The following is a 56,300-nucleotide window of genomic DNA, read 5'->3' as shown; positions in this document are numbered from 1 at the left end:
TTCCGCCGCCGTCCTCGAGCAGGTCGGCACGCTCGGCGTCCCGCGCATCCACTTCGGCGTGGGCACCACCAACCTGCTCACGCTGATGGGCGAGGCGGGTGCGGACGTCGTGGGCATCGACTGGCGTACGCCGCTCGCCGACGGCATCGCCCGGGTCGGTGGCCCTCAGGGGCACTGCGTGCAGGGCAACCTCGACCCGACGCTCGTCTTCGCCCCCACCGAGGTGATGCTGGCCCGTGCCAGCGAGATCATCGAGGCGGGCCGCGCGGCGCGCGGCCACATCTTCAACCTCGGGCACGGCGTCATCCCCTCGACGAACCCCGACCAGCTCAAGCGGCTCACCGAGCACGTCCAGTCCTACCCGCTCGCCGACGCCTGAGTGCTCGCCTCAGTGTCCGGCGAGCGGACGCAGATGACCGCCTCAGCCGGCCATCTGGGACTGCTCTGGCTTCGGCTCGGTCTCGACCCCGCGGCGGCTGCGGCGAAGGACGAGCCACACCGGGATGCCGATGAGCAGGGCGACCGGGATCCAGGGGAGGACCGCGCCGACGACGACGGCGACGCCGGTCGCGAAGCCGCGCAGCGCGTCCCACCCTGCACTCAGGCCGGCGGCGAATCCGGTCGCGTGGGAGACGTGCCGGGTCTTCGCGGCGAGCGGCGGTCGCTCGATGCTCACCGTGATCGTCGAGAGGGCGGTCTGATCCTGCAGGTGGGCCTGCTGACGCAGCAGCGAGTTGAGGTCGGCCTCGCGGCTGGAGAGCTCGGACTCGATGGCCATGATGTCGCCGATCTTCTCCGCGCGGCTCAGCAGAAGGCGGATCCGGTCGATGCTCGCACGAGCGGCCTTGACCCGTTCATCGACGTCGATGACCTGCGTCGAGACGTCGTCGCTGGTCGTGGAGGAGTCCACGAGGTGGGCGACCTTCTCCAGGTCGGCCATGGCCTGGGCGAACGAGGCCGCCGGGATCCGCAGGACCATCCGGGCCTGTCCCATCCGGCCGTCGTCCGCGGTCGACGTCTCCTCGTCGCTCACCATGCCGCGGTAGGAGTCCGCCACCTGCTGGACCTCGGATCGCGCCCGCGCGACGTCCTTGGCCGTGAGCGCGATGCTCCCGGTCGAGATGATGGCGGGCTGCTCGATGTCGGGCTGCCCGGCGGCGGCATCGCTGCTCGCCTTCCCGTTCGAGGTGGACCCCGTTGCGGGTGCGGCAGCGCCCTCGACCGCCGTGGCGCCGCCGGACAGGTCGGCTGCGGAGCCACCGGGCGGTGCGCCCTTCGCGACCGACCGCGACGAGGCGTCCGAGGAGCCGGCTGATTCGCCGGACGAGCCTGACGAGCAGGCAGCGAGCGCGAGCAGGGGGACGGCGATCGCCGCCGCGACCCGGACTTTCGTGGTCAACATGTCGATCAGACGGCGGGAGCGCGATTCCGGTTCCCGACTGCTACGCTCACTTAAATAGACGAAACCGGTCGACAATCAGATCGAGGCGTCGAGCGCAGGCGTCACTCGCCACGCGTCGCCCCGTGTCGCCCCGCTAGAGAGGAAGCCCGCCCCATGAGCGCACCTGTCACCGCCGTCGTCGTCGGCAACCCCAAGCCGGCGAGCCGCACGCTGAGCGCGGCGACGTACGTCGCCCGCTCGCTGTCCGGCGCCGACCCCGATCTGGTCGTCGACCTGGCCACCCTCGGTCCCGCGATCCTCGACTGGTCCGACGAGACCGTCGCGGGGCTGGTCAAGGAGGTGGGCGCTGCCGACCTGGTCGTCGTCGCCAGCCCGACGTACAAGGGCGCCTACACCGGTCTGCTCAAGCTGTTCCTCGACCGGTTCGCCGGTGGGACCGGCCTGAGCGGCCTCGCGGTGCCGCTCATGCTGGGCGGCAGCCCCGCCCACTCGCTCGCGCCGGAGCTCACTCTGCGACCGGTGCTCACCGAGATCGGCGCGACGGTCCCCGGACGAGGGCTCTACGTCGTCGACGCCCAGCATGACGACCCGGCTGCGTACGCCGACTGGCTCGCCGCCACCTCACCCCTCGTCTCGGCCTTCCTGGGGACTCGCGCCTGATCCGTCTCGTGGCGGCCCTCGAGGGGTGAGTCCGCTACGGTCTCGGGGCGGCGGCAGGTTGATGGCTCACCCCCGCACGGCCTCTGGAACACTGGCGACGTGAGGGTCCTCGTCGTGGGTGCAGGCGTCGCCGGGCTGGCCGCGGGACACTTCCTCGTCGAGGCCGGACACGAGGTCGTCGTCCTCGAGGCCGGCGAGCGGATCGGCGGCAAGCTGCGCCGGGCATCGGTCGCCGACGTGATCGTCGACGTCGGCGCCGAGGCCATGCTCGCCCGACGTGCGGAGGGCACCGACCTCGCCCGCGACCTCGGCCTGCCGATCGTGCACCCGACGAAGGCGACGTCGCGACTCTGGGTCGACGGCGCCCTGCGACCGCTCCCACCGACCCTCATGGGCGCGCCGATGGACCTGGACGCTCTCGACGCCTCGGGTGTGCTCTCCGTCGAGGGGATGGCGCGTGCCCGTGCGGAGGCCAGCAAAGACCCGGCCGAGCCGATCGGCTCGGGCGACCGGAGCGTCGGCAGCATCGTGGACGAGCGCTTCGGACCGGAGGTGACCGACCGCCTGGTGGAGCCGCTGCTGGGCGGCGTGTACGCCGGCCGCGCCCGCGAGATCTCCGTCCGAGCCGCCGTCCCCCAGCTCGCCGCGCTTCATGACAACGGCCCTTTGACGCCGCAGCTCCACGCCATCCCGCGAGGCGGCGACATGCCCGTCTTCGCCGGCATCGACGGCGGGATGGGCTTGCTCCCCGAGGCGCTCGCCGCCCGGCTCGACGTCCGGACCGGCCAGCCGGTGATGGCGACCGCTCGAAAGCCGCGGCTCACCGTCACCACGCCCGCAGGCGAGGAGAGTGCCGATGCGGTCGTCCTGGCGGTGCCGGCCCATGCGGCGGTGCACCTGATCGCCGGGTTCGCCGGATCCACGCGCGGCGCCTCGCCGGCCAGCGAGCTGGCGCTCATCGACCACGCGTCGGTCGCCGTCATCACCCATGCCTTCCGGATCGACGACTGGCCCCTCGATCACAGCGTCAGCGGCTTCCTCGTGCCGCCCGACCAGCACCGGCGGATCAAGGCCTCGACGTTCTCGTTCGCGAAGTGGGACTGGGTGCGCCGCGCCGGCGAGGCTCGGGGCGTCGTGATCCTGCGCACCAGCATCGGCCGCGCGCGCGAGTCGCACAGCCTCGATTTCACCGACAGCGAGCTGATCGCCCAGTCGCTCGCCGACCTGGCCGAGGCGACCGGGCTGCGGGCCACGCCGGTCGACACGCACGTCCAGCGGTGGCCATGGGGGCTGCCGCAGTATGCCGTCGGACATCTCGCCACCGTGCGCGCCCTGCGCCAAGCCGTGGCACAGGTCCCGGGTCTGGTCGTCGCCGGTGCGGCGTACGACGGCGTCGGCATCCCCGCCGTCATCGCCTCGGCCCGCCGCGCGGTCGACGAGCTGCTGGCGAGCTGAGGGCCGCACGGCTACCTCGGCGAACGGACAACCGGGGCCGCCGTCCCGGCAAACGTTGCCCCGTTGTCCCTGGGCGGTGGGACAACCGGCCCGCCAAGGTCTCTCTCAGATCGGCAACCACGCCGAGCACCACCTCTGAGGAGCAGCGATGAGCACTCACGTCACCACCCGCCACCCGGCACGCGACGACCTCACCTTCGGCGGCGAGATCGCCCCGACCCGTCGAGCCGGCCGTGGCTGGTCGCTCGCCGGCATCGGCGCGGGCCTGGCCGGCATCGGGATCGTCGTGACGACGACCATGGTCAACGGCGTCTACGACAAGGACCTGGTCGGCCACCCGGACCAGATCGCGCACAAGATCGCCGGTCAGACCGGCGCGATGTTCGCCTTCCACTCGGTCGCGATGATCGGTGCCCTGCTGTTGGTCGTCTTCGGCGCCGGACTCTTCCAACGGCTCCGTGCGGTCGCCCCGGACTCGGCGGCTCCGTTGGTCGCCCTGGCCGGCCTCCTCGGCACCGCCGTGGTCGTCGTCCTCGGAGCGGGCCTCGACACCGAGTTCATGATGAGCCTGAGCTTCGACGACAAGTCGGTCGACGTCTACAGCGCCGCCATGTACAACCACTGGATCGGCACGATCCCGTGGGTCTGGGTCCTCTCGGGTCTCGCCGGCCTGGCGACGTACGCCGTCTCCCGCCGCGGCGGCGTCCCGCGCTGGATCGGGCGGGTCGGCCTCGTCCTCGGCGGTCTGACCATCCTCTTCGGAGTCTCGCCGCTCGAGTACATCTCGGGCGTCACCGGCGCCCTCATGGTCCTCGTGACGGCGATCGGGTTCACTGTTGGGGACAAGCAGCACCGCCGGTGATCACCGACGAATCTGCCGGTCCGGCCCCCTCGGGGCCGGGCCGGCACCACAATGTCCCGGTGCTCCCCATCAACGCCGAGAAGCGCGCCGTGTGGGCGGGGGTCCTGCTGCTGGCGCCCAGCCTCGTCTGCCTCGCGCTGACGATCTGGCTCGACCTGCACACCGACCCGACCGGTGTGGGCGCGCAGTACGCACCCGGCTGGGCCTGGAGCTATGCCCTCATCGGCGCGATCCAGGCCATGCTCGCGGCCGTCATCCTCGTGCGCGACCCGCGGCAGGGCTTCGGATGGGGGCTCGGCTGGCTCGGACTCTTCTGGGCGACCGACGGTCTGGCCCAGGCCTACATCCGGTATGGGATCAGCGCCACCGACGCGCTGCCCGGCATGAACCTCGCGCTCTGGAACCTCAACCGGATCGGGTCGTTCCTTCCGCTGGCCGGCTCCCTCATCCTCTTCACCTTCCCGACCGGACGCTTCCTGCCGGGTGCGTGGCGGGTCGCGAGCTGGGTCGCGACCGGCAGCATGACGCTGGCCAACCTGGTGCTGCTCATCGCGCCGGCCCGCAACCTCCCCGACGTCGCGCTGCCGCCAGGTGTCGACGTCGACTGGGCGACGCTTCGCCTGCCGGCCGCGGTCGTGGACGTGGGTGCCCCGCTGGTCGTGGCGACGTCGGTCGCCGGTCTGCTCTTCTCGATGGTCACCGTGGTCGTCCGCTACCGGCGCTCGCGCGGTCGTGAGCGCGACCAGATGCGCTGGCTGCTGTGGAGCGTCGTCGCGATGGCCCTCTTGCTCGCCCTCTCCGTCGGCCTGGAGCTTCCCGGCGGGGGCGACTTCGTGATCTTCGCGATCATGGTGCTGCCCTCGGTCGCGATGACGATCGCGATCGTCGACCCCGAGCTGGTCTCCATCGAGGACCTGCTCGCGCGCACGCTCGTCTACGGCGTGCTGGCCGGCGTCATCCTGCTGGCGGACCTCGCCGTCATCACCGCGCTGAGCGCGGTCCTCGGCGACTCGCTCAGCCAGCGTCAGATCGTCCTCATCGTGCTGCTCGTCTCGGTCCTTCTCTACAGTCCGCTGCGCGGGCGGCTGGCCCACGCCGTGCAGGCCCTCATGCTGGGCAAGCGCACCGACCCGTACGACGTCGTCGCCGGCCTGGCCTCCACGCTGGAGTCCATCGACGAGGGGCCGCAGCAGCTCGCGGCTGTCGCCCGCGCGGTCGCGGTCGCCTTCCGGGTGCGATACGTCGCCGTCGAGGTCGACCGCGGCACCGGCGAGCGTCTTCTCGCGACGTACGGCGACCCGCCCGCCCAGACCCGCAGCCTGCCGATCGTCTATCGCGGCGCCGAGGTCGGCCGCCTCGTCCTGCCGGCGCGCGGCGCCCGCAGCCGACTGTCGCGGCGTGACGCCCAGCTCCTGAACGACCTCGTCCGCCAAGCCGCGGCCGCCGCTCGCACGAGCGGGCTCGCCGAGGAGGTCCAGCGCAGCCGCGAGCGGCTCGTGACCGCCCGCGAGGAGGAGCGTCGCCGGATCCGTCGCGACCTGCACGACGGACTCGGCCCGGCGCTCAGCGGCGTGGTCTTCCAGCTCGAGAGCGCCCGCCTGCTCGCCGAGAGGGACCCCGCCACAGCCGCGACCCGGCTGCAGGAGACCAGCCGCACGGTGCAGGACGTGGTGGCCGACGTACGCCGCCTCGTGCACGACCTGCGCCCCCCTGCGCTCGACGACCTGGGTCTGACCGGCGCGCTGCGTCAGCTCGCCGGCCAGCTCGAGCGTGGTGGCCCCGCCGTCTCCATCGCCGAGTGCGGCCTGCCGGCACTGCCGGCCGCGGTGGAGGTGGCGGCGTACCGGATCGTCGCCGAGGCGCTCACCAACATCGTTCGCCACGCCGGCGCCACGAGAGCCGACGTGCGGCTCTGTGCGGCCGACGGGGCGCTCCACCTCGAGGTCCGCGACGACGGCAGCGGCCTGAGCGAGGAAGTCCAGGCCGGTGTCGGGCTCCGCTCGATGCGCGAGCGCGCCGTAGAGCTCGGCGGACACCTCGAGGTGACCTGTCCCGCGTCTGGGGGCACCGTGGTGACCGCGACCCTGCCGATCGCCACGCTGCCCGAGCGGGGAGGCGTGCCAAAGGAAGGCGCGCAGGAAGGCTGGGACGAGCGTCAAGACGGAGGACAGAGATGAGCGACATCCGCGTGCTGGTCGCCGACGACCACCAGATCGTGCGCGACGGGCTCAACGCGCTGCTCGGCGCGCTCGACGGCATGGAGGTGGTCGGGCTGGCAGCCGACGGCGTCGATGCCGTTCACCTGGTCGCGGAGACCTCGCCGGACGTGGTGGTGATGGACATCCAGATGCCACGGCTCGACGGCCTCGAGGCAACGCGCCGGATCACGTCGCGCCATCCGTCGGTCAAGGTCGTGATGCTGACCATGAACGAGGACGACGAGACGGTCCTGGCGGCGATCCGTGGAGGCGCGAGCGGCTACCTGCTCAAGGGGTCGGGTGCCGAGGAGGTCGAGAACGCGATCCGCGCCGCTGCCGCCGGCGGGATGGTCTTCGGGGCGTCCCTGGCCGCTCGCGTGGCGGCGTACTTCTCCGGGCAGCTCGCGGGTGCCGCCCGCGCCGAGCAGCCCGAGCCGTTCCCCGAGCTCACCGAGCGCGAGCGCCAGGTGCTGCGACTGCTCGCCGCCGGCCGCTCGAACGACCAGATCGCGGGCGAGCTCTACGTGTCGTCGAAGACCGTGCGCAACGCGGTCTCCGGGATCTACGCCAAGCTGCACGCCGCGGGGCGCGCGGAGGCGATCATCAAGGCCCGGGAGGCCGGCTACGGCCGCTGACGAGCCAGGTCGAATAATGGGCAGCATGACGCAGACCGACCCCCACGCCGATCCTCAGGCCGACATCAAGTCGAACGCCGCGCGCATCAACGAGCTCAACGCGACGCTGCGCTACACGATGTGGTCCGTCTTCCGGCTCGAGGAGCGCTTCGGCGAGGAGTCCGACCGTCACCTCGAGGCCGTCGAGGTGCAGCAGCTCTTCGGCGAGCTGGCGGAGGACGACGTGGTGGTCCGAGGGGTCTACGACGTGGCCGGCCTGCGGGCAGACGCCGACGTGATGGTGTGGTGGCACGCGGGCTCGGCCGAGCAGCTCCAGGCGGCGTACCACCGGCTGCGCCGCACCCGCTTCGGCTCCCGGCTCGCGCCGGTGTGGTCCCAGATGGCGCTGCACCGTCCCGCGGAGTTCAACCGCAGCCACCTGCCCGCGTTCCTGGCCGAGGAGCGGGCGCACGCGTACGTCGCCGTCTACCCCTTCATCCGCTCCTACGAGTGGTATCTGCTCGAGGACAACGAGCGTCGTCGCCTGCTCGCCGAGCACGGCCAGATGGCGCGCGACTTCCCGGACGTCCGCGCCAACACCGTGCCGTCGTTCGCGCTCGGCGACTACGAGTGGATCCTCGCGTTCGAGGCCGACGACCTCTCGCGCATCGTCGACCTGATGCGTCACCTGCGCGGCTCGGAGACGCGCCGTCACGTCCGCGAGGAGGTGCCGTTCTACACCGGTCACCGTGTCGAGGTCGCCGACCTGCTCGCCCAGCTGCCCTGACGCAGGGCTTCCGAGCGGTACGGCGGGCGGCGGCCTGAGCCGCGGATCTGCTCGTTAACGCTGACGTAACACACCACGCGTGCGTCTGTAACACCCGGTCGCGACAGTCGACGATCGTGTTTCCCCTCGCCCTCGCCGCGGTGACCACCCCTGCGACCGCGGCTGCTGCTGCCGCGTCGGCCGACCCCTCCGACACCGCCTGGCTGCTCGCGGCGACCGCGATGGTCCTCGTCATGGTGCCCGGGCTGGCGCTGTTCTACGGCGGGATGGTGCGCTCCAAGGGCGTGCTCAACATGATGATGATGACCTTCGTCTCGCTCGGGGTCGTCACGGTCGTCTGGGTGGTGGTCGGCTACTCGCTCGCCTTCGGCGACGACGTCGTCGGCGGCCTCATCGGGGACCCGACGGAGTTCTTCGGCCTCCAGGGGCTGCTGGACGGCCGCACCGGCTGGTTGCACGTGCCCCTCATCCTCTTCGCGATCTTCCAGGGGCTGTTCGCCGTCATCACCGGAGCACTCGTCTCGGGCGCCATCGCGGACCGCGCCCGCTTCGGAGCGTGGGTGGTCTTCGTGGGCGTCTGGACGGTGCTCGTCTACGCCCCCGTCGCGCACTGGGTCTTCGATCCGGCGCATCCTGGGGACCCCGGCGGCTGGCTGCTCAACAAGATCGGGCTCATCGACTTCGCCGGCGGGACGGCGGTCGAGGTCTGCTCAGGGGCCTCGGCCCTGGCCCTGGCGCTGGTCGTCGGCAGGCGGATCGGCTTCGCCGCCGAGGCGATGCGGCCCCACAACCTCACGCTGGTGATGCTCGGCGCCGGGCTGCTCTGGTTCGGCTGGTTCGGCTTCAACGCCGGGTCGGCGCTGGAGGCGAACCGGACCGCGGCGGACGTCATCGCCACCACGCTGGCGGCCGGTGCCGCCGGGACGATGGGCTGGCTGACGGTCGAGCGGGTGCGCGACCGCCACGCGACGACGCTGGGCGCCGCGTCGGGCATGGTCGCCGGACTCGTGGCGATCACCCCGAGCTGTGCCTCGCTCACCCCGCTGGGCGCCCTCGTCACCGGCGGACTCACCGGAGCGGTCTGCGCCTGGGCCATCGGGCTCAAGTATCGCTGGGGCTACGACGACTCGCTCGACGTCGTCGGCGTGCACATGGTCGGCGGCATCGTCGGGACGCTCGGCATCGGGCTCCTCGCGTCCGCGGCGGCGCCGACCGGCGTCGACGGCCTCTTCTACGGCGGCGGGCTCGACCAGCTCGGGCGGCAACTCGTGGCGACGGCGGTGGTGCTGGTCTACTCGTTCGCGGTCTCCGGCGTCATCGGGCTCGCCGTCGACCGGTTCATGGGCTTCCGCATCCACCGCGACGACGAGATGTCCGGCATCGACCTCGCCGTCCACGCCGAGACGGCGTACGACCTCCACACCGTCGGCGGCACGCGACCGCACCGGCTGGTGTAGGGGCGCGGGCGGAGTACCCGGTTCACCGGGAACTCCGCCCGCGCCTCAGGCGCGGTCCGCCGGCTCGAGGGTGATGGAGATCGAGTTGATGCAGTAGCGGTCCCCGGTCGGTGTGCCGTAGCCGTCGGGGAAGACGTGACCGAGGTGCGAGCCGCAGTTGGCGCAGCGGACTTCGACCCGCTTCATGCCGTGTGAGTTGTCCTCGATGTACTCGATCGTGTCCGTGATCGGCTGGTAGAAGGACGGCCAGCCACAGCCGGAGTGGAACTTGGTGTCGGACTCGAAGAGCTTCGCCTGGCACGCCTTGCAGCGGTAGACGCCGACCGTCTCGGTGTCGGTGTACTCACCGGTGAAGGCCCGCTCCGTGCCGGCCTTGCGCAGGACCTGGTACTCCTCGGGGGACAGCTGCTCACGCCACTCGGCGTCACTCTTCTCGACGTTGTAGGCCACGGGTCGAGTCTACGCGGGGACGTCAGACGTAGCGGCTGCCGCAGCAGCCGACTCGTCTGACGTCCCGCTAGGTTGAGGCCCATGCCGAAGACACCTGCCGCGGAGGTCGTCGCCGGCGACCGTGCGGTGCGCATCTCGAGCCCGGACCGAGTCGTCTACGAGGCCACCGACCGCACCCCCGAGGTGACGAAGCTGATGGTCGCCCAGTTCTTCGCCGACGTGGGGGAGCGGCTCATGCGGGCGATCGGAGAGCGTCCCGTCGCGCTGGAGCGGTGGCCCGACGGGTGGCGCGAGGGCATGCGCCTGGCGACAGGGCCGACGGATCGGGAGGGGGACGGCTTCTACCAGAAGCGGGTGCCGAAGGGTGCCCCCGACTATCTGGAGACAGTCAAGGTGACCTTCCCGAGTGGCCGCACCGCCGACGAGATCTGTCCCACCGAGCCCGCCGTGCCGGTGTGGTGCGCCCAGATGGGCGCCTTGACCTTCCACCCCTGGCCCGTACGTCGGCCCGACGTCGACCACCCCGACGAGCTCCGCATCGACCTGGATCCGCAGCCGGGCACGGGCTTCGCCGACGCGGTCCGCGTCGCCGGCGTGGCGCGCGAGTTGCTGGAGGAGCTGGGCATCACGGGCTACCCGAAGACGAGCGGCAACCGGGGTGTCCACATCTACATCCGCATCAAGCCCGAGCGTGGCTTCGAGGACGTCCGACACGCCGCGATCGGCTTCGGTCAGGAGCTCGCCCGGCGTGACGTCGGTGTGACGGTCAACTGGTGGAAGGAGGAGCGCGGGGAGCGCATCTTCGTCGACTTCAACCAGAACAACCGCGACCGCACGATCGCCTCGGCGTACTCCCTGCGTCCGCGGCCCGGGGCACCGGTCTCGACACCGCTGACGTGGGCCGAGCTCGCAGACCTGAAGGACCCCCGCGATCTGAACCTCTTCACCGTCCCCGACCGGATGGCAGATGCCGACCCCTGGGCCGGGATCGAGGATGTGGCCCACGACCTGGACCCGCTGATCGCGCTGTGGGACGGCGTCGAGCAGAGCTTCCCGCCGGACTACCCGAAGATGCCGGGGGAGCCGCCGCGCGTGCAGCCGAGCAAGAAGGTCGCCGCGCACTGGGACGAGGAGGGCAACCGGGTCGAGAAGGCATAGACGCCTGGAGTCCACATGGCTGAGGGCCCGCTGGAGATCCCCCGATTCCCAGCGGGCCCTGACGAAGCCACCGTGCTTCCCGTGCCCCCCGACACGGTCACTGCAGGAGCACGCTCCCGGTCACTTCGGCGGGTGAGTCCTCGAGGCCCCATCGAGACCTGTCCGCGCTCTGCCCTTGTCGAGATGTCCCCCCAGACACGTCCGACCTCAGTAACGCTAGGCAGTGTCTGGTCAAGGCGCGCCCACGCGCCGACCAGCATCTGGTAACAGATCGGAAACGATCGCCCGACCAGGCCAGATGCGGAAGGCTCAGACGCCGGTGACGCCCTCGCCCTCGCCGGCCTGTTCGTCGAAGTTCTCGTGCTCGAGCAGGTGCAGCACCGGCACCCCGATCTTGCGTCGCGCCTGCGACGTCCAGTCGACGTGGAAGAACTCCGCGACCACGTGCGGGCGGGTCAGGATGATGGCCTCGCGCCCGTCGACCTCGGTGACCTTGGCCTTGAGCGCCTCGATCGGAGGAGCGTCCACGACCTGACCCTCCGCGGTCGCGCCCGCCGTGCGGAGGGCGTCGAGCGTGTTCGAGAGCTCGTCGGTCGCCCGGTCGAGACAGTCCTTGCGGACGGCGTCGAGGTCGACCTCGTTGACGAGCATCGAAGGCGTCCCCAGGATCTCGCCGCCGTTCAGCGTGCCGAGAGAGGCCTCGATCCTCGCCGCGGCGTCCTCCATCGGGAGGATGACGTGATAGGCCACGGGCTCGTCGAGACCCTCGTGGAGCGACCGGACCTGGGTCGCGTCCTGGGACGAGAGCGCCTGCTCGACGAGAAGCACGACGTCGTAACTCATGCGTCTGAGCCTAGGGCTCCCGCGGCCCGATGGCACGCACCGCCTCAGCCGTTCAGCACTTCACCCAGGTCGTAGGAGACCGGCTCTTCCAGCTGGTCGTAGCCGCAGGAGGTCGGGTCGCGGTCCGGCCGCCAGCGCTTGAACTGTGCGGTGTGCCGGAAGCGTCGGCCCTCCATGTGGTCGTAGCCCACCTCCAGCACCCGCTCGGGACGCAGCGGGACGAAGGAGAGGTCCTTGCCCTGCGACCAGCGCGACTGCGTGCCCGGCACCCGGTCGGGGTTCGCGGTCAGGAACTCGGCCCACCGTCCCCATGGGTGGTCCTCCAGCGACACCTCGAGCGGGCGCAGCTCCTCGATGAGCTCGGCCCGGCGCTTCGCGGTGAAGGACGCCGAGACGCCGACGTGCTGGAGCTCCGCCTCGTCGCCGTCGCCGTCATAGAGGCCGAGGAGCAGGCTGCCCAGCAGCGGCTGGGCCTCGGTCGAGGTCTTGTGCAGGCGGTAGCCCGCGACGACCACGTCCGCGGTGCGGGCGTGCTTGATCTTCAGCATCGTGCGTTGGTTGGGGGAGTACGCCGCACTCAGCGGCTTCGCGACGACGCCATCGAGCCCCGCCCCCTCGAACTGGCGGAACCACTGCTCCGCCTCGGCCGGGTCGGTCGTCGTCCGGGTCAGGTGGCACGGACCGTCCGCCGGCAGGTCGGCGAGGGCGGCCTCGAGCGCCGCGCGCCGCTCGCTGAAGGGCCGTGCCAGGTAGGAGTCGTCGCCGAGAGCGAGCAGGTCGAAGGCGACGTACGACGCAGGCGTGGTCTCGGCGAGAAGCTTGATGCGCGATGCCGCGGGGTGGATGCGCTCCTGAAGCACCTCGAACTCGAGGCGACCACCTCCGGCGACGAACAGCTCGCCGTCGAGCACGCACCGCTGCGGGAGCTGCTCCTTGATGGCGGCGACGACCTCGGGGAAGTAGCGGGTGAGCGGCTTGGTGTTGCGCGAGGCCAGCTCGACCTCATCGCCGTCGCGGAAGACGAGGCACCGGAAGCCGTCCCACTTGGGCTCTATTTGTACGTAAGGGAGCATCGAGAGCGCCTTCTCGAGCGTGGTCGTCTTGGCCAGCATCGGCAGGATCGGCGGCATCACGGGCAGGTCCACGAGTTCACCGTAGGGGATGTGGGTCTCAGCCGAGGCTGGTGTGAAAGGCCTGTGTCACCACCTCCGAAATGTTGACGCTGCCTCTGTCTGGTTCGCCGCTCAAGTGTCGGCGGTGCCCGTTATGGTCTGGGCACATGGGGGATCCCGTCCTCGGAGCCGAGGAGCGTCAGACGCTGGGTGCTCTTCGCTATGCAGTGAACGAGGACGCTGGGACGTATCTCGCGATCATGCGGCTGTTCACCGGCGGCATGAGCGGGTTCCTGTCCGACCAGTCCGCCGAGGAGATCGCTAGCAAGCTCGGGAGCCAGGGCATCGAGCTCGACAGAGATGCGGTGGAACTTCGGCTTTCCTACCTCGTCGAGCACGGCAACCTGGCGCGGAGCCCGCGCGAGACCGAGGCGCGCACGGTGCAGGAGTACCTGACCAACCGGGCGCGCTACCAGCTCACTGCGCGCGGTGAGCTCGTACACCGGCAGGTCGAGGAGTTGCTGGCCCACACCGACGGTGCTCGCGAGGTCTCCTCGGAGATGCTGCCGGGCATTCTCGCGGGACTGCGGGATCTGCTCCGAACAGTGGAGGCAGGGTTGGAGCAGGCGGACCCGCGCGAGCTGTCGGGGCAGATCACCACATTGTTCGCGCAGTTCGGGGTGCTGGTCTCCTCGACGCGCCAGTTCTACTCCTATCTCAACCAGGTGCTGAGCCGTTTCGATCTGGGGCGGGAGGAGTTCGTCGCGTTCAAGACCGCGCTGATCGACTACCTGCAGCGGTTCATTGACGAGGTCGCTCGGCATATGCCGCAGGTCGGCGACACTGTGCGGGCGCTGACCGTGCACGTCGAGGCGCTGTGCTCCCGGGCAGGCGCGGACCAGCGGCTGGTCGGGATCGACGGGGAGCGGGCGCGCCGCGCCCCCGGCCTCGAACCTGAGGACTGGGAAGGGCTGCGGGCCTGGTTCGTCGGCAGCACCGGACGGCGCTCGGACGCTGACAATGTCCGGCTGCTGGCGACGGAGGCGATGCGCTCGCTGCTGACCAACCTACGGCGGATCTCAGCGGGGGCGGACCGGCAGCAGAGCAGGTACGCCGACATGGTCCGACTGGCCCGGTGGTTCGCAGCAGCCGATGACGACCAGGCTCACCGAATCTGGGCTGGGGCCTTCGGGTTGTACTCGGCTCGGCATCTGGCCTTCCCCGCGGACCCCGAGGGCGACCCGGTCCCGGCGACGCGGTCGTGGTGGCGCTCGGCGGTCGCCGAGGTACCGGTCTCGCTGCGCACGCACGGCGACCGGCAACCCGGTGGTCGCACGGGCGCCAGGGTGGACTACTCCGCTTCGAAGGCGGCCCGCATCGCCGAGCGGGCCGCAGCGCAACAGCGTCGTGAGGAGGCGCTGCGCGAGCTGGCCGACAGCGCAGGCGGGGTGACGAAGATCAAGCTGAGCGAGGAGGCTCGCGCGGCTTTCCTCGAGCTCTACTCCCAGGCACTCGTGCGTCACGGGCGGCCGTTGGTGGGTGAGCAGCGAGCAGTGAGCCGTGCCCGGCTCGAGGGCTCGACGCTGACGATGACCCTGAGCGGTGATGAGTCCGGCACGGTAGCCGTCCACAGCCCCGCGGGCGTGCTCACCCTGACCGGCGTGGCCGTGGAGCTGCACCACGAGGTCGACGTCGAGCCGGAGGAGGAGGCGAGTGTCGGATGAGTGAGCCGAACGATCTCATCCTCGAGGCGGACCTGCGCAAGGCGGTCCGGACGCTGATGCGTCGTCCCCTGCTCCACAGCGGTCGCGACCACGACGATCTGGCACTTGTACGCCGCCACCGAGCGGAGCTGACTCGACTCTTCGCCGACGGCCTTGGCTACCGGCTAGTCGTCGAGCCGGGGCTGGCCCGGTTGTTCAAGACCGGACTGCCCGCCGATGTCAGCCGGGGCCTGGCTCGCCGCAACGGCGTGCCCTTCACACCGCGCCGCTACCTGATGCTGGCGCTGACGTTGGCGGCGCTCCTGCGAGCCCGGCGCCAGGTGATGGTCGACGAGCTGGTGGCGGGGGTACGCTCCGCCGCGGTCGACGCCGGTGTCGACGTCGATCTGGACAGCATCACAGAGCGTCGAGCACTGCACTCGGCACTGTTGGCGCTGATCGACATCGGCGTGCTGTCCGAGCGCGACGGTGATCTGGAGCACTGGGCCGAGCGACAGACCGCCTCGCTGCTTGACATCCATCGCGACCGGCTGGCGGTGCTGCTGAGCGCGCCGATGAGCGGTGTGATCACGCCCGAGGAGCTGCTCGAGGTGGCCTCGGTGCCGTCGTCGGCCGGCGGCGCGCGGGTCGCGGTGCGACGGCTGCTCGCCGAGCGCCCAGTCCTGAGCGTTGAGGACCTGACCGACGAGCAGGAGGGCTGGTGGCGGCGCAACCGGGAGCGCGAGCGGGAGTGGTTCCGCCGCGTGCTCGGTCTCGACCTGGAGCTTCGTGCCGAGGGCGCGGTCGCGATCGACTCCGGCGGTGACCTGACCGACCTGGTCTTCCCCGGCGCGGGGTCCGCGCGCCATCTGGCGCTGCTGCTCCTCGGTGAGTTGGTCGAGATCCTTCGCGCCGCCACCGGTAAGGAGCTAGAAGGCGTTACGTGGGGACGGGTTGCTGCGTCAACGGCCCGCAGCGCTGCGGATCGGATCGTCGTCACCTGGCGCAAGGGCTTGCGCAAGGCCTACCAGGAGGATCCCAACGCGGCGTATGCCGACGCAGTGGGCATCTTGGAAGCCGCCGGGCTGGTGAGGCAAGAGGAGTCCAGTCTCCTCGTGCACGCCGCAGCAGCCCGCTACGCGCCGCGCCCAGAACTGATCACGGCGCCGGGCGGGCAGCGCTCACTCTTTGAGGAGGACGAATGACGATCGCACCAGCGCCTCAGCGGTGGGCGAACAAGTCCGTCGCGAGTTCGCGGTTCCGGCTCAACCGAGCCGGGATTCTCAACGTGTGGCAGTACGACGACCAGGTCTTCGACCTTGCTGGCGGGCGGCTGCTGCTCCGCGGCGCGAACGGCGCAGGAAAGTCCAAGACGCTGGAGATGCTGCTGCCGTTCGCGCTCGACGGCGACAAGGCCAAGATCACCGCCTCGGCCAAGCATCACACCTCGCTGCTCTGGCTGATGACCGACGGCTACGACGGCCAGGCGCGGCAAGGCTACGTCTGGGTGGAGTTCCTGCGGAACGATGCCGACGGGACCCCGGTGGCCTTCACCTGCGGTGTCGGGATCCGGTCCAGCGCGTCAGGCGCCACCGCCACGGCCTGGCAGTTCGCGACCGAGGGCCGTGTGGGCGTCGACTTCTCGCTCGAAGACGAGGCCGGTCCGCTCTCGCGACCGCGGCTGGAGGCACTCCTTGGCCCCGAGCACGTCTTCGAGAAGGCAGCGTCCTACAAGGAGTACGTCGGCCGCGAGCTGTTCGGCCTGGACCCAGGCGCCTACGACGAGGTGCTTCGACTGCTCTACTGGCTGCGCCAGCCTCAGGTCGGTGAGGACATCGAGCCGGCCAAGCTCGCCCGGCAGCTCTCCAGCGCACTCCCTCAACTCGACGAGTTGACTGTGCGTATGGCCGGCGACGCCTTCGACGAGCTGACCGCGTTCGGTGAGCAGATCGACCGTCGCGCGGCGGCTGCCGACGCAATTGCGACCCTCGCCACCAGCTACGCGGGCTATGCCCGTGCGGTCGTCGCAGACCGGGCACGGTCGGTCGCCGAGGCGCTGAGGGTGGAGAGGCGGATGCGAGGCGAGATCAGCGCGGCGACCGATGAGCTCGCAGAGGTCGAGTCCGAGCTTGCGCAGGCGGAGGCCGATGCGGTCGCCGCGCGGGAGGCGCAGCGACAGGACCGGGCCAGGCTCAAGGCGTACGAGACGGACCCGGCGTTTCGCGATCAGCGGGAGCTGTCACGGCTTGCCCAGGCTGCGGAGAAGGCGGAGGTCGCCGCCGACACCGCGAAGACGGCCCGGAAGCGGGCAGCGGCGGTGCTGGAGCGGCGCACGACGCGAGAACGTGAGCGCCGCGGAACGGCGGAGGCGGGGCTGCGCCGCTACTCCGAGCGGCTCCATTCGCTGGACCGGACCCAGCGCGAATGGGTGCCCGGTTCAGGAGTGGCCGTTCCGACGAGCCTCGCCGCTACGGCACTGGAGTCCGCGGCACAGGTCCCGTTGCTCGAGGCCGCATTGGACCAGAGCGCGGTCTCGATCTCGGATGCGAGGGCTGCCGTGAACCGGCGGCTGGGCGGGGTCGCGCTGGTGCGCGAGGCACTGACCGCGGTGGACAAGGCCGAGACCGCCCGGAAAGTCGCCGAGGACCAGGCCGAGCGCGAGGAGCACCGGTGGGAGCGGGCCCGCGAAGCACGGCTGGAGGCCGAGCGATCCGCGGAGGCGGCCGCAGTCGCGCTGCGGGCCGCGCTGATCGACTGGGCAGCCCCGGCGGAGACCCCTGCCGGATTGGTGCTTCCCGACGAGCTCACGACGGAGACGGTGGCAGGGCTGCCCGACCTGGCGCGCCGCGCGGCGGCAGAGGACCTGTCCCGATGGCATCGCCGCGAGGCGGAGGCCGAGGCGCGCCAACGGGACGCCCTCGCCGAGGTGGAGCGGCTGCGCAACGACCGTGCCCGGGTCGAGGCAGCGCGGGACTCGGCACCGCCGCCACCGGCCCTGGCGCGTACGCCGCGAGTCGATGGAGCGGCGCTGTGGCAGGTTGTGGACTTCCAAGAGGGGCTCACGTCGGAGGAGCGTGCCGGACTGGAGTCTGCGCTGCAGTCCTCGGGCCTGCTCGACGCCTGGCTGCGATCCGGCGGTCGGCTGCTCGGGCCAGACGACCGCGACCTGGTCCTCGCGCCGGAGGCCGTCAGCCTCGTCAACCGCTCGGCGGACCCGGTAGGGCTGGAGCGGTGGCTTCGGGTTGATCTGCCCGATGGCTCCGATCTCACTGAGGAGGACGTACGCCGCGCGCTCCGTGCCATCCAGGCCGGGCGCGCCACCACCAGAGCCGCTGCCTGGGTGGCGACGGACGGAACCTGGCGGCTCGGCCCCGCCGACGGGCGTGCAACCAAGGAGACGGCCCAGTTCATCGGAGCCACGGCGCGGGCCGCGGAGCGGGTTCGCCGTCTGGCAGAGATCGACCGCGCGATCGCCGAGCAGGAGTCGGCCGCGGCCGGGGCCGCCGAGCAGGCGGGCATGGCGGCGGCCGAGCTGGCCCGGCTCGGCACGTGGGTCCAGCAGGTCCCGTCCGGCGCGGATCTGCAGCAGAAGTGGGCGACCCTGACCGCCCGGCAAGTGAACGAGGGCGAGGCTGAGACCGCCAACCGCGAGGCACAACACCAGGCGCAGGCGGCGCGCCAGGTCGCTGCGCAAGCGCGCGAGCGGCTCACCCATAGCGCTCAGGTCCAGGAGCTGCCGACAGACCCTGTGTCGCTCGATGCCGCCGAGCATGCCCTGCGCGGCCTGTCCGACGGCCTCCGCGACGCCGCTCGGATCGACGGCCTCCGCCTTGAGCTCGCCCTGTGGGCGGAGGCGCTGGCGGAGGAGGCAGAGGCTCAGGAGGTGGCGACCGAGGCCGCCGAGGCGTCGGAGAGTGCGGGTTCCGACGCGACCACGGCCCGGTCGGCGTACGAGGCACTCAAGGCCGCCGTCGGAGACTCGGTGGCCGACCTCGAGGCAAAGATCACCCGCGCCCAGCGTGCGCTGGCGGAGCAGGAGGCTGCCGAGGCGAAGGCCAGAGACCGGGTCAAGGACGCATCGACTCGGGTCGGGTCTGCCCAGACGAAGGTCACCACCTCCGCGAAACGTCTCGATGAGCATGTGACGCTGCGTGCGACTCTCCTGCGATCCCTAGTGGCCGTCGTGGCGGTGCCCGGGCTGCTCGATGCCGCCGGGGCGGGCGACCACGCCTCGGTGCTCGCCGGGTTGCAGGGACATCCCGAGAGCGAGCCACTGCCGCGTACCGTGTCCGGACCGATCAATTTGCTCGCAGACATGTCCGCGGAGACGCCCGACGGCCCGCTCAATGCGCTGTGGCTGGCCTATCGGGATGCCTCGAGCAGTGCCGCGGCCGACCTGCAGCCGACCGTGACCGACCATCCCGGAGGAGAGGCGGGCACCCTGCTGGCCGCCTCCGGACGCGACGAGGCCGGCGAGGCCCCGATCCTCCAGCTCGCGACGCGAGTGCGCGCCGGGGTCGACCGCGACCGGATGCTGCTCACCGACCGAGAGAAGAAGCAGTTCGAGCAGCACATCCTCGGCGAGCTCGGCGAAGCGATCCGCGCGTGCCGCTATGAGGCCGACGAGCTGGTCCGGGCGATGAACGACCAGCTCGGGGGCGTGACGACGTCCCAAGGGATCAGGGTGCGGCTGACCTGGAAGCTGCGCGGCGACGTGCCTGGTGAGGTCAAGCGTGCGGTCGAGCTGCTCACCCAGCCGGTCGGGGCGCTCCTGCCCGAGGAGCGCGCCACACTACGCGACGTCCTCCACCGGCTGATCGAGGCCTCCCGCGTCGAGCATCCCGAGCTCTCCTACGGCGAGCACCTGGCCGCGGCGCTGGACTACCGCACCTGGTCGGAGTTCGAGATCCGCTACAACCGGCCCGAGCGTGAAGGGGTCTGGGACCGGCTGCACGCTCGATCGGCCCTTTCCCAAGGCGAGCAGAAGGTGCTGTGCTACCTGCCGCTCTTCGCCGCGGCAGCCGCCCACTTCACCTCTCTGGCCGGCGCCGCGCCGCACGCCCCGAGGCTGGTGCTCCTCGATGACGCCTTCCCCAAGATCGACATCCGTACCCATCCGCTGCTCTTCGGTCTGCTGGTGCAGCTCGACCTCGACTTCGTGATCACCTCCGAGCGGCTGTGGGGCGACCACGACACCGTGCCCGAACTGGCGATCTATGAGGCCCTACGCGATCCGGGCCAGCGCGGCATCGCTCAGTACGCCTACCGGTGGGACGGGCGCACGTTGCGGTCGATCGGCTGATCTGTGAGCGAGGGGATGTCCGCGCAGATGTCTGGACCTGCTTCGGGCGCACGCACTCTGCCGAGGTGGGTCAGCGATCCCATGCTGGCACCGCTGTGGAGCCGCGTACGTGATCGGCTGGAGCGCGCTGGCCTCCAACCGAATGGTCGGGTCGTGGTCGAGACCCCGACCCGCGACCTGCGCCGCGCCGCTGGAGATCTCCTCGGTCGCGGTGTCACCGCCGAGCGAGTCAGTATCGACTTGAGTGCTCTCGATAGCCGATTGCGCGAGCGTGCCGGCGTCACGGGCCTGGTCGAGGTGCTCACTGTTCTCGATGGCACTGCGCCCGTGAGCCGACCCGAGCAGCGCGCCCTTCGGATGCAGGCGCGGCAGGCTCCGCTCGATGTCGCGGCGACGCTCGTGTCGGGCCCGTGGGTCGCTACGTGGGTGGCGGATCTCCAGCGCACGGGGCTGCTCACCGGAAGGGCCGATTCAGATCGCGTGGTCCGCGATGCAGCCGCTGTCCTCACGGAGCTTCTGGACGGGCACGCTTTGCGCGGATCTCGGGTGGAGTTGGCGGCGCGTGTGCTCGGCGACGCCCACGGCCTCGACGCAGACCGCGCCGTCCACCAGGTGGTCGTACGCGGGCTCGCCGCCGCCGGGGGCCTGCCACTGCCAGGAGGAGCGAGGGAGCGCGAGGACCTGTGGGCTGCCTACGGAGTCGACCCGGACCTGCTCTCCCGGACAGCACTCCTCTGGCGGATCGTTGGCTGTGGGGCATCCGCCGCGGTCCAGCGTCTGAACCTTGCCGCCGAGGCTGGCGATCCGGTCCACGTCACCGAGTGGGACCTGCGCCGGATCGGCGAACTCACGTCCGGCGACCACAGGGTGCTGGTGTGCGAGAACCCGCGGGTCCTGGAGGCCGTCGCCGAGGAGGGACTGCCCGGGTGGTCGGCGGTGTGTATTGCAGGAGAACCCAACTTGGTCGTCGACAAGGTACTCCAGCTGCTCGTCGAGTCGGGGGCGCCGCTGCGCTACCACGGAGACTTCGACTGGCCAGGCATCGCCATCGCGAATCGAGTCATCGCGCGGTTCGGTGCCCAGCCGCTCGCGTACGGCGTCACCGAGTATCTGGCCGCCGTACGCCCTGACGGTCCGCCGCTCGTCGGTCGCGAGTCCGAGGCTGACTGGGACCGAGCGCTCGCTTCGGCTCTCCGCGACAAGGGTCGTGCAGTGCACGAGGAGTCGACGCTGCCAGAGCTCCTCGACTCGCTCGCGCGCCTGCGGACTTGATCCGGGTAACGGGGAGCTGCAGAGAGCTGGTCGCAATTCAGTGCTCGTATCGGAACGCCGAAAGCGCGCCGAGGCGCTCTGACCAGTCCACCTACCTGATGCCCTTCGCTCGAGCGGCCTGCTGGCCGCGGTCGTAGCCCTCGATCCCGCCCTCAAACCAGCAATGCGTCGCAAGCTGGAGCATCGCCAAGTCCGGGCTCAGACCGTCGGCGATGCTCCTTCGGGCGTCGTGAAGGAGAGCCGCGAGAATAGGGTTGTCCGGGCTCGGCCACGGCGGGTCGGGCATCTGGGCGGTCCGTTGTGTTGGCCAGTCTCCGCGCCTCATATCCTGCTCCCAGGTATGGGTCTCGGCCGCCTTCCACAGTTCTTGTTCGCTCATATGGTCCAGCCTGTCATCGGTTAACTGGTGGACGGGCATGGACCACACTGTCCGTTGTGAACGAACTGAACCCCTCGTTGATCGACACCACGGTGCAGATCCGGCGACCTGTAGACGGCGGCGCCGACGTACTACGTCAGTTCTCGGCCAGCTTCGACTATCACGGCGATCGTGGAACGGAGGAGATCGGCCAGGTCCACGGCTGGATCGGCTGGTCGATCCTCGAGGAGGATGTGGCCGACGCTGGCGACGCGATTAGCTTCGACGCAGCTCAGCTCGGCGCCGCCGCCGCCGAAATCATCGACACCCATTTCGACGACTTCATTGACGCAGCCCTGCTTATCGACCGCATGTATCTGGAGCCAGTATGGCGCGGTCGGCGGTTGAGCGGTGCGATCATCAACAGTCTGATGGCGCTTCTCCGTCTCGACCCTGGGTCGACGGCGGTGGTTCTGCAGCCCGAGCCCCAGAGGCCGGAGGGTGGACCGTACGAGGACGGTCCTGAGCGGGACGAGGCGATGGCTCGCTTGCATGCGGCCTATCGGGTTAGTGGATTGGAGCCGTGGCGAGACTCGCTCGTGTGGTGGCGGCCGTTCTGAGCGGCCTTTGCGCGCCGAGGTTCGCTGCCTGCTGAAACACACGCGCGGCGGGCGGGGCTTGCCGCCGATTGGGCCCTAGCGCTGAAATTTTGCATTTCGCCTGGCTTCTCGCGCTGCACCCGGTACCGTGCTGTCGATAACCGAGCGACAGAGTTGAGGCAACGTGACCGAGACTGCGTCTCAAAGCCTTCGAAGGCTGGCCGACGATGAGCCGTACAGGCATGACATCTTCATCGCCCTCGTCGCTCCCATCGGGTCGAGCCGGCCCGAAGTCCTCACGGCGCTCAACGACTCGTTGACTCGGTACGGCTACTCGACCGACCACATTCATCTCGCATCTCTCCTGGGCAAAGTCCCGAATCTTGCGGTCGGAGGATTGCCAGAGCGCACGGAGCCAGACTATTACCAGCGAAGGATGGATGCAGGTAACCGTCTACGTAATCAGGCGGGAGATTGGAGTGCGCTTGCCGGTGTCGGCGTAATGCGAATCGCTGCCGCGAGAGCTGCGCGGCGCCCGTCTTCCGATGACGCGCCACCGCCAACGCCTGTCGCGTACATTATTGACAGTCTGAAGAATCCACGTGAAGCGGAACTCTTAAGGAGTGTCTACGGTTCGGCGCTTTGGATCGTCGCGGTAGTGCAGGACATTTCCGAGCGGAAATCAAATCTTACCGAAGAGCTCGCGAGGTCCGAGAATCGATTCGAAGGAGTGCCAGAGGCTAAGGCTGTCGAGCTGATTACTCGTGATCAAGAAGAAGATGAGAAGCACGGCCAACATGTTCGTGACGTTTTCGCTGTTGCCGACTATTTCTTGCCAGTGCGACGGGGTGTCGACTGGAGGCAGGGCGTCGACCGCCTCCTCGAGGGGATCTTCGGTGCCCCGTTCCTGAGCCCAAGCACCGACGAGGAGGCAATGCGTCACGCGCGAGCCGCAGCTCTTCGTTCTGCGGCAGTTGGTCGCCAAGTCGGAGCGGTGATTGTTCCTCCTGCGGGCGCCCCTCACGTCATGGGTACCAACGAGGTCCCGAAGCCAGGCGGGGGTCAGTTTCGGGAAGGCGACGAACCTGACTTCAGGGATTTCCAGATGGGGGTAGACCCGAACCCGGCTTACACCGAACGTGTGCTGAGAGAGGTCTTCGATAGGCTAGCGAAGGCCGAATTCTTTACGGAAGAACGTAACAAAGCCGGCGGGGATGCCGTCCTCATGGAGGCTGCCTCGGCGCGACCGGACGGGGCGTCCGTGCTCGATGGCACTCGAGCAAAGGCACTGATCGAATTCACTCGGTGTCTACATGCCGAGCAGGCCGCGATCGTTGAGGCAGCACGCACCGGAACGTCCATCGATGGCGCCAAACTCTTTACGACCACTTTCCCATGCCACGAGTGCACAAAGTTCATCATTGGCGCCGGGATCGTCGAGGTGCAGTACATCGAACCGTACCCCAAGAGCCTCGCAGGGGACATGTACCGCGATCTGATCGACACAGTTCCTCCGATGGAGGCAAGATCTGGAACTGATATCGAGAGGGTTCCGTTTCGGCCGTTCCTTGGATTTGGTCCGAGTCGCTATGACGAGGTCTTTGTGTCGTCGGGTCGGAAGGGAACCGGCGGCCTTAAGGCACATGACCCGGCTTCCGCATCGCCCGTCGGCCACGGTTGGGCTGAAACCGCGGTTGTTGAGCGCGAGGACGAGGTGAGCGTTGCCATCGCCACCATCGTCGACTCGCTGGACGTTGCAGATGCGACTGCGACTCCAGTGGCGTCTTCCCCGGAAGTGACCCAAGCATCCGAGCCAGAAGGTCTGTCGGGCTAGAACGGTCTGTCGGCGGTGGACACTACGATCGCAGGAAACTACTCGTGAGGAGCTGGCATGATGCATGAGGACAGTGATTGGTTCAGCTTGCAGGCCTCGGCATCGGCTCGTCGGCTGGCTGAGACGCCCGCCAGTCTGCTGGGCCCGGCAGGACGAAGCCTCAGGCAGATCGCGTCCCAGTGGCCAACGCCGTCGGTTGGGGTCGTCGCGTTGGCCGCCGCGCCCTCACGCGAGCGGCGCGAACAGATTAGGGAGACCTCGATCCAACTTCCGCTGCTCGGGTCCGTTGAGTGAGTTGACATCCAGCGAATGAGCCGGGCTACTCGGTCAGTGGGCGAGACCCCGATCAACACCTTCTGACACGGCGTACCGGCTACCTGCTCCGGCCTCCGGCCTAGGCTGCCGGCGGCTGCGCCCATGCTGGGAGTCGGCGTGCGGCACCACGCCCGCGTGCTGGCGGGCCGGAATCTGCAGCCTTCATCGGCGTATCCGACACAAGTACAGCCTGCCGATCCGTGAATTCTCTGCTGCCTGCGTCCTCGCTCATCGTTGAAGGAGCGCGCGACCAAGCGCCGGGGTCCTTGGCGCCTGAGGCTTCGCGGTTCGATTCCGATATTCGTCGAGGTGTCCCTCGAGGCGGCGGCCGGCGACGGCGCGCTGCGCCGGGTCGAGTGATGCGGCTGCGTCGAGGGCGGCGAGGACCGGACTCGCCTCGCTGATGTGGCGCACGCGGGTGACTTCGAAAGATGTGGCCCGCAGTGTGATCGTGCCTGCGGGGTCGGGGTGCAACTCGAGGATGCGGGCGAGCCGGGGTAGTTCGTCCCTGGTGATGTAGCCATCGAGGCGGTCGGGCTGGGTGGCCACCAGCATTGGGCCTAGCATGTCGGGGTCGGCGAGGCGTTGCCTGATCAGGTGTTCTGCGGTCGGGTCACCGACGTAGGTCGTCACGGTGGCGCGGTCTCGGACGCGGGTGGCGAGCTCGCGTGGGTCGTGCATCGCGCTCAGGGCGGCTCGGACGCGGGAATTCTGGGTTGGTGTCAGCCACTCGGCTGGCAGTCCGGAGAGTAGAGCGATCGCCTCCCAGGCCGTGTGCTCGGCCCAGACTCGGGTTCGGCCTCCACCTCGGGAGGCGAGGTAGCGCTCGACGGACTGGCGGTCGATGACGCCGCGGGCGACCCGGTCGATCGCGCTGCTCTCGGCCAGCCTGCGGACCTGCTGCACCGTCACGCCTAAGAGCGTGGCTGCTTCCTGAGTGCTCAAGAGGTCTGGTCGGCTGCTCATAGACCGATTATGTTCGTTCGCGAACCTAATCTGAAGATGCTGAAGCGTGAGATTACGTACAAACGGTCAGCAAAATGGGTCCCACTTCGGTTCGAAGCTGTGCCCGCCTGAGGTCGGGACGGACGGCACCGACTTGGCCAGCATCGGCAGGATCGGGGGCATCACGCGCAAGTCCACGGCACGACCTTATGTGTCTGGATGGCCAGAGTGTGCCACGCAGGTCCACGGGCCCGGCGACGGACGCCCGCGGGTAAGGGTTGGCAATTGCCGATTCCGGGCGTCGCCCAGATGGCATATGTCAACCATTGCTGCGTCGTCCCCGAGTTCGAGGAAGGCGCGCGACGCTGACTCGAGCGGACGCCTCCGTCATAGGTTGCGTACCTTGTTTATCTTGCTCTGAGGCTTAGACTGAACGCATGACGGCCAAGACATCCCGCTCTGCGAGCGCTGCTGCTGCGACCACGAAGGGCCGCAAGCTGAAGAGTGCCTCCAGTCGTTCGCGAGACGTCCGGGTCACGGATGATGACCGTTTCGCCACGGTCCTCGAGGACGTCTTGGTGGCGGTCTCGGCGAGTGACCGGGACGGGTTCGTCACCAGTGTCGTCGGTTCTGAGACTGCACTGGACACGGCGCTGTGGGGTCGCGAGCCCTCCACCACCGAGCGCCGCTCGGCCTCGCTGGCGAACCTCCGCCTGGAGTTCGAGGCCCGCCGCTCGGTCCTCGAGGAGAGCTTGACCCGGGCCGAGGTCGCCGAGCTGCTCGAGGTCAGCGAGCAGGCGATTCTGGACCGTCTGGAGTCAGGGGCGCTGGTCGGCCTGAAGAAGGGCCGCGAGTGGCGCCTGCCGACCTGGCAGTTCGACCCCGACGCCGAGCGTGGCTTCGTCCCCGGCCTCGCCGAACTACGTGCGGTCTTCCCGGGCGGCGTGGTGACTCTGAGCAAATGGGTGACCACGCCGAGCGTCGACCTCGATGATGCGACCCCTGCGGGCGAGCTTGCTGCTGGCCACGTCGACCAGGTCGTGCTGGCGGCCAAGAGCCTCACTGCCGCCGCGTGGTGAAGCCGCTGCCGGTGCCGGACCGGCCCCTGAGCGGAGGCCGGCACTGGCAGTGGTCTTGGCGTGTCCCGAGCTCACGCAGTCCCTGGGGCTGGTGTCGGATCTACCACCGCACGTCACTCACACCCGACGGCATCACCCACCGCGCATGGGGGCCCCTGCATCGCCTGGACCCGCAGCTGCCCAGCGCCACCGGCGAGCCAGGTCCCTGCCCCGAGGGCCGCTCGGTTCTCTACGTGGCCGCGAGTCTGCTCACGGCCATCGGGGAGGTCTTCGGCGACTTGCCGGCTGCCGAGGTGTGCTCGAACTACCGGATCGCGCTGCTGCGGCCTATCGGGCCGATCGACGTGCTCGACATCCGCGGCCAGGGTGCAGCGATGGCGATCGGCGCCCTGCCCTCGCTGGCGACCGGGGACTACCCGAGAACGCGCACTCAGGAATGGGCGCGCGCGATCTACGAGGACCAGCCAGCTCCTAGGCCGGTCCACGGCGTCTACTACAACGCGGCGCACACCAATGGGCCGGCGCTGGCGCTGTGGGACACCGATGGCCGAGTCCAGGTCGTACGAGACCGAGCCGGCGCCGAGCAGGACCTGGCTCTGGGCGACCCGCTCGTGTGGCCACGGGTCGTCGCAGCGGCGGTAAGCCTGGGAATCCGGGCGAGGGCCGTCAAGGCCTGCTCTCAGTGCAGCTGACCGCCTCCGAGTACCCGGCACGAAGGTCGCCACGACGCCAACCTCATCATCCGCCACCCCATGCGGGTGTGGCCCTTCGAGGGCGGCGCCGCGGTCCCAGACGCAGCCATCGCCGCGGACCTGCTCTACAGCGCCGAGACCCGAGCCGTCCGCGCTGGACAGGTGCGCTTGAACGAACTGCTCAAAGACCTACGCGAAGACATGAGCCGATGACACCGGTGATAGAACTACCCCCGCTCCCTGCGCCGATCAACGAGGTGTGACCGGGCCCCGCGCCTCAACGGGCCAGCCGCACCCGCCTCGCCAGCGCGGCCACGCCGACGGCGGCCACGGCGACGGTCAGCGGCCTCGGCGACCAGCGCGTCGCTGCCGTGACGACGTCGGGTGGGCTGGTTCGTTGTGGGTCCGACGCAGGAGTCGAGCCCTCCGCGGGGGCGGTGAGCGGGCCGGCGGCGAACGCGTCGAGCATCGCCGGCACGAATGCCGCCATGTCCTGAGGTCCTCTGCTGGTGGTGAGGTTGCCGTCGCGCACGACCTCCTGATCGAGCCAGGTCGCCCCCGCGTTCACGACGTCGTCCCTGATGCCCGCCCACGACGTCACGGTGCGGCCCTGGAGGACCCCCGCCGAGGCCAGCACCCACGGCCCGTGGCAGAGCGTGACGACGGGCTTGCCGCTCTCCACGAAGTCGCGGACCAGGTCGCGCGCAGGTGCCGACTGGCGGAGCAGATCCGGGTTGATGAAGCCTCCCGGCACGAGGAGGCCGTCGTACTCGTCGGGGGCGGTCTGCTCGACGGTCCTGTCCACCCGCACGCGAGTGGATGGAAGGTTCAGGTTCAGGCCACGGATGCGCCCTCGCCGCAGCGAGACCACGTCGACCGTGGCGCCCGCCGACCGCAGGGCCCGCACGGGCACTGTCAGTTCGACCTTCTCGAACCCATCGGCCGCGAGGACCGCGATCCGGCGGCCTTTGAGCGTACGTCTGTTGGACATCTCCACCTCCTGTGCTCCCTCTCTCCGCTACCCACGCCCCGGCATCCCACACTCTGAGGGGACGGCCGAAGCGCCGGTCGGGGCGTGAGCGCGAACACAGCGGGTACCGTCGCGGATGGTCGGTTCCCTAGGAGGAGTAGGCGTTCCGCCGGTCGAGGCGGCGCCCGGTCGGGCCGCAGGCCCCCTCCGATGAGCAAGCTGCGGCTCCAGCGCTTCGTCCGCTCGAGCCTGTGGCTGCTGCCGATCGGGTGCCTGATCGCGGGCGCTCTCCTCGCCGTCGGAACGCTCGCCGTGGACCGGCTGACGGGGTACCAGCTCGTTCCGCACAGCCTGACCGGGACGCCCTCCGACGCCCAGACCATCCTGTCCTCCTTCGCCAGCGCCCTGGTGTCGCTGACGACCCTCGTCCTGACGGTCACCCTGGTCGCCGTTCAGTTGGCGATGGGCCAGTTCTCGCCCCGTATCGTCGGGGCGCTGCTCACCGACCGGTGGAGCCAGCTGGCGATCGGGTTGTTCGGCGGGAGCTTCCTCGTCGTGGTGCTGACCCTGCGGGAGATCCGCGGATCCGACACCGGCACGGTGCCAGGACTCTCGATGCTCCTGTCCTACGTCCTCATGCTCGCCAGCATCGTCGTGCTGGTCCTGTTCGTGCACCACGCCGGCCAAGGGCTGCGGGTCGCCGGGCTGATCGACCTCGTCGGCGACCGGAGCCGCGAGTTCATCGTCCGCGAGCACGGGGAGGCGCCCGTGGTCACCGGCGGCCCGGACGGGATCGTCGCCGCACAACCGGGCAACGTGATCCGCGTCGATCGCCCCGCCCTCGTCGCCGCGGCCCGACAGGCCGACTGCGTGCTCGAGCTGGTCCCCGTCATGGGGGACTTCGTGGTCGGCGGTGCACCTCTGCTCCGGGTGCATCCGGCCACGGAGTCCACGGCGACCGCGCACGGGGATGCTGCCGCTCGGCTCCAGGCCAGCGACGTCACCCGCCACGTCCTCCTCGGGCCGGAGCGTGTGCACACCGAGGACCTCGCCTACGGCTTCCGCAAGCTGGTCGACATCGCCGTACGCTCGATCGCGCAGCCGTTCAACGACCCGACGACGGCGGTCCAGGCCCTCCACCGGCTGCACGACCTGCTGCGCCAGATCGCCGCTCGCTCCCTGCCAAGCCGTGAGCACCGTGACGAGGACGGCGTCGTGCGCCTGGTGGAGCGGACCGTCAGCTGGGACGGCTACATACGGCTGGCCTTCGACGAGATCCGCCTGGCCGGGGCGGCAGAGCCCCAGGTGACCAGGAAGATGTGCGCGGCCCTGGCAGACCTCAAGGCCGTGGCGCCACCCGAGAGGCAGGGACCACTGGACCGCCAGCTGCGGCTGCTGAACGCCGCGGTCCGACGCTGCCACGAGGACGAGGAGGACGTCGTCGCAGCGCTCACGCCGGACACTGAGGGCATCGGGTCGGGTGCGGACGTCGCCGCCGTACCCGACCTCGATGAGTCCCTCCACCTTCCTGCGCTGACCAAGCACCGGCCCCCGCAGGGACGGTCCGGCTGAGCTCGGCGTGCCACGCCTGGACGTCAGCACACGCGGCGCCACGCAACCGACGACCGCACCGGCAGGTCTTGACACAGAGGGGAGCCGTGGGTGCGAATCGCGGCATGAGGTGGGCATGAGGGCCCGCGCCACTCGCGGGCCGGTGCGCTCGGGGCGCTCGGGGCGCCGCGTGTCCCCGATGACCGCGGCGGGGATGATCCTGGTGTGCGCGGGTCTCGCCGTGTCGGGATGGCTCGCCTGGGAGTACTGGGGAACCACGTGGGTCGCCCACCGGACCCAAGCGAAGGTGATCTCCTCCATCGAGGGCAGTTGGAAGCGCGGCGAGGACTCAGCGGTGGTCTCCGAGGGACCCGGTGGCAGACCGGTCGCCGCGAAGGCGATCGTCCGCATCCCGCGGTTCGGCCGGAACTTCGCTGTGCCGGTCCTGGAGGGCACGTCGGAGAGGGTCCTGGCCGCGGGCTTCGGGCACTACGCCGGCAGTGCACCGCCGGGCGGTCTGGGCAACTACGCGCTGGCGGGTCACCGGGTCACCCACGGCGAGCCGCTCCGCGACATGCCCGAGCTCCGGCCGGGGGATCGGATCGTGGTGGAGACCCGCCAGAGCGTCTTCACCTATGTCCTCGACACCGGCGGGGATGCGCTGGTGGTGCCGTTCACCGCCGGCTGGGTGCTCGATCCGGCGCCCCGCAACCCGGACGGCGGGGTCGGGCCGCCCAGCGGTCCCGCCGGCAGCCGGCTGATCACGCTCACCACCTGTTCCGAGCTCTTCCACACCGACGACCGGTACGTCGCCTTCGGGCACCTGGAGTCGACCCGACACCGGCCCTGACGGGTCCCGCGTGCGCGGTCCTGTCCCACCGGTCCTATCCCACCGGCGCAGTGCGGGTGGAACCGCGGCGCCGGCGGCCCACCAACACCACGCCGGTGCCCACCATCGCCAAGCTCAACGGCAGCCACACCGAACCCGGCCCGCCGAGCTGCGGGATCAGCATGCTGGCGTGGGCGCAGCGGCGAAGGTCCGCGAACGCGAGACTCGCCGAGCGACAGGACTCGTCAGCGGAGCTCGCCGGCATGGCGACCTCCATGCTCCCCGTGGATCCGGCCACGGCAGACCGGTTCCACCACTCGGGACGCATCGTCGCCCGGATGAGGAGGCGCGCAGGGGCAGGTGCTGTTCGGGACACCGGCACCCGCCGTGCTCGCTCTCCCCTCGGCGAGATCCTGCGGCCGGCAGTCGCTGGCGCCGGATCCTTCACCGCCGGAGCGGCCGCCCCTGCACGGACGACGTGCACGGTCCCGGGCTGAGCCTCGGTCGCGTGCTGTGGGGTGCCGGCGCTCGTCGTCGGCCCCGAGGTCAGCGTGCTGGCGTGCGGCTGCTGCGGGAGGCGTCCACCGACCGAGCCGACGACGTGGTGCGCCGTACTCCCCGCCGAGGTCGTGGCGCCGCTCACCGCGCCGCCCACCACACCAGTGACTTGATGAACCGCCCCGCCCGCCGTGCCGCTGACGGCATCACCTGTGCCACCTACGGCCCCGCCGGCCGTGCCGCCCAGGTTGTCCACCGCGCCCCCGACCGCCCCGACGGCGCCTCCCAGGGTGGGCGTGGCCCCGCCATCTGCCTGCGCCGGACCGCCGACGACCCCGGAGAGTGAGACCACCGCGCACACCACCGCACCGGCGACCACCCTTGATGTTCCGGTCATGATGGCTCCCTCCGCCGATCACACCAGCTGCAGCTCTGCAGCTGACCGAGCAACGAGCGGGCATCCCGAGGGTCACGACAATCACGGCCGAATACCGAACCTGGGGGACGAGGGCGCCCGGTGAGTCCCCTGGCTGGGCAGACAGAAGCGTCGACCGGGGGGATCACGACCGGCATACTCACTCTGGGGCTGCTGTGCTGCACCCGTCGTATTCGCCCGGGCCGGAGGCAACCAGTGGCCAAGTTGATCTACGCAGCCAACATTTCGCTCGACGGCTACCTCGAGGACGAGACCGGCTCCTTCGACTGGTCGGTGCCTGACGAGGAGGTGCACGCGTTCTGGAACGAGCACGAGCGGCACATCGGCACCTCGCTCTACGGCCGCCGGATGTACCAGACGATGCGCATCTGGGAGAGCGACGACTGGTTGGCGACCGAGCCGCCGGTCGTCCGCGAATACGCGGGGATCTGGCGCGACGCCGACAAGGTCGTCTACTCCTCGACGCTCGAAGCGGTCTCGACGGCGCGGACGCGCATCGAGAGGCGATTCGACCCCGAGGCGGTACGACGGCTCAAGGAGTCGTCCAGCTCCGACCTGAGCATCGGCGGCGCGACGATCGGGGCCGAGGCGTTCCAGCACGGGCTGGTCGATGAGTGCGTGCTGCTCCTGTGCCCGGTGGTCGTGGGCGGCGGAAAGCCAGCGCTGCCGCGAGGCGTCCGACTCGACCTCGAGCTGCTGGACCATCGACGGTTCCGCAATGGCGTGATCTACGTCCGCCACCGTGTGCGAACCGCCACCTGACAGCCGCGACTCCTCACCACACGACGTCGAGCGCGGCCGGGGTCCCTACACCGCCGGCAGGCGGAGCAATGGCGCACTCCGAGGGTGCCGGGAACCACGCCCCCGGCGCTCAGTGCACGACAGGGAGGGCGACCGTCGCGTTTTGAAGAACGACGACACCCGGCGTACGGCTGCCGAACCGGCCGTACATGTCGTTGGTCGCTACGGCGACGACGAACAGGGACTGTCCGCGGAGGACGTCCACGGTCACCGACGGCAGTTCGATCCTGGCAGGCATGCCGCGGACCGGGACCTGTGAGCTCCAGGGAGCCATGTTGCCCTGCGCGATCTTCGCATCGGCAGCGCTGGTGCGATCGCGAGTGCGGAGAACGCCCGGTTGTTGAGCCCAGGGCGTCGCCTGGGTGCAGAGATGTCAGCCGCGTCAGCCCTCCGGGGCTCGCAGGTCAGGGCGTGCCGGCCATCTGGACGACGACGCGAAGCCCCGAGCAGTCACAGGGGCCTTCCTTGGCGTGCCAGCCGAGCGTGCTCTCTCCCGACCACGTCGCGGAGCCGGTCTCGAACACGACTCGAATCGTCTCGCCGACCAGCGCCCGCTGGCGGACGTAGTCGGGAAGGGGCAGCGACTGGGATCCGAGGCTGTTGATGTGCTCGGGCTCAGGGGCACGGGTGCACTGCAGGTCCGCGACGCACACCGTGACTGCGGTCGCTGTGACGTCGGCGGGTATCCCAGCCAGGGAGTAGGACGACCCCAAGCAGGCTCCGCACACGTAGGCGTCGTCGTTGCTGCAGGCGGTCAGAGCGAGCAGCACGAGAGCCACGACCAGACGGTTCATGGCCATGGGACGCGTCGACGCGCGCGCCGGTTCCCGACACGTGCCCGCGGCTCACCCCGGTGGCGTAGAGGAGCCTCAGTGCGCCGGGTGCGGGAGCTTCGCGGTGTCGACAGCCTCGAACGCGCTCGCTGGAATGGTCTTGAGCTCGCTGATGACGCGGTCGGGCCAGCCGCCCGAGCGTGCGCCCTGGAAGTACCAGTCCGATCCGTTGTCGGCCAGCACCATGCCGTACTTCTTCATCGCTTCCAGCACGGTCCGGGTGTACGACGCGTAGCCGCGTGTGTCGAAGTCCGCGGCGAGCCGGAACCTGGCCCCCATCGGGGGATAGGCCTGGCTCGTCGTCGACCCTGCGTCGTGACGCGCCGGCCACAGATGACGGCTGGCCGTGCGCGACACGGTGAACCGGATCGCGTGGTCGACCCGTCCGGCCTTGACTTCGGGCCACCGGAGAAGTCCCGGCAAGATCGGCAGCCCGGCTGCGTCGGCACTCGTCCAGCCCTCGGGCCGCAGCTTGTTGCTCCTAAGGCTCCACACGGCGCCCGAGCCGGCTCGCCAGGTGCCCCGCACCTTCCGGGTGTTCCACGTCTCGTAGAGCCGGCACGTCGTCTTGTCGACGACGATCGCGTGCCGGTCGCCGCTGGAATTGCGCCCACCCTCGATCTTGGTGTCGCGGCCGAGCGGGTATCGGACGCGGTCGCTCTCCGACCGGTAGTCGAACCTGACCCGCACCTTCCGGTGCCTCTTCGTCACCACGGTGATCGGGATGCCGTAGTCGGAACCGTCGCCGTAGCTCGGCCCGAAGTCCGGGTGCAGGTGGCGTCCCGTGTTCATGTGGGCGAGCCAGGTGCTGCTGCGGGGGTCGAGGGGGAGCCGGCTGACGTCGGCGTGCCAGTAGTTGTCCTTCGGGAACACCTGGCACGTCGCGACGGGAGCGGCGTGCGCGGCGCCTCCTACCGGCAGCAGACCTGCGATGAGGAGGACGGGGAGCCAGCGACGGAGCATGGCCGCCACCCTAGGGCAGGTGTGACGCATCTCTACGCCGGATTTCACCGTGCTGTCATCGCGTTGCCATAGCCTCGAAGCGATGCGATCAAAGGGAGCTTCCGTGAGCACGACGCCAACCAATCTGCTGGAGGACCTCGAGCCCGTGGTCGCCGAGAACCTCGACCGCCATCTGGCCCTGGCGCAGGAGTGGCATCCGCACGACTATGTCCCGTGGAGCGAGGGGCGCGACTTCGCCTTCCTCGGCGGCGAGGACTGGGACCCTGAGCAGTCCCGACTCTCCGAGACGGCCAAGGCCGCCATGTTCACCAACCTGCTCACTGAGGACAACCTTCCGTCCTACCACCGCGAGATCGCGACACGCTTCGGCCACGACGGTGCCTGGGGCACCTGGGTGGGCCGCTGGACGGCGGAGGAGAACCGGCACGGCATCGCGATGCGCGACTACCTCGTGGTGACGCGCGGCGTCGACCCGGTCGAGCTCGAGCGGGCCCGGATGGAGTACATGACGTCCGGCTACAGGCCCGGCGACAAGACGGTGCTCGAGGCTGTGGCCTACGTGTCGTTCCAGGAGCTCGCAACCCGGGTCTCCCACCGCAACACCGGCAAGGTCACCGGCGACCCGATCGCCGACAAGCTGCTCGCCCGGATCTCCAAGGACGAGAACCTCCACATGGTCTTCTACCGCAACATCGTCTCGGCGGCTCTGGAGATCGCGCCCGACGCCACGATGCGCGCGATCGCCGACGAGGTGATCGGCTTCGAGATGCCGGGTGCCTCCATGGCGGGCTTCCGGCGCAACTCGATGATCATCGCGAAGGCTGGCATCTACGACCTGCGGCTGCATCACGACGAGGTGATCATGCCGGTGCTGCGGCACTGGAATGTCTTCGATCGCACCGACCTGGGACCCGACGGCGACCGAGCCCGGGAGGAGCTCAGCACCTTCCTCCAGGCGCTCGATGTCCAAGCGACCAAGTTCGTCGACCGGCGGGAGGACACCCGTGCTCGGGCGACCGCTCGCGACGCCAGCTAGGTCCGTTCGAGCCGCCTCGCGAGGTACGGCGCGGTCGCGCTGTCTCCGGCCTTTGACATGTCGGTCGGCGTGCCGGTCGCGACGACCCGACCGCCGGCGTCCCCTCCGCCCGGGCCGAGGTCGATGCGGTCGCGTTCGGGCTCGATGACCACCGACGGCTGCTCGTCGGTGACGTCGTGCACGACACCCAGACCGTCGCAGCGCGGACACGCGCCGGCCGCGGTGTTGGGCGAGAACGCCTCGGCGGGGAGGTGGTCGGCGCCAGCGGGGTAGCTGCCCGCACGCGAGTAGAGGATCCGCAGCAGGATGGACAGCGTCGTGAGGGTGCCGACCGACGAGCGGGACGTGGCCGGCGCGCGTAGGGCGCCACCGACTCGAAGTAGCGACGCTGCGCCTCGGCGTACAAGGTGCCGACTGCCAGCGACGACTTCCCCGAGCCGGAGACCCCGGTGAAGGCGACCATGGCGTTGCGAGGGACGTCGACGTCGACGTTGCGGAGGTTGTGCTCGTTGGCGCCGCGGACGTGCACGAAGCCGTCGGTCGCGCGGTGGTCACGGGCTCTCGTACCCAACCCGAGCGCAAGTGGTACCTTTCCTGTGTTGGAGGGAGCGGTTGCGCTCTCGGCCGCCGACCAACGGCGGCGCATCTTCTTGTTCTCTTGGTCTTCGGTTCAACTGGGCATCAGGTTCGCGCAGGTGGCTCTGACTGGCAGCGGGCATGGTGTCCGCGCCGCTGAGATCGAGGATTCACATCATGGCTCAGGGAACCGTCAAGTGGTTCAACGCTGACAAGGGTTTCGGCTTCATCGCGCAGGACGGCGGCGGCGACGACGTCTTCGTTCACTTCTCCGCCATCCAGACCCAGGGCTACAAGAGCCTGGACGAGGGTCAGAAGGTGGAGTTCGACGTCACGCAGGGCCCGAAGGGTCCGCAAGCGGAGAACGTGCGCGCCATCTGAGGCTTGCACATCACCGCTGTGAATGCCCCGGACACCGCTGTGTCCGGGGCATTCGTGCGTCACGCGCGCAGACATCGGCCACCGTGCCGTGCCTAGTCTGGGGGTGTGCCCGACCCCGCCGAGATCGATGACCGGATCGACCGCGCGAGTGCGCGACCGTTCGGACGGGGGTTCCACCTGCGCACACGCTCAGGCTGTCTCCGACCGAGATCGTCCCAGGCTCGAGCACCGCACCGTAGATCCCGAAGTTCGCGCCCAGCCCCAGTTCGGAGTCCTGACGGCCACGGTAGTCCAGGATCAGACGGAGCGTCTGAAGGTCCACCGCTCCGGAGTCCGGGTTCCGGGTAGTGGCAGCACAGCGCTTCACCGGACCGCCCGCGCGCAGGACAGCGCCGCCGACCTGGAGGCGCTCCCCGGTCCACGTGTCCTCGACGGGCGCGCCCACCTCGGCAATCCCGTCGACCAGCACCTCATCGTCACGGGCGACGACGAGTCGTCGACCGTCCGCGTCATACGCCGCGCTCAAGCCGTACAGCCCGGGATGGCGCGTGCAGCTCTGGAGCGCTTCGTCGTCGTCGACGAGGTAGAAGAGGCGATCGCCGACGACGCCGCGCGTCGTCAGCTCGATCGAGTCAGGATGGCGGAGCGACAGTCCTTTGATCGCAGTCACCGACAGCCGGGTGACGGTGTAGTCGAGCCGCACAGGTCAAGCCTCGCACGCGGTTCGAGCACCGGCTGACGTGGGTGGAGGCACGCCGCTAGCGGCGAAGAGACGCTGCCGCGTGGGGCGATGACGCGGGAGTACGGGCCGAGTTGCACTGAGAGCAGACGCGCGACCCCTAAGGCTCTCCTAAGTGCGGGCTAAATCGGGGTCAAGGGCTGTGGCGAAGCGAGTGTCTCCAGAATGGATCGGCTACAAAGGCATCTTCTTGCCCAGTCCGGGTGGTCCTGAGTCCTCAACCTGTTTGGAGAGATCGTGTCTTCTACCGACACTCGCCAGCCCGCCGCCAGCGAAGCCGCTCGTTCGGTCAGAACCCGAGACCCGCTGTTCGCCTCGGTTGTCGGTCTGACCGCGCTGGTGATTCTCCTGCAGGGCCTGTGGGCCGGCCTCTTCATCCGTGAGGGCCGCGACTTCGACGCCAGCTCCTCACAGTCCATGTTCGTCCAGGTCCATGATTGGGGTGGCCGCGCCGCCATCCTGCTCGCCCTCGTCTCGCTCGTGGTCGCCGTCTGGCGGCTCCGGTCACGACCGAGCCTCATCGTCGGCACCGCCGCTCTGCTGCTCCTGGTGATGCTCGAGGGCTTTCTCGGTGGCGGGATCGGCGACCACCCGAGCTGGCCCGGTCTTCACATCCCGCTGGCGATGGGCCTGATGGCCCTCTCGGTCTGGCTGCCGCTTCGTGCCGCGCGCGACGCTGAACCGGTCCGCTAGCCCACAGCCGTTGATGGAGGGCGACAGCAGCGGCGGCGAGCACGCCCCGCCGTACTCGAGCGTCGAACGGTGGCTACGCTTGAGGCTCACCGCGATCATGGCGCTGCTGTGGGCGTCTGCGCCCACCAGGTGGAACAGGAACCGAGGTTGACATGCCGGCGAGCCGATCCGCTCGCGAGAGGAAGGCCGCCGCTGAGGGCGGTGCCCTCGCGACGGTGAGGATCGACGTCGGCGCCGACGGGCGGTTCGTCTACAAGATCAGCTGCTCCGAGTGCACCGTCAAGGGCGACCGCACGTGGTCCGCCTATCGCCCCGGGGAGGACAACGGGTTCATGGCCGCCATGGATCGATGGATCTTTCACCTGAAGGAGAAGCACCCCGACGGCGACGCGCCGTGCATGGCCTACCTCTCAGCCGCCCAGCAGCGTCTTCACGCGCGGCGCGAGCAGCGAGAGATGTGAGCGGCGGGACGCTGACAGCGCTGCCCTGCGGGACGGGCTTCACGTTTCGGCCGCCCGCCGAGGTGGGCACCCTCGGGACATGTCTGCGCTCCGTGTGCGAAACGTCGGCAGGTATGCCGCCCTGGCCCGACTGCTGGCCCGTCACGGGCGCTCCGACCTGATCTCCGGTGCCGGTCTCGAGGAGTTCGCCTTCGACGAGGGTCGACCTGCTGCCGCCAGAGGCCCAACGTCCGCGAGGTCGCCCGCGAGGACGTGGAGACGCTGTCTCGGCTGGCCGGAGTCATGGCAGCCGCGATCGAGGCGAAGGAGTTCGCCTCGATGCTGCCGAAGCGCGGCAACCGGATCCTCGACGATCTCGCCGAGGGTGAGTTCAGCATGCGTGTGCGGGTCCTCGACGAGGAGCGGCTGCACACGGTGCTCCACCGTGTCGCGAACCGGGTGACCATCGGAATCATCATCGCCGCCACCATCCTGGGCGCGGCGATGATGATGCGGGTGCCCAGCAAGGATCGGGTGTTCGGCTACCCCGCGATCGCCATGGCGTTCTTCACCTTCGCGGTCCTGGCAGGGGCCGCACTCGCATGGTGGATCGTGCTCACGGACCGCAAGGTCGCGCGGGCGGCGGGCAGGCAGCGCGGCGTGTCGCGGCGCGAGTGATTCGGTGGCCGTCGGTGCCCTCACCTAGGCTGAGCGGCACACACGGGAAGAAGGAAGAGGAGGTTGCATGAGCGAGATCGTCGGGTATGTCCCAGGCGTCTTCGACCTCTTCCACGTCGGGCATCTCAACATGCTGCGGCAGGCGCGGAGCCGGTGTGACGTCCTCGTCGCCGGCGTCGTCTCCGACGAGATGTGCGAGCTGGGCAAGGGCATCAGCCCCACGGTTCCGCTGGAGGAGCGCGTCGCGATCGTGGACGCGATCGGCATGGTCGACGCGACGTACGTCGAGGTGACGCTCGACAAGCGCGACGCCTGGCGCGAGGTCGGCTTCCACCGCCTGTTCAAGGGCGACGACTGGAAGGGCTCGGCCAAGGGCGACCGGCTCGAGAAGCAGATGGCCGAGGTGGGGGTCGAGGTGGTCTACTTCCCGTACTCCATCCAGACCTCCAGCACCGCCCTGCGCCGGCACCTCTCCCGCAGCGGGGAAGCTGCGTCATGACCGCGACGGCGGTGCCGACTCGCGCGGCGGCCGGTCGGGTGGAGATGAACGACGCCGGCCTCTTCATCAAGGGCGTCGGGGCTCACAGCCCAGCGGTCCTCGTCCACTTCGACGGGCGGCACATCTGGTCCTTCACTCCCTCCGTCGACGGCCTGCAGACCCACGGGGGCACGTCGATCGGGTGGCCCGGCGTCCTCCTCCCGTTCCTCCAGGGTGCGGCGAGGGTCCGCCTGGCCACTCTCGACGGCTCCGAGGTCTACTGCGACATCGAGCACCGGTTCGGCGCGGGCGAGGGCCGGGTGGAGTTCGTCGACCGGCACGGCCACCCGTATGCCATCGACAAGATGGGCCACCTGACCCGCTCGTTCGAGGAGACCTCGGTCGACATCAAGCGGGAGATCCTGGCGGCCACCCAGACCGTGATCCGCGAGCTGCACGAGCGCTGCGGGGTTGAGGCCTTCCTGGGGTACGGCGCCCTTCTGGGTGCCGTGCGGGAGGGCGGGATGATCGCGCACGACACCGACACCGACGTCTGCTACTTCACCCGCCACACCAACCCGACCGACATCATCCTCGAGACGTTCCACATCGAGCGCCAGCTCAAGGCGCTGGGCTGGAACGTGATGCGCATGTCCGGCGGCGACCTCAAGGTCATCTGGGTGCTGAGCGACGGCGGCGCCTGCCACATCGACATCTTCTCGGCGTTCGTCATCGACGACCTCTTCTACGTCCTCGGCAACCGCAGCGGCCACTTCGACCTGGCCGACCTGCTGCCCCTCGGCACGATCGAGCTCGACGGCCACGAGTTCCCGGCGCCCCGCAACCCCGAGGCCATGCTCGTGTACTGGTATGGGCCCTCGTGGCGCGTCCCGGACCCGGCCTTCATCCCTGCCGAGGACCGGCACGCGATGAAGCGGCTCGACGGGTGGCTGCGCGGCTTCCGGCAGGGCATGGGCGCCTGGACGCCGCTGCTGCGCGGCGCTCGTCATCCCGGCTCACCGTTCCTGACGGAGGGGTCCGACTTCGCCGCCTGGGTGCACGCCCAGATCCCGTCCGGTGACGCGGTGCTCGACCTGGGCGCCGGCAACGGGCGCGACAGCGTCTGGTTCGCCGCCCAGGGTCATCCCGTGCGGTCCTCCGACTACTCGCGCCGCTCGTCCATCGAGACGCGCGCGCTGGCGCACAGCAAGGGCGTCGAGGGTGTCCGAGCCCGCCAGGTGATCCTCAACGAGATGCGGCACGTCCTCCACCTGACGGCGCGGCTCTCGCGCCAGCCCCACCACATCTACGCCCGGCAGCTCGTCGGCTGCCTCGACGACGCCGCACGCGACAACCTCTTCCGGCTCGGCGCCGGAGCGCTGCGCGGCGGCCAGTCCATGTGGCTGGAGTTCGCTGTGCCGCACCCCCGCGCCCCGCTCCCGGAGCCGGCCGGACTGGTCGCGCGCGTGGATCCCGACATGCTGACCGAGGAGATCGAGCGCAGCGGTGGGCGTGTCGTCCACCTCGAGGTGGCTCCCGGCGTGGACATGTTCGATAATCCAGACCCGGCGGTGGCTCGGATGCGCGTCATCTGGCCCGGTCGGCGCAGCGCCGATGCGGGCTCCGCGCCGACAGAGAAGAAGGAGAGCGTCTGATGGCGAACGCCAAGGCGGAGAAGGCCAAGGACCTGGCGCGCAAGGTGCGCAACCGGGTGCGTGACACCGGCGTGCTCGACCGCACCCTTCGCGTCCGCGTGCAGCGGCTCGAGCGTGAGCTCGAGGCCGACCGGCAGCTGCACCGCAAGATCGCCGAGCTCTCCGACGTCGTCACTGAGCTGCTCATCCCGATCCAGGACCGCGACGAGGCCCGCGTCTCCGAGGTGCTGGCCCAGTACCGGAAGACGATCTGACCAGGCCAGGCTCCGTGACATCCGCTGAGATCAGCTCGGAGGGGATCTGGCTCGAGGAGCCGCCGTCCGAGCCGGTGACGGTGCACTTCGACGACCGCTACCTCTGGTCCTTCACGCCGCCGCGCGACGGAGAGCAGCGCGAGGGCGGCACCTTCGTGCCGTGGCCGGGCAACCTGATGCGGTTCCTCGACGGGGTGGTGCAGATCCGCCTTCAGGACGTCGAGGGCCGGCAGGTCTGGTGGGACGCCGAGCACCGGTTCGGCACGTCCACCGACCGCGTCGCCGTCGTCGACCAGTTCGGAGTGCCGCTCTCGGTCGACAAGGTCGGACATCTCGGCCGTGCCTTCATGGAGACCTCCGAGGAGATCAAGCAGGAGCTGCTCGAGGCTACCCGCGAGGTCCTCACCGTGCTCCACGAGCAGTGCGGCGCGGACGCCTACCTGTGCTACGGCGCGCTGCTGGGCGCCATGCGCACCGGCAGGATGATCGGACACGACTCCGACGTCGACCTGTGCTACTACAGCCACCAGACGACCCCCGTCGACATCATCCGGGAGAGCTACCGGATCGAGCGGATCGTCAAGGCCCAGGGCTGGACCGTGACGCGCATGTCAGGAGCCGACATCAAGGTGGTCCGCAAGCTGTCGAACGGCGCCCTGTGCCACATCGACATCTTCGGCGCCTTCACCATCGCGGGGACCTTCTACCAGCTCGGCAACCGCAACGGACAGTTCGACGCGGCAGCTCACCTCCTCCCGCTGGGCACCGTGACGCTGGAGGGCGTCGAGCTCCCCGCGCCGAAGGACCCCGAGGCGATGCTCGCCTTCATCTACGGGCCGCACTGGAAGGTGCCGGACCCGTCGTTCGTCCACCGGGACAACCCCGTCGGTGTCGCGCGGCTCGATGCCTGGTTCCGCGGGTTCCGCGGCGACCTGGCTCTCTGGAACGACGTCTACGACCAGCGCGCGGGCCAGGTTCCCTCCGGACCCTCCGACTTCGCCCGATGGGCTGAGGCGCTCATCGGAGCCGGCGAGAGGATCGCGGACCTCGGCGCCGGGACGGGCCGCGACAGCCGATGGTTCGTCGAGCGCGGCCATCGCGTCCGCGCGATCGACTTCTCCCGGCGCTCCTTCATCCGCACCCGCGAGATCGAGGGTGTCCACGCCGACCAGACCCAGCTCAACGAGCTGCGACGAGCCCTGCTGCTCGGCGCCCGGCTGACCCACGACCCGCACCACCTCTACGCCCGCCAGCTGCTCGGCTGTCTCGACGAGTCCACGCGCGCGAACCTCCTCAGGATCGCCGGGATGTCGCTGCGGGGCGGACAGTCGATGTTCCTGGAGTTCTCCGCGACCGCATCCGGCGCTCCCGCGCCCGACCCCGGCCACCTCGTCCGACGTCTCGATCCTCGACAGGTGGCGGCCGAGATCGAAGCCGCCGGTGGCAGGATCATCCACGAAGAGACCGCCGCGGGCGTCGACATGTTCGACGGCCCCGACCCGGCCGTGTGTCGCATGCGCGTCATCTGGCCACACCCGAAGGAGAAGGACTGATGGTCGGCACCGAGCCCCTGCGTGAGCGCGTGGCGCGGCTGGAGCAGGAGGTCGCCGACAACCGCGTCCTCCGCCGGCGGGTCGAGGAGCTCGCCGAGCAGCTCGCACAGATCCTCGTGGCCGTCGAGGACAAGGACCACGCGAGGGTCGAGGAGCTCGTCGCGGCGCTGCGCCGATCGGTCTGAGGTGCCGCGCTGCGAGATCGACGAGCGAGGGCTCGTCCTGACCGACGCGCCGAACGTGCCTCTGCTCGTCCACTTCGACGAGCAGTACGTCTGGTCGTTCACCCCCGGCCGCGACGGTGCGTCCGAGGGCAACGCCGTTGTCGTCGGGTGGCCGGCAGTGATGCGGCCGCACCTGTCCGGCACGACGCGCATCCGCATTGCGACGTACGACGGGGACGTGGTGCTCCACGACGGCGAGGTCTCCTTCGGGGCCGGTGAGGGACGGGTCCGCTTCGAGGACGAGCACGGGGCGCCGTACCACGTCGACAAGGTGGGCCACCTCGCCGTGGCCTTCGCGGACACATCCGACGACATCAAGCGGGAGGTCCTCGAGGCCAGCCTGACCGTGCTCCGGGTGCTGCGGGAGGAGTGCGGGCTCGACGCGTACCTCTGCTACGGGGCCCTGCTCGGTGCGGTGCGGCAAGGGACGATGCTGGGTCACGACTCCGACGTCGACATCGCCTACTACACCCCTCACACGGTGCCGGCCGACATCATCGCCGAGAGCTTCCGGATCCAGCGGCACCTGCGCAGCCGCGACTTCCGTGTGCTGCGCATGTCGGGCGGCGACATGAAGGTCATCTGGGCGCTCTCCGACGGGACCGACACCCAGATCGACGTCTTCTCGGCCTTCACGATCAACGGGACCTTCTACCAGTTCGGCAACCGCAACGGCATCCTCGACGTCGACGCCGACCTTCTCCCGCTCGGCACGATCACCCTCGAGGGCCTCGAGTTCCCCGCGCCCAAGCACCCCCAGGCGATGCTCGCCTTCGTCTACGGGCCTCGGTGGCGTGTGCCCGACCCTGGCTTCCGCTACCAGGACAGCCGGATCGGCACGCGCCGCCTCGACGGTTGGTTCCGCGGCTTCCGCAGCGAGGTGACGTCGTGGGCCGAGGTCTTCCGGGCTCCTGCGGTCGAGGTCCTGCCCGACGGGCCGTCGTCCTTCGCCCGCTGGGTCGAGCCGCAGCTCGGCGCCGCTGCGAAGGTCGTGGACCTCGGAGCAGGCAACGGACGTGACGCGTTCTGGTTCAGCTCCCAGGGCCACGAGGTCCTCGCGGCCGACTACTCGCTGCAGGCGCTCGCGCACATCCAGCAGCGGTGCGACCAGGCCGACGACGAGCTCATCACCCCGGAGCTGTTCAACCTCAACGAGGTACGCCGGTCGATGCACCTCACCGCGCGCTTGGTCCGGGACCCGCACCACCTCTACGCGCGCGGTCTCGTCGGCTCCCTGGACGAGGCGGCTCGGGACAACCTCCTGCGCCTCGCCAGCGCGGTGCTGCGCCGAGGCGGGGCCCTGTTCCTGGAGTTCTCGGCGGCGGTGCCGGACGTCGACCTCCCGCTGCCGGAGCCTGCTGGACTCACCCGCCGCTTCGACCCGGAGCGGCTCCGGCGGGAGGTCGAGGAGCGCGGGGGTGTGGTGGAGTTTCTCGAGATCGGGCCGGGGACCGATATGTTCGACCAGCCAGATCCGGCCGTAGCGCGCATGCGGGTGGTCTGGCCTCATCCGTGAGGATGCACAACTTCATCTCCGGTTGGTCTGCCGGGCTGGTGCGCCAGTCCCGCCAGGCGGGCCGGAACCGATCCCCGGTTGGTCTGCCGGGCTGGTGCGCCAGTCCCGCCAGGCGGGCCGGAATCAATCCCCGGTTGGTCTGCCGGCAGGGCCCGCCTGACTTTGAATCAGGACTAGCGACGTAGGTTCGACTCCTACCCGGGGAGCACAGCGGCCGCTCGGTGCGTCTCTCGAGCCCGACACGCCGACGCGATCGGCGTGTCGGCCGATTTCCACGCAGCGACGGGCCGCGCCGTCGTACGCCCGCGCCGGGGCCGAGACCCGGTCATGCCGCCAGCGGGATGCTGCCGGGCATGACCGTCGGCTCGCACGCGCACGTCTCGCTGCAGGCCAGGTAGGTGTGCGTTGCATGGCCGCACCGCGGACACGGCAGGTCGTGTGAGAGGTGAAGCTGGCTGACCTCGACGGTGTCCCACATGGCGGTGCCTCCTGTTCGGTCCGGTCGTTCTCCTACTCAGACGACGAATGGGCGCGGCCGGATACGACAGGGCGCCCGATCCGCGCAGGCGGGCCGACCCGGCCGCAGGCCGCACCGTAGGCTCGGCACCGTGAGCGAGCTGACTGTCGTCGTCCTCGCCGCCGGCGGCGGCACACGCATGAAGTCGAAGACCCCCAAGGTCCTCCACGAGGTCGCAGGGCGCAGCATGGTCGGCCACGTGCTGGCCGCCGTACGCGCCCTCGCGCCCGCCCGCGTCGTCACCGTCGTCGGCCACCAGCGCGAGCTCGTCGAGGCCCACGTCAACAGCCTGATGCCCGAGTGCGTCGTCGCCGTGCAGGAGGAGCAGCTCGGCACCGCCCACGCGGTGCGGATCGCGGTCGAGGCGCTCGGGCAAGCGCGGGGCACGGTCCTGGTGGCGTACGCCGATACCCCGCTCCTGCGTGCCGAGAGCCTGCGGTCCCTCTTGGACGACCATGTCGCTGCGGGCAACGCCGTGACCATCCTGAGCGGCGTCGTGGCCGACCCGTTCGGGTACGGCCGGATCGTCCGTGGCGGCGACGGCGGAGTCGAGGCGATCGTCGAGGAGAAGGACGCCACCGACGAGCAACGTGGCATCGACGAGATCAACTCGGGGATTCTCGCATTCGACGCCTCGTTCCTCATCGATGCGCTCGGCAGGATCGACAACGCGAACGCCAAGGGGGAGTACTACTTGACCGACGCCGTCGCGCTCGCCCGGGCGGCCGGGCTGGCCGTCGGTGCGCGTCCCGTCGTGGACCCCGCTGAGATCGAGGGGGCCAACGACCGTGCGCAGCTTGCGGCACTCGGGGCGGTGATGAACCGGCGCATCGTGACCCGGTGGATGCGTGACGGCGTGACGGTGGTCGACCCGGCAACGACCTGGATCGACGCCGACGCGGAGCTGTCGGCCGACGTCACCGTGCTGCCGGGCGTGCAGCTGCTCGGCGCCACGAAGGTGGAGGAGGACGCGGTGATCGGGCCTGACTGCACCCTCAAGGACTGCGAGATCGGTCCTGGCGCTCGCGTCGTTCGCACCCACGCGACGCTCTCGGTCATCGGCGCCGGAGCCGAGGTGGGCCCGTTCTCCCATCTGCGGCCTGGGACGGTGCTTGACGCGCGAGGAAAGATCGGCGGCTTCGTCGAGACGAAGAACGCCCACATCGGCGAGGGCGCGAAGGTGCCTCACCTGAGCTACGTGGGCGATGCCGAGATCGGGGAAGGCGCCAACATCGGTGCCGGCACGATCTTCGCCAACTACGACGGCGTCGCCAAGCACCGCACGGTCGTCGGGCCGCACGCCAAGACCGGCTCGAACAACACCTTCGTCGCGCCCGTGGCCATCGGCGACGGTGCCACCACGGGCGGCGGGACCGTCGTGCGCGAGGACGTGCCGCCCGGGGCTTTGGCCGTCAGCGCCGGTCCGCTGCGGATCATCGAGGGCTGGGCGCAGCGTCGCCGCGCGGGCTCGGCGCAGGCGACCGCCGCCGAGGCGGCGGCCAAGGCGGCCGACGGGCGAACGGCAGATGGCCGGGAGGCGTCTCACCAGGCCGACCCCGGAGTTGGGCGGACAACGGCCGGTGAGGGAGAATCGTGACGGATCGGGCGGCGGATCCAGTGCCTCGAGTCAGGAGCGGCTTGTGACCGGAATGAAGAAGACCACCGAGAAGCACCTGATGGTCTTCACCGGGCGGGCCCACCCCGCGCTCGCCGAGGAGGTCGCCGACCTGCTCGGCACCGACCTGGTCCCGACCAGCGCCTACGAGTTCGCGAACTCCGAGATCTACGTCCGCTACGAGGAGTCCGTCCGCGGCTCCGACGCCTTCGTGATCCAGAGCCACACCGCTCCGATCAACGAGTGGATCATGGAGCACCTCATCATGGTCGACGCGCTCAAGCGGGCCTCGGCCAAGCGGATCACCGTCGTCATGCCGTTCTGGGGCTACAGCCGCCAGGACAAGAAGCACCGCGGACGTGAGCCCATCTCGGCGCGTCTCATCGCCGACCTCTTCAAGACCGCCGGCGCCGACCGCATCATCAGCGTCGACCTGCACGCCGACCAGCTGCAGGGCTACTTCGACGGCCCCGTCGACCACCTGATGGCGCTGCCGATCCTCGCCGACTACATCAAGGAGAAGTACGGCGACCAGGAGCTCGCCGTCGTCTCCCCGGACGCAGGTCGGATCAAGGTGGCCGAGCGCTGGTCGGCCCGCCTGGGCGGCGTACCGCTGGCGTTCATCCACAAGACCCGTGACATCACGCGGCCCAACGAGACCGTCGCCAACCGCGTCGTCGGCGACGTCAGCGGCAAGATCTGCGTGCTGACCGACGACATCATCGACACCGGCGGCACGATCGTGAAGGCCGCCGAGGCGATCATGGCCCACGGCGCCGCAGGCGTCATCCTCGCTGCGACGCACGCGATCCTGTCCGACCCCGCCGTCGACCGTCTCAAGAACAGCCCCGCCGTCGAGGTCATCGTCACCAACACCCTGCCCGTGAGCGAGGACAAGCAGTTCGACAAGCTCACCACGCTCTCCATCGCGCCGATGGTGGCGCGTGCGATCCGTGAGGTCTTCGAGGACGGCTCCGTCACGAGCATGTTCGACGGACACGCGTGATCTGATCTGCGCCTCCGCTCGCTCTGGCGCGGTGTTGATGGCGCTCGCTCCGCTCGCGCGGCCGCGACGCTCGTGACCCTTGCCTTCCTCCGCTCCGCTCGGTCGCTGGGGCTCCCTCGCTGCGCTGCGTCCAGGCAAGGGCGCGCCGCGGTGTTGACGGCGCTCGCTCCGCTCGCGCGGCCGCGACGCTCGTAACCCTTGCCTTCCTCCGCTCCGCTCGGTCGCTGGGGCTCCCTCGCTGCGCTGCGTCCAGGCAAGGGCGCGCCGCGGTGTTGACGGCGCTCGCTCCGCTCGCGCGGCCGCGACGCTCGTGACCCTTGCCTTCCTCCGCTCCGCTCGGTCGCTGGGGCTCCCTCGCTGCGCTGCGTCCAGGCAAGGGCGCGCCGCGGTGTTGATGGCGCTCGCTCCGCTCGCGCGGCCGCGACGCTCGTGACCCTTGCCTTCCTCCGCTCCGCTCGGTCGCTGGGGCTCCCTCGCTGCGCTGCGTCCAGGCAGGGGCGCGCCGCGGCGGCAGGAAGATGCCGGGGTGGGCGGCGATTTTCGAGTGCGGCTGCGACAGCCCTACACTGTTGCAGTTGCCTCGGCGAGGGAGCCCCACTGACACAGTGACTCCGTGATCGACAGGGCTGGCTCACACGCCGCGCGCCCTGATGCTCGCGGCGTTCTGTGTCTCTCGGAGTCTCTCGGCCGGGCGCGGCCGACCACTGACCCGATTCCCCGAGGAGCACACCATGACCAGCGAGAAGATCACCGCCGAGAAGCGCACCGAGTTCGGCAAGGGTGCGGCCCGCCGCATCCGTCGCGACAACAAGATCCCGGCTGTGGTCTACGGCCACGGCTCCGACGCCATCCACGTGACCCTCCCCGGCCACGAGACCATGATGGCCCTCAAGCACCACGGCCAGAACGCGCTTCTCGAACTCTCCATCGACGGCAAGACCCAGCTCGCGCTGACCAAGCAGGTCCAGGTGGACCACATCCGCCGCGTGATCGAGCACATCGACTTCGTCGCCGTGAAGGCCGGCGAGAAGGTCACGGTGGACGTCCCGGTCGTCACGGTCGGCGAGGCCGTCGCGGACACGCTCGTCACCCTCGAGCATGCCGAGATCTCCCTCGAGGCGGAGGCCACCCACGTGCCCGAGTCGATCGAGGTCTCGATCGAGGGTGTCGAGGCCGGCACCATGATCACCGCCGGTGAGATCACCCTGCCGCCGGGCGTGACCCTGGCCATGGACACCGACGCCCAGGTCGTCAACGTGGCCGCCGCCATGACCGCTGAGCAGCTCGAGGCCGACCTCGAGTCTGCCGAGGCCGAGGCGGGCATCGTCCACGACGAGCCCGAGGCCGCCGCTCCCGAGGCCGCCGAGGCCGAGTGACCACGAGCACGTCCGACGAAGTCTGGCTGGTCGTCGGCCTGGGCAACCCCGGGCCGACGTACGCCGGGCACCGTCACAACATCGGGTATCTCGTCGCCGACGAGCTCGCCCGGCGGCTGGGTGGGAAGTGGAAGTCCCACAAGACCGGCCGCGCCGACGTCGTCGAGGGCCGCCTGAGCATGGGCGGCCCTCGGCTCGTCCTGGGGCGGCCGCGCACGTACATGAACGAGACCGGCGGCCCGGTCAAGGCGCTCGCGACGTTCTACAAGGTGACGCCCGACCACCTCGTCGTGATCCACGACGAGCTCGACATCCCGTTCGACACGATGCGCGTGAAGCTCGGCGGCGGCGACAACGGCCACAACGGGCTGAAGTCCCTGCGGGGCAGCCTGGGCACGGGGGACTTCTACCGTGTGCGGGTCGGCATCGGCCGCCCCCCGGGCCGTCAGGACGTGGCCGACTTCGTGCTCTCGAACTACTCCGCGGCCGAGCGCAAGGTGCTCCCGTTCCAGGTCGACACCGCCGCCGACGCGGTCGAGTGCCTCGTCAGCGAGGGCCTGGAGAAGACCCAGCAACGCTTCAACTCCTGACCCGGCGGTGCATAACCCGGGGCTCGGCGGTGCGCAACCCGGGGCTCGGCGGTGCACAACCCGTGGCTCGGCGGTGCACAACCCGAGGCTCGGCGGTGCACAACCCGAGGCTCGGCGCAGGGTCAGTAGGCGCCGCGATGTCCGAGGACAGCCTGCATCGTCCTGCCGATGATCGAGAAGTCGCGTGAGAGCGACCAGTTGTCCACGTAGTCCAGGTCGAGGCGGACTGACTCGTGCCAGGAGAGGTCCGAGCGGCCGGAGACCTGCCAGAGGCCGGTCAGGCCGGGGCGAACGGCGAGGCGGCGCAGCGGATCATGGTCATAGGCAGCGACCTCCGTCGGCAGGGCCGGGCGTGGCCCGACCAAGGACATCTCGCCGCGCACGACGTTGATGAGCTGGGGCAGCTCGTCGAGCGAGTAGCGCCGCAGGATCCTCCCGATGCGCGTCACTCTCGGGTCCTGGCGCACCTTGAAGAGCACCTGGTCGACCTCGTTGGTGAGCTTGTCGCGCACGGCCTCGGCGTCGGCGGTCATGGTGCGGAGCTTGAGCATCGTGAAGTGCCGTCCGTCGCGGCCGACCCGGCTCTGGCGGAAGAGCGCCGGGCCGGGGGAGTCGAGCCGCACGAGCAGGGCCAGGCCCAGCAGGACGGGGGAGAGGAAGACCAGGGCGAGTGCTGCGGCGGCGCGCTCCCACGCGATCTTCGCGAAGCCTACGAGGCCCGACTGCCGCGCCGCGGTCACCTCGGTCACACCGAGGCCGTCGAGGTCGAGTGTCCGCGAGCGGCGTACGGAGACGTCGGTGAGGCCGCTCATCAGGAGGAGGGGCAGCGCGTGGCCGTCCGGCCCGTGCTCGAGCTGCCACGACAGACGTTGCAGGGCTCGACCGGAGAGCTGGGGGCTCGGCACGGCGAGGACGACGTCGGGGCGCTCCCGGTCGAGGTTGACCGGGAGGTCGTCCGGCGTGCAGCCGCCGACGACGTCGACCTCGCGGCCAGCCATCACGGCGACATGCGACATCGCGACTCGCAGGTCGCCCCCATCGCCGACGACGAGTGCCCGCGGCCGGACGTCGGCCCGCCGTCGCGCGCGCTCGATCAGGACCGCTGCCATGAGCGTGACGGCCGCGAGACTCGCCACGACGACCAGCATCGCCGCCGAGTCGAGCCCGAGCCGAGCGCCGAGGACCCACTGCGCGAGCGCGAACGCCAGCACGGCGCGAAGGATCCCGCGCCGGTGATGGTGTCCGAGCGCACCGGCCGAGGGCGCACGCCCGGCGACCGCGCGCAGCGCCACGGGCCACGCGAGCACGGTTCCGGTCATCGCCCACGAGAGCTCGCCGATGCCGCCGGCGACGGCGGCGACCCCAGCGCCGGCGGTCAGGCCGGAGAGCGGGAGGACCGTCGCGCTGTGCCGCACCCGGACCACCCCCCGCACGTGCGCGGCGGACCCGGTCGACGACAGCGCGGTCGAGACGGTGACCACTCGAACCCCTCCCACGGCCGCTTTGACTCGGCCATGGCCCAACCTAGGAAGGACCTGCGTGCGGGGGCATGCCGTAAATGCGGGAAGAACCTGACGGGCCCCGTCGGGGGCGGTCACAGCGCTGGGGCGCGCCAGCCGATCTGGTGGGCCAGCCCGACGGCGGCGAGCTGGGAGGAGACATGCAGCTTGGCGAGGATGGACTTCACCTGGGTGCGGACGGTGGCCTCGGAGACGACGCTCATGGTCGCGATGTCGTGGACGGTGTGACCCAGCATGAGGTGGCCCAGCACCTGGGCCTCGCGCGAGGTGAGCTGACCGAACCGCTCCTGGATGCCCTGGGTCTCGCGCCGCTGCTCGTGCCAGGCACGCAGCAGCTCCTCGCGCTTCTCGTGGGTCATCACGGGCAGCCCCGCGTTGATGCGGCGCACGATCGCGAGGATGTCGTTGAGCGGCTGCGACTTCGACAGCGTCGCCCGCGCTCCGTGACGCAGCGCCTCGCCCCACCGGCCGTGATCGGCCGAGGCCGTCACGACGACGACGTTCGCGCCGGCCTTGGCGAGGGGCGCGATCAGCCGTACGCCGTCCCCGAACCCGCCCAGATCGAGGTCGAGGAGGACGATCCGGGGTCGCAGCCGCAGCAGGTTCGTCAGGAGCGTGCTCGCCGACGTGCTGTCCTCGGGCACGTCGATCCGGTGGACGTCGTACCCCTCCACCGACAGGGCGAGGTCGAGCGACTCGGCGAAGAGGACGTGGTCCTCGACGATGAGGATGCGGACCTGGCTACGCGAGGTCGGCTGCTTGGCCTGTGTCATCGTCGCCATCTCGTCCCCCCTGGTGGTTGATGGTGCCGGCTGGCAGCCCCATCACGAACGTCGCTCCGCCTGCCCTTCCGTCGCGGATCTCCAGATATCCCCCTTGTCGCTGCATGAGCTCGTGCGCGATGTGAAGACCGATGCCCTGACCGCTCGACCGGGGGCCCCGGGCGCCCCAGTCGAAGAGCCGCCGCCGCAGCGAGTCGTCGATCCCCGGACCATCATCATGGATGGCGATCTCGACCGTGTCGCCCTGCTCGGTGATCGTGACCTCGGCCGTGGAGTGGCCGTGCTTGGCGGCGTTGTCGAGGAGGATGTTGACGACCTCGGCGACCGCGTCGGGCTGTGCGTTGACGCAGAGGCCGGACGGTGACCAGCGGACCCTGTTGCCCCGGGCCTCCTGGGAGAGGATCAGGGTGCTGATCGTCTCGTCGAGGTCGACCAGGCGTGGTGCTGACGCGTCCGTGGGCCGGGACATCAGCCGCTCGAGACGGCTGAGCTCGGCGAAGATCATGTCCTCGAGGAGCCGGCGGCGTTGTTCGGTGATACCGCCGGAGGATCGCAGCAGACGGCTCGCCGAGGTGATGCCGGCGACCGTGGAGTTGATCTCGTGGAACTGCGCGCGGTGGACCCGGATGCCACGCTGCGCACGCTCCAGCTCGTCGTTGAGTGTGCTCCGGTTGTGCTCGTCGACCTCGACCTCGATGAAGAAGAGCGAGAGAGAGGTGCTCACCAGAGCGACGGCCCCCACGGTGTCGCCGGCGACCGCGGCCACGTGGGCCGGTGTGCCGTCGCCGACATAGAGGGCGAGGTGGGCCCCGCCGATCAGCACGATCGCCAGGGCCATCCGCTGGCGCGCCCACGGTGGAAGCGACTGCACGCGCAGCAGGAAGATCCCCGTGACCACGAAGGCGACGAGCGCCACCGTGGTCACGAATGCCGTCGGCAGCTGGTCGCCGAGATCGGGCTTGGCGTCGAGCCACGCGAGACGGAGGACGCTCACGACGGCACCGAGTGCGAACCCCGACGCCGCCGGGTCGGGACGAGCGGTCACCAGGTGCCCGAGGGTCACGGCGAACAGCACGACGAGCGCGACCGTCAGATCGGCGGCCAGCACCCACAGTCCGCCGACCGGCTCAGGGAACTGGATCAGCTGCACGGCCGCGAGCATCAGTCCCTGGCAGCCGACGAGCGTGACGGCGAAGGCGGTCCACGCCAGGCCGGGGCGCGGGTTGATCCGCCATGCCGCGTAGCAGGCGATGGCGGAGACGAGCGCCGCCGGGGACACGATCACACCGTCGAAGTGCGCCATGCCGGCAAGCCGGTCACTGTCGGTCGCGAAGAGGCTCAGCGACAGGACCGGAAGAAGGACGATGCCCAGGACCAGGCAGGTGCGTCGCCAGGTCCAGCTCCCCCCCGGTATGCGTGCCGCTGTCATGCTCAGGCCCCCAGCCCCCAGCGAGGGTCACACCGGCGTCTCGTCCCCGTCGATCCGCCGGTCATGCGGCGCAGCGCACCGCAGGCCCCCAGGTCAGTCAATCCTCCAGAACCGCTCGAAGGTATTGCGGACCCCGAGAATCCCGCTCTCCCCGGCCCCGACGCTATACCCCAATGTGGGGATAGGTAAGGCGAATGGAGAAGTTCAGGATCCGTGCGAGTCACCAGCCGCCCGGGGGGCGCCGGCGTCGCCGTGGGGGAGATGACGCTGACGCGAGGCCCGTCGCCCTCCTCTGGGGGACAAGTGAGGAAGACGCTGCAAACAAGCCTCTCGCACGCTTCGGCTCCCTTTCCGAGCGGCTGGTGGCGACTTCCAGCATCCTCTGGAGCCGCCCTGCGGGCATCCCCAAATATAGGGGAGCGGTGGCGCGGGCCCCCCGCGGAGGCCGCGGTCCGACGAACATGGCGGGCGACGGGAGGGCCGTCGGCAGTCGGGTCAACGTGGCCGGCTCGGGCGGGTGAGCTCATGGCAACGTCGCCGGCACCGGAGCGCCTGAGGGTGCTCGTCGCCTCCGACCAGGCACTGATCGCCGAGGCGGTGCGCGCGGCGCTCGCCAGCCGAGGTCACGACGCGCTCGTCGTGCGATGGCCGGGCGAGGCCCGGTCCGGCGAGCCTCGCCCAGGCGAGAGCCGGGCCCAGGGGCCCCGTCAGATCCCGCGGAAGGACGCCGCCCTCGAGGTCGGCCTGCTCCTCAGCGACGTCGACCGGTGGTCGCGGATCCGCACCGCGATGCTGGTCGTCGAGCGGATCCGCGTTCCCTGGGTGGCCCTGACCACCTCGGAGCGGGGACCTGCGTGGGGCGCGCTGCTGTCCGCTGGAGCAAGGCTGGTGCTTCCGGGAACGACCCGGCTCGACCGGATCAGCGAGCTGCTCTCCGCCGTCGCGCAGGAGCAGCTCGCCACGCCGGCCGACGAGCGGGTCGAGCTCGAGGCGGCCTGGTCGGAGATGCGCGCCCATCACGATGCCGTGGCTGAGCGGTTCGCGCGGCTCTCCCCGCGCGAGCGCGAGGTGTTGCGGCTGATGTACACCGGATCCTCGGTCGCCCAGATCGCCGAGATGCTGGAGGTCTCGCCGGCCACCGTGCGCAGCCAGGTCAAGTCGGTCCTGCGCAAGCTCGACGTCAACTCCCAGCTCGCCGCCGTCGCGGTCTTCGACGACGTGCTCGATGTGCTCGACCGTCGCCCGGCGATCCGGCCGCCGAAGCCCCGTCAGCCGGAGTCGTCGGCTCGGGAGCGGTCGGCCGGACGAGTGTCGGCTGACCAAGCGTCCGGTCGTCCGACTCCGAACCGACGCATGTCGCCTTGAGTCCGGTCCGACGGCGGGCACCAACGCCCCGCCGTCGGGTCGCCGGACCTCAGAGTGTGGGCGGGTGCCAGCCCACTTGGTGCGCCAGGCCCACGGCGGCCAGCTGGGAGGAGACCTCCAGCTTCGCCAGGATCGACTTCACCTGCGTGCGCACGGTGGCCTCGGACACCACGCTCAGCACGGCGATGTCGTGGACGGTGCGGCCCTGCATCAGGCGCCCCAGCACCTGCGACTCGCGGGCCGTCAGCAGGGCCAGCCTGCCGAGCAGCTCCTGCAGCTCCGAGCGCTGCTGGTGCCACGTGCGCAACAGGTCCTCCCGCTCCTCGTGCGTCAGCACGGGCAGTCCCTCGTTGATCCGACGGACGGTCGCGAGGATGTTGCTGAGCGGCTGCGCCTTGGACAGCACCGTGCGGGCGCCGTACCGGATCGCCTCGCCCCACCGGGCGCGGTCCGCGGACGCGGTGACGACCACGACGTTGACGCCGGCCTTCGCGAGCGGCGCGATGAGACGCACGCCGTCGCCGAACCTCCCCAAGTCCAGGTCGAGCAGCACGATCCTCGGTCGGAGACGCACGAGCGAGGAGAGCAGGGTGCCCGGCGAGCCGGAGTTGTCCGGGACGGGGATACGACGTACGTCGTACCCCTCGACGGACAGGACCAGCTCCAGCGACTCCGCAAAGAGCATGTGGTCTTCGACGATGAGGATCCGCAGCTGGGCCCGAGAGCTCGGCGGTTGCGTGACCGGCATCGTCATGGTCATGCCCGGCGCCTCTGCTGGGCGACGCACACCGCCGCGGCGACAGGTTGCCGGGCGATGCGCCAGTGGGCAGACGTGCCCACAGCTCTGAACGCGTACATCTGTCTGGTCCCCTCGTTGGCTTCTCAACCGGGGCGCTCGACCGCAGGGCCGAGCAACACGTGCCCCCGAGGGCCCCTCCCCTTGTGTCCTAGGACGTCGTCCCGCTCATGAAGGTAGTCATTGGGAGCCCGCATACCGCATGAAGCGGATGCGTTACCTCAATTTGAGGATCGGGCGTCGGAGGCGCGCCGTGAGGGCCTCACCGCATGCCCCTCCCTAAAACTGGGGGATGCCAGACGCGGCTGACGTGACGCATGTCGCACGCCCAGACGATGGGTTTCGGATCACCGGGCCGCGAGGCCTCGAGCGAATGCAGGTACAGGGATTGTCTGGGTCGCAGCCGGCACAACGACTTCGCATCGCGGTCGCGTCTGAGCAGGCGCTGGTCGCGGATGCCGTCCGAGCCAGCCTGGCAAGCCGCGGTTTCGCCGCCACCGTCGTGCGCTGGCCCGGAGAGCCCCGTGGTGGGATACGCCGCGGCGGCAGCCGGGACGGCTACGACGTCGGGCTGCTGATCAGCGAGCTCGACCGCTGGCCGCGGCTGCGCGCCGCAGCCCTGCTGATCTCACGTGTGCCGCTGCCGTGGGTCGTCCTGACCGCCGTGCCGAACGGACCCATGTGGGGTGCCGTGGTCGAGGCGGGGGCCACCCTGGTCCTCCCCAGCACGACCGGCTTCAACGAGGTCTGCCAGGTGGTCGTCGACGTCGCCGCAGGACGCCTGGAGACTCCACTCGCCGAGCGCGAGCGGCTCATGGGCGTGTGGAGCGCCCTGCTCGAACGCCGGGAGATCGTCGAGCAGCGGGTGCAGTCGCTGACGCCCCGGGAGCACGAGGTGCTCACGATGCTGTACGCCGGCGACCCCGTCGCTCGCATCGCGCAGCTGCTCGAGGTCTCACCGGCCACCGTGCGCAGCCAGGTGAAGGCCGTGCTGCGCAAGCTGCACGTCAACTCCCAGCTCGGCGCCGTCGCCACGCTCGACGACCTGCTGGAGATGGAGTCCATGGAGCTGCACTCGGTGGAGCTGCGAGCCTAGCTGGATT

General features: G+C 70.0%; 54 protein-coding genes and 1 tRNA gene (1 of these 55 running past the window's edge). 38 read left to right on the top strand and 17 right to left on the bottom strand.

What is annotated here, in order from left to right:
- Window positions 1-379, top strand: partial view of a uroporphyrinogen decarboxylase gene (gene hemE, locus ACYQ1K_RS21830; RefSeq protein WP_459985431.1) — the end only. 671 nt of this gene lie to the left of the window's left edge; 379 of the gene's 1,050 nt are visible here — the last part of the coding sequence; the start codon falls outside the window, past its left edge; it ends in the stop codon at window positions 377-379.
- Window positions 380-421: 42 nt separating this feature from the next.
- On the opposite strand, the gene ACYQ1K_RS21825 is transcribed toward hemE, so the two are convergent.
- Window positions 422-1,402, bottom strand: coding sequence for a DUF4349 domain-containing protein (locus tag ACYQ1K_RS21825; protein ID WP_459985414.1), 981 nt, complete (start codon window positions 1,400-1,402; stop codon window positions 422-424).
- Window positions 1,403-1,555: 153 nt separating this feature from the next.
- Here ACYQ1K_RS21825 and ACYQ1K_RS21820 point away from each other — a divergent pair, with 153 nt between their 5' ends.
- The 7 genes from ACYQ1K_RS21820 to ACYQ1K_RS21790 all read left to right on the top strand — a co-directional run bounded on the left by ACYQ1K_RS21820 (window position 1,556) and on the right by ACYQ1K_RS21790 (window position 9,435).
- Entirely contained in the window at window positions 1,556-2,062 is a 507-nt protein-coding gene (locus ACYQ1K_RS21820) for an NADPH-dependent FMN reductase (RefSeq protein WP_459985413.1), read from the top strand.
- A 99-nt stretch (window positions 2,063-2,161) separates the two neighbouring features.
- Window positions 2,162-3,517 (top strand): protoporphyrinogen oxidase, encoded by a 1,356-nt coding sequence (gene hemG, locus ACYQ1K_RS21815; RefSeq protein ID WP_459985412.1) that lies wholly within the window; start codon window positions 2,162-2,164, stop codon window positions 3,515-3,517.
- A 148-nt stretch (window positions 3,518-3,665) separates the two neighbouring features.
- A complete protein-coding gene (locus ACYQ1K_RS21810) occupies window positions 3,666-4,379 on the top strand; it encodes a hypothetical protein (protein WP_459985411.1) in 714 nt (237 codons plus the stop codon).
- A 59-nt stretch (window positions 4,380-4,438) separates the two neighbouring features.
- Window positions 4,439-6,556: a sensor histidine kinase gene (locus ACYQ1K_RS21805; protein WP_459985410.1), complete on the top strand. Its 2,118-nt coding sequence runs from the start codon at window positions 4,439-4,441 to the stop codon at window positions 6,554-6,556.
- On the top strand, window positions 6,553-7,212 hold the full coding sequence (locus tag ACYQ1K_RS21800; RefSeq protein ID WP_459985409.1) for a response regulator transcription factor: 660 nt from the start codon (window positions 6,553-6,555) through the stop codon (window positions 7,210-7,212). Before ACYQ1K_RS21805 ends, ACYQ1K_RS21800 begins: the two co-directional genes overlap by 4 nt.
- Before the next feature lie 25 nt (window positions 7,213-7,237).
- Window positions 7,238-7,978, top strand: coding sequence for a hydrogen peroxide-dependent heme synthase (gene hemQ / locus ACYQ1K_RS21795; RefSeq protein WP_459985408.1), 741 nt, complete (start codon window positions 7,238-7,240; stop codon window positions 7,976-7,978).
- A gap of 116 nt (window positions 7,979-8,094) precedes the next feature.
- A complete protein-coding gene (locus ACYQ1K_RS21790; RefSeq protein ID WP_459985407.1) occupies window positions 8,095-9,435 on the top strand; it encodes an ammonium transporter in 1,341 nt (446 codons plus the stop codon).
- A 45-nt stretch (window positions 9,436-9,480) separates the two neighbouring features.
- Here ACYQ1K_RS21790 and msrB read toward each other — a convergent pair whose 3' ends face one another.
- The gene (gene msrB / locus ACYQ1K_RS21785) at window positions 9,481-9,885 is read right to left on the bottom strand and encodes a peptide-methionine (R)-S-oxide reductase MsrB (RefSeq protein WP_459985406.1); all 405 of its coding nucleotides are present in this window, start codon (window positions 9,883-9,885) and stop codon (window positions 9,481-9,483) included.
- 81 nt (window positions 9,886-9,966) lie between these two features.
- Here msrB and ACYQ1K_RS21780 point away from each other — a divergent pair, with 81 nt between their 5' ends.
- The gene (locus ACYQ1K_RS21780; RefSeq protein WP_459985404.1) at window positions 9,967-11,043 is read left to right on the top strand and encodes a DNA polymerase domain-containing protein; all 1,077 of its coding nucleotides are present in this window, start codon (window positions 9,967-9,969) and stop codon (window positions 11,041-11,043) included.
- Between the two features lie 309 nt (window positions 11,044-11,352).
- Here the strand turns inward: ACYQ1K_RS21780 and ACYQ1K_RS21775 are convergent, their stop codons facing one another.
- Window positions 11,353-11,886, bottom strand: coding sequence for a hypothetical protein (locus tag ACYQ1K_RS21775; protein ID WP_459985403.1), 534 nt, complete (start codon window positions 11,884-11,886; stop codon window positions 11,353-11,355).
- Between the two features lie 44 nt (window positions 11,887-11,930).
- Complete coding sequence (locus ACYQ1K_RS21770; protein ID WP_459985401.1) at window positions 11,931-13,031, bottom strand: ATP-dependent DNA ligase; 1,101 nt, start codon at window positions 13,029-13,031, stop codon at window positions 11,931-11,933.
- A gap of 134 nt (window positions 13,032-13,165) precedes the next feature.
- On the opposite strand from ACYQ1K_RS21770, the gene ACYQ1K_RS21765 reads away from it, so the two are divergent.
- Genes ACYQ1K_RS21765 through ACYQ1K_RS21750 form a run of 4 tightly spaced genes read left to right on the top strand, consistent with a single transcriptional unit; the run spans window position 13,166 to window position 21,275 of the window.
- Entirely contained in the window at window positions 13,166-14,722 is a 1,557-nt protein-coding gene (locus ACYQ1K_RS21765) for a TIGR02677 family protein (RefSeq protein WP_459985400.1), read from the top strand.
- Complete coding sequence (locus ACYQ1K_RS21760; protein ID WP_459985399.1) at window positions 14,719-15,906, top strand: TIGR02678 family protein; 1,188 nt, start codon at window positions 14,719-14,721, stop codon at window positions 15,904-15,906. The genes ACYQ1K_RS21765 and ACYQ1K_RS21760 overlap by 4 nt, the downstream gene beginning before the upstream one ends.
- Window positions 15,903-20,003 (top strand): TIGR02680 family protein, encoded by a 4,101-nt coding sequence (locus ACYQ1K_RS21755; RefSeq protein ID WP_459985398.1) that lies wholly within the window; start codon window positions 15,903-15,905, stop codon window positions 20,001-20,003. Before ACYQ1K_RS21760 ends, ACYQ1K_RS21755 begins: the two co-directional genes overlap by 4 nt.
- Window positions 20,004-20,018: 15 nt before the next feature.
- Window positions 20,019-21,275, top strand: coding sequence for a TIGR02679 family protein (locus ACYQ1K_RS21750; protein ID WP_459985397.1), 1,257 nt, complete (start codon window positions 20,019-20,021; stop codon window positions 21,273-21,275).
- A gap of 91 nt (window positions 21,276-21,366) precedes the next feature.
- Here the strand turns inward: ACYQ1K_RS21750 and ACYQ1K_RS21745 are convergent, their stop codons facing one another.
- Window positions 21,367-21,693: a hypothetical protein gene (locus ACYQ1K_RS21745; RefSeq protein ID WP_459985396.1), complete on the bottom strand. Its 327-nt coding sequence runs from the start codon at window positions 21,691-21,693 to the stop codon at window positions 21,367-21,369.
- A gap of 17 nt (window positions 21,694-21,710) precedes the next feature.
- On the opposite strand from ACYQ1K_RS21745, the gene ACYQ1K_RS21740 reads away from it, so the two are divergent.
- Together ACYQ1K_RS21740 and ACYQ1K_RS21735 are read left to right on the top strand one after the other, a co-directional pair.
- A complete protein-coding gene (locus ACYQ1K_RS21740; protein ID WP_459985395.1) occupies window positions 21,711-22,253 on the top strand; it encodes a hypothetical protein in 543 nt (180 codons plus the stop codon).
- Between the two features lie 163 nt (window positions 22,254-22,416).
- Entirely contained in the window at window positions 22,417-24,066 is a 1,650-nt protein-coding gene (locus ACYQ1K_RS21735) for a hypothetical protein (RefSeq protein ID WP_459985394.1), read from the top strand.
- Between the two features lie 543 nt (window positions 24,067-24,609).
- On the opposite strand, the gene ACYQ1K_RS21730 is transcribed toward ACYQ1K_RS21735, so the two are convergent.
- Window positions 24,610-25,293 carry a hypothetical protein gene (locus ACYQ1K_RS21730; RefSeq protein ID WP_459985393.1) on the bottom strand — a complete coding sequence of 228 codons (684 nt, stop codon included), beginning with the start codon at window positions 25,291-25,293 and terminating at the stop codon, window positions 24,610-24,612.
- A gap of 470 nt (window positions 25,294-25,763) precedes the next feature.
- On the opposite strand from ACYQ1K_RS21730, the gene ACYQ1K_RS21725 reads away from it, so the two are divergent.
- Complete coding sequence (locus ACYQ1K_RS21725) at window positions 25,764-26,405, top strand: helix-turn-helix domain-containing protein (protein ID WP_459985392.1); 642 nt, start codon at window positions 25,764-25,766, stop codon at window positions 26,403-26,405.
- On the top strand, window positions 26,399-27,097 hold the full coding sequence (locus ACYQ1K_RS21720) for an RES domain-containing protein (protein ID WP_459985391.1): 699 nt from the start codon (window positions 26,399-26,401) through the stop codon (window positions 27,095-27,097). The genes ACYQ1K_RS21725 and ACYQ1K_RS21720 overlap by 7 nt, the downstream gene beginning before the upstream one ends.
- A gap of 277 nt (window positions 27,098-27,374) precedes the next feature.
- Here ACYQ1K_RS21720 and ACYQ1K_RS21715 read toward each other — a convergent pair whose 3' ends face one another.
- A complete protein-coding gene (locus tag ACYQ1K_RS21715; protein WP_459985390.1) occupies window positions 27,375-28,088 on the bottom strand; it encodes a type 1 glutamine amidotransferase domain-containing protein in 714 nt (237 codons plus the stop codon).
- A gap of 189 nt (window positions 28,089-28,277) precedes the next feature.
- Between ACYQ1K_RS21715 and ACYQ1K_RS21710 the strand changes: the two genes are divergently transcribed.
- Window positions 28,278-29,639, top strand: a complete 1,362-nt coding sequence (locus ACYQ1K_RS21710; protein WP_459985389.1) for a DUF2254 domain-containing protein — start codon at window positions 28,278-28,280, stop codon at window positions 29,637-29,639.
- A gap of 115 nt (window positions 29,640-29,754) precedes the next feature.
- The gene (locus ACYQ1K_RS21705; protein WP_459985388.1) at window positions 29,755-30,468 is read left to right on the top strand and encodes a class E sortase; all 714 of its coding nucleotides are present in this window, start codon (window positions 29,755-29,757) and stop codon (window positions 30,466-30,468) included.
- A 34-nt stretch (window positions 30,469-30,502) separates the two neighbouring features.
- Here ACYQ1K_RS21705 and ACYQ1K_RS21700 read toward each other — a convergent pair whose 3' ends face one another.
- Window positions 30,503-31,342, bottom strand: coding sequence for a hypothetical protein (locus ACYQ1K_RS21700; RefSeq protein ID WP_459985387.1), 840 nt, complete (start codon window positions 31,340-31,342; stop codon window positions 30,503-30,505).
- A 234-nt stretch (window positions 31,343-31,576) separates the two neighbouring features.
- On the opposite strand from ACYQ1K_RS21700, the gene ACYQ1K_RS21695 reads away from it, so the two are divergent.
- Window positions 31,577-32,143, top strand: a complete 567-nt coding sequence (locus ACYQ1K_RS21695) for a dihydrofolate reductase family protein (protein ID WP_459985385.1) — start codon at window positions 31,577-31,579, stop codon at window positions 32,141-32,143.
- Between the two features lie 109 nt (window positions 32,144-32,252).
- Here the strand turns inward: ACYQ1K_RS21695 and ACYQ1K_RS21690 are convergent, their stop codons facing one another.
- From ACYQ1K_RS21690 to ACYQ1K_RS21680, 3 genes are all read right to left on the bottom strand, one after another.
- Complete coding sequence (locus ACYQ1K_RS21690; RefSeq protein ID WP_459985384.1) at window positions 32,253-32,420, bottom strand: hypothetical protein; 168 nt, start codon at window positions 32,418-32,420, stop codon at window positions 32,253-32,255.
- A gap of 166 nt (window positions 32,421-32,586) precedes the next feature.
- Window positions 32,587-32,982, bottom strand: coding sequence for a hypothetical protein (locus ACYQ1K_RS21685; RefSeq protein ID WP_459985383.1), 396 nt, complete (start codon window positions 32,980-32,982; stop codon window positions 32,587-32,589).
- 69 nt (window positions 32,983-33,051) lie between these two features.
- A complete protein-coding gene (locus tag ACYQ1K_RS21680) occupies window positions 33,052-33,978 on the bottom strand; it encodes a hypothetical protein (RefSeq protein ID WP_459985382.1) in 927 nt (308 codons plus the stop codon).
- 103 nt (window positions 33,979-34,081) lie between these two features.
- Here ACYQ1K_RS21680 and ACYQ1K_RS21675 point away from each other — a divergent pair, with 103 nt between their 5' ends.
- A complete protein-coding gene (locus ACYQ1K_RS21675) occupies window positions 34,082-35,014 on the top strand; it encodes an acyl-ACP desaturase (protein ID WP_459985381.1) in 933 nt (310 codons plus the stop codon).
- Here ACYQ1K_RS21675 and ACYQ1K_RS21670 read toward each other — a convergent pair.
- Window positions 35,011-35,196, bottom strand: a complete 186-nt coding sequence (locus ACYQ1K_RS21670) for a hypothetical protein (RefSeq protein WP_459985432.1) — start codon at window positions 35,194-35,196, stop codon at window positions 35,011-35,013. The two genes, ACYQ1K_RS21675 and ACYQ1K_RS21670, sit on opposite strands and share 4 nt — an antisense overlap.
- Window positions 35,197-35,767: 571 nt before the next feature.
- Here ACYQ1K_RS21670 and ACYQ1K_RS21665 point away from each other — a divergent pair.
- Window positions 35,768-35,971 carry a cold-shock protein gene (locus tag ACYQ1K_RS21665; RefSeq protein ID WP_459985380.1) on the top strand — a complete coding sequence of 68 codons (204 nt, stop codon included), beginning with the start codon at window positions 35,768-35,770 and terminating at the stop codon, window positions 35,969-35,971.
- Between the two features lie 10 nt (window positions 35,972-35,981).
- Here ACYQ1K_RS21665 and ACYQ1K_RS21660 read toward each other — a convergent pair whose 3' ends face one another.
- A complete protein-coding gene (locus ACYQ1K_RS21660; protein ID WP_459985378.1) occupies window positions 35,982-36,674 on the bottom strand; it encodes an MOSC domain-containing protein in 693 nt (230 codons plus the stop codon).
- Between the two features lie 273 nt (window positions 36,675-36,947).
- Between ACYQ1K_RS21660 and ACYQ1K_RS21655 the strand changes: the two genes are divergently transcribed.
- From ACYQ1K_RS21655 to pth, 14 genes are all read left to right on the top strand, one after another.
- Window positions 36,948-37,403, top strand: coding sequence for a COX15/CtaA family protein (locus ACYQ1K_RS21655; protein WP_459985377.1), 456 nt, complete (start codon window positions 36,948-36,950; stop codon window positions 37,401-37,403).
- A 152-nt stretch (window positions 37,404-37,555) separates the two neighbouring features.
- Window positions 37,556-37,864, top strand: coding sequence for a hypothetical protein (locus ACYQ1K_RS21650; RefSeq protein WP_459985376.1), 309 nt, complete (start codon window positions 37,556-37,558; stop codon window positions 37,862-37,864).
- A 252-nt stretch (window positions 37,865-38,116) separates the two neighbouring features.
- Window positions 38,117-38,521, top strand: a complete 405-nt coding sequence (locus ACYQ1K_RS21645; protein WP_459985375.1) for a hypothetical protein — start codon at window positions 38,117-38,119, stop codon at window positions 38,519-38,521.
- A 67-nt stretch (window positions 38,522-38,588) separates the two neighbouring features.
- Complete coding sequence (locus ACYQ1K_RS21640; protein WP_459985374.1) at window positions 38,589-39,020, top strand: FAD synthase family protein; 432 nt, start codon at window positions 38,589-38,591, stop codon at window positions 39,018-39,020.
- Window positions 39,017-40,654 (top strand): LicD family protein, encoded by a 1,638-nt coding sequence (locus ACYQ1K_RS21635; protein ID WP_459985373.1) that lies wholly within the window; start codon window positions 39,017-39,019, stop codon window positions 40,652-40,654. Before ACYQ1K_RS21640 ends, ACYQ1K_RS21635 begins: the two co-directional genes overlap by 4 nt.
- Complete coding sequence (locus ACYQ1K_RS21630) at window positions 40,654-40,908, top strand: DUF6752 domain-containing protein (RefSeq protein WP_459985372.1); 255 nt, start codon at window positions 40,654-40,656, stop codon at window positions 40,906-40,908. The genes ACYQ1K_RS21635 and ACYQ1K_RS21630 overlap by 1 nt, the downstream gene beginning before the upstream one ends.
- 14 nt (window positions 40,909-40,922) lie before the next feature.
- Window positions 40,923-42,461: a LicD family protein gene (locus tag ACYQ1K_RS21625; protein ID WP_459985371.1), complete on the top strand. Its 1,539-nt coding sequence runs from the start codon at window positions 40,923-40,925 to the stop codon at window positions 42,459-42,461.
- The gene (locus tag ACYQ1K_RS21620; RefSeq protein WP_459985369.1) at window positions 42,461-42,646 is read left to right on the top strand and encodes a DUF6752 domain-containing protein; all 186 of its coding nucleotides are present in this window, start codon (window positions 42,461-42,463) and stop codon (window positions 42,644-42,646) included. The genes ACYQ1K_RS21625 and ACYQ1K_RS21620 overlap by 1 nt, the downstream gene beginning before the upstream one ends.
- 1 nt (window position 42,647) lies before the next feature.
- The gene (locus tag ACYQ1K_RS21615) at window positions 42,648-44,201 is read left to right on the top strand and encodes a class I SAM-dependent methyltransferase (RefSeq protein WP_459985368.1); all 1,554 of its coding nucleotides are present in this window, start codon (window positions 42,648-42,650) and stop codon (window positions 44,199-44,201) included.
- Between the two features lie 127 nt (window positions 44,202-44,328).
- A tRNA-Gln gene (locus tag ACYQ1K_RS21610) sits at window positions 44,329-44,407 on the top strand.
- A 402-nt stretch (window positions 44,408-44,809) separates the two neighbouring features.
- Entirely contained in the window at window positions 44,810-46,315 is a 1,506-nt protein-coding gene (gene glmU / locus ACYQ1K_RS21605) for a bifunctional UDP-N-acetylglucosamine diphosphorylase/glucosamine-1-phosphate N-acetyltransferase GlmU (RefSeq protein ID WP_459985367.1), read from the top strand.
- Window positions 46,316-46,358: 43 nt separating this feature from the next.
- Window positions 46,359-47,339 carry a ribose-phosphate diphosphokinase gene (locus tag ACYQ1K_RS21600; RefSeq protein ID WP_459985366.1) on the top strand — a complete coding sequence of 327 codons (981 nt, stop codon included), beginning with the start codon at window positions 46,359-46,361 and terminating at the stop codon, window positions 47,337-47,339.
- A gap of 731 nt (window positions 47,340-48,070) precedes the next feature.
- Window positions 48,071-48,715 (top strand): 50S ribosomal protein L25/general stress protein Ctc, encoded by a 645-nt coding sequence (locus tag ACYQ1K_RS21595; RefSeq protein ID WP_459985365.1) that lies wholly within the window; start codon window positions 48,071-48,073, stop codon window positions 48,713-48,715.
- Complete coding sequence (gene pth, locus ACYQ1K_RS21590; protein WP_459985363.1) at window positions 48,712-49,305, top strand: aminoacyl-tRNA hydrolase; 594 nt, start codon at window positions 48,712-48,714, stop codon at window positions 49,303-49,305. The genes ACYQ1K_RS21595 and pth overlap by 4 nt, the downstream gene beginning before the upstream one ends.
- 122 nt (window positions 49,306-49,427) lie before the next feature.
- Here the strand turns inward: pth and ACYQ1K_RS21585 are convergent, their stop codons facing one another.
- The 3 genes from ACYQ1K_RS21585 to ACYQ1K_RS21575 form a co-directional block, all read right to left on the bottom strand.
- Window positions 49,428-50,786 carry an exopolysaccharide biosynthesis polyprenyl glycosylphosphotransferase gene (locus ACYQ1K_RS21585; RefSeq protein WP_459985362.1) on the bottom strand — a complete coding sequence of 453 codons (1,359 nt, stop codon included), beginning with the start codon at window positions 50,784-50,786 and terminating at the stop codon, window positions 49,428-49,430.
- Between the two features lie 113 nt (window positions 50,787-50,899).
- A complete protein-coding gene (locus ACYQ1K_RS21580) occupies window positions 50,900-51,598 on the bottom strand; it encodes a response regulator (protein ID WP_459985361.1) in 699 nt (232 codons plus the stop codon).
- Complete coding sequence (locus tag ACYQ1K_RS21575; protein ID WP_459985360.1) at window positions 51,567-53,036, bottom strand: sensor histidine kinase; 1,470 nt, start codon at window positions 53,034-53,036, stop codon at window positions 51,567-51,569. Before ACYQ1K_RS21575 ends, ACYQ1K_RS21580 begins: the two co-directional genes overlap by 32 nt.
- Before the next feature lie 525 nt (window positions 53,037-53,561).
- Between ACYQ1K_RS21575 and ACYQ1K_RS21570 the strand changes: the two genes are divergently transcribed.
- Entirely contained in the window at window positions 53,562-54,401 is an 840-nt protein-coding gene (locus ACYQ1K_RS21570; protein WP_459985359.1) for a helix-turn-helix transcriptional regulator, read from the top strand.
- 49 nt (window positions 54,402-54,450) lie between these two features.
- On the opposite strand, the gene ACYQ1K_RS21565 is transcribed toward ACYQ1K_RS21570, so the two are convergent.
- Window positions 54,451-55,161 (bottom strand): response regulator, encoded by a 711-nt coding sequence (locus ACYQ1K_RS21565; RefSeq protein WP_459985358.1) that lies wholly within the window; start codon window positions 55,159-55,161, stop codon window positions 54,451-54,453.
- 424 nt (window positions 55,162-55,585) lie between these two features.
- Here ACYQ1K_RS21565 and ACYQ1K_RS21560 point away from each other — a divergent pair, with 424 nt between their 5' ends.
- Window positions 55,586-56,293: a helix-turn-helix transcriptional regulator gene (locus ACYQ1K_RS21560; protein ID WP_459985357.1), complete on the top strand. Its 708-nt coding sequence runs from the start codon at window positions 55,586-55,588 to the stop codon at window positions 56,291-56,293.
- Window positions 56,294-56,300 lie beyond the last annotated feature (7 nt).

Source organism: Nocardioides sp. AN3 (assembly GCF_054653495.1).
This window is presented reverse-complemented; position numbering and strand designations above follow the sequence as displayed.

What these genes read in the sequence shown, in the direction of transcription:
- ACYQ1K_RS21825 (WP_459985414.1), bottom strand. Translation starts at nt 1,402, where the DNA reads ATGTTGACCACGAAAGTCCGGGTCGCGGCGGCGATCGCCGTCCCCCTG.
- ACYQ1K_RS21820 (WP_459985413.1), top strand. Translation starts at nt 1,556, where the DNA reads ATGAGCGCACCTGTCACCGCCGTCGTCGTCGGCAACCCCAAGCCGGCG.
- ACYQ1K_RS21810 (WP_459985411.1), top strand. Translation starts at nt 3,666, where the DNA reads ATGAGCACTCACGTCACCACCCGCCACCCGGCACGCGACGACCTCACC.
- ACYQ1K_RS21800 (WP_459985409.1), top strand. Translation starts at nt 6,553, where the DNA reads ATGAGCGACATCCGCGTGCTGGTCGCCGACGACCACCAGATCGTGCGC.
- hemQ (WP_459985408.1), top strand. Translation starts at nt 7,238, where the DNA reads ATGACGCAGACCGACCCCCACGCCGATCCTCAGGCCGACATCAAGTCG.
- ACYQ1K_RS21780 (WP_459985404.1), top strand. Translation starts at nt 9,967, where the DNA reads ATGCCGAAGACACCTGCCGCGGAGGTCGTCGCCGGCGACCGTGCGGTG.
- ACYQ1K_RS21775 (WP_459985403.1), bottom strand. Translation starts at nt 11,886, where the DNA reads ATGAGTTACGACGTCGTGCTTCTCGTCGAGCAGGCGCTCTCGTCCCAG.
- ACYQ1K_RS21765 (WP_459985400.1), top strand. Translation starts at nt 13,166, where the DNA reads ATGGGGGATCCCGTCCTCGGAGCCGAGGAGCGTCAGACGCTGGGTGCT.
- ACYQ1K_RS21760 (WP_459985399.1), top strand. Translation starts at nt 14,719, where the DNA reads ATGAGTGAGCCGAACGATCTCATCCTCGAGGCGGACCTGCGCAAGGCG.
- ACYQ1K_RS21755 (WP_459985398.1), top strand. Translation starts at nt 15,903, where the DNA reads ATGACGATCGCACCAGCGCCTCAGCGGTGGGCGAACAAGTCCGTCGCG.
- ACYQ1K_RS21750 (WP_459985397.1), top strand. Translation starts at nt 20,019, where the DNA reads ATGTCCGCGCAGATGTCTGGACCTGCTTCGGGCGCACGCACTCTGCCG.
- ACYQ1K_RS21745 (WP_459985396.1), bottom strand. Translation starts at nt 21,693, where the DNA reads ATGCCCGTCCACCAGTTAACCGATGACAGGCTGGACCATATGAGCGAA.
- ACYQ1K_RS21725 (WP_459985392.1), top strand. Translation starts at nt 25,764, where the DNA reads ATGACGGCCAAGACATCCCGCTCTGCGAGCGCTGCTGCTGCGACCACG.
- ACYQ1K_RS21715 (WP_459985390.1), bottom strand. Translation starts at nt 28,088, where the DNA reads ATGTCCAACAGACGTACGCTCAAAGGCCGCCGGATCGCGGTCCTCGCG.
- ACYQ1K_RS21710 (WP_459985389.1), top strand. Translation starts at nt 28,278, where the DNA reads ATGAGCAAGCTGCGGCTCCAGCGCTTCGTCCGCTCGAGCCTGTGGCTG.
- ACYQ1K_RS21705 (WP_459985388.1), top strand. Translation starts at nt 29,755, where the DNA reads ATGAGGGCCCGCGCCACTCGCGGGCCGGTGCGCTCGGGGCGCTCGGGG.
- ACYQ1K_RS21700 (WP_459985387.1), bottom strand. Translation starts at nt 31,342, where the DNA reads ATGACCGGAACATCAAGGGTGGTCGCCGGTGCGGTGGTGTGCGCGGTG.
- ACYQ1K_RS21690 (WP_459985384.1), bottom strand. Translation starts at nt 32,420, where the DNA reads ATGCCTGCCAGGATCGAACTGCCGTCGGTGACCGTGGACGTCCTCCGC.
- ACYQ1K_RS21685 (WP_459985383.1), bottom strand. Translation starts at nt 32,982, where the DNA reads ATGGCCATGAACCGTCTGGTCGTGGCTCTCGTGCTGCTCGCTCTGACC.
- ACYQ1K_RS21680 (WP_459985382.1), bottom strand. Translation starts at nt 33,978, where the DNA reads ATGCTCCGTCGCTGGCTCCCCGTCCTCCTCATCGCAGGTCTGCTGCCG.
- ACYQ1K_RS21665 (WP_459985380.1), top strand. Translation starts at nt 35,768, where the DNA reads ATGGCTCAGGGAACCGTCAAGTGGTTCAACGCTGACAAGGGTTTCGGC.
- ACYQ1K_RS21650 (WP_459985376.1), top strand. Translation starts at nt 37,556, where the DNA reads ATGCCGGCGAGCCGATCCGCTCGCGAGAGGAAGGCCGCCGCTGAGGGC.
- ACYQ1K_RS21640 (WP_459985374.1), top strand. Translation starts at nt 38,589, where the DNA reads ATGAGCGAGATCGTCGGGTATGTCCCAGGCGTCTTCGACCTCTTCCAC.
- ACYQ1K_RS21635 (WP_459985373.1), top strand. Translation starts at nt 39,017, where the DNA reads ATGACCGCGACGGCGGTGCCGACTCGCGCGGCGGCCGGTCGGGTGGAG.
- ACYQ1K_RS21630 (WP_459985372.1), top strand. Translation starts at nt 40,654, where the DNA reads ATGGCGAACGCCAAGGCGGAGAAGGCCAAGGACCTGGCGCGCAAGGTG.
- ACYQ1K_RS21620 (WP_459985369.1), top strand. Translation starts at nt 42,461, where the DNA reads ATGGTCGGCACCGAGCCCCTGCGTGAGCGCGTGGCGCGGCTGGAGCAG.
- ACYQ1K_RS21595 (WP_459985365.1), top strand. Translation starts at nt 48,071, where the DNA reads ATGACCAGCGAGAAGATCACCGCCGAGAAGCGCACCGAGTTCGGCAAG.
- ACYQ1K_RS21580 (WP_459985361.1), bottom strand. Translation starts at nt 51,598, where the DNA reads ATGACACAGGCCAAGCAGCCGACCTCGCGTAGCCAGGTCCGCATCCTC.
- ACYQ1K_RS21575 (WP_459985360.1), bottom strand. Translation starts at nt 53,036, where the DNA reads ATGACAGCGGCACGCATACCGGGGGGGAGCTGGACCTGGCGACGCACC.
- ACYQ1K_RS21570 (WP_459985359.1), top strand. Translation starts at nt 53,562, where the DNA reads ATGGCAACGTCGCCGGCACCGGAGCGCCTGAGGGTGCTCGTCGCCTCC.
- ACYQ1K_RS21565 (WP_459985358.1), bottom strand. Translation starts at nt 55,161, where the DNA reads ATGACCATGACGATGCCGGTCACGCAACCGCCGAGCTCTCGGGCCCAG.